General features: G+C 60.2%; 50 protein-coding genes and 5 pseudogenes (1 of these 55 only partly in view). 33 read left to right on the forward strand and 22 right to left on the reverse strand.

Annotated features, from left to right (window positions below):
* Positions 1–177 precede the first annotated feature (177 nt).
* From RGR602_RS16195 to RGR602_RS16265, 15 genes are all read left to right on the forward strand, one after another.
* On the forward strand, positions 178–984 hold the full coding sequence (locus tag RGR602_RS16195; protein ID WP_039845940.1) for a pseudouridine synthase: 807 nt from the start codon (positions 178–180) through the stop codon (positions 982–984).
* A 14-nt stretch (positions 985–998) separates the two neighbouring features.
* Complete coding sequence (locus RGR602_RS16200; protein ID WP_039846958.1) at positions 999–1,685, forward strand: phosphoribosyltransferase; 687 nt, start codon at positions 999–1,001, stop codon at positions 1,683–1,685.
* Between the two features lie 102 nt (positions 1,686–1,787).
* Positions 1,788–3,533 (forward strand): SLC13 family permease, encoded by a 1,746-nt coding sequence (locus tag RGR602_RS16205; RefSeq protein WP_039845941.1) that lies wholly within the window; start codon positions 1,788–1,790, stop codon positions 3,531–3,533.
* A 74-nt stretch (positions 3,534–3,607) separates the two neighbouring features.
* Positions 3,608–4,552 carry a phosphoribosylaminoimidazolesuccinocarboxamide synthase gene (locus RGR602_RS16210; RefSeq protein WP_039845942.1) on the forward strand — a complete coding sequence of 315 codons (945 nt, stop codon included), beginning with the start codon at positions 3,608–3,610 and terminating at the stop codon, positions 4,550–4,552.
* A gap of 109 nt (positions 4,553–4,661) precedes the next feature.
* A complete protein-coding gene (locus RGR602_RS16215; protein ID WP_039845943.1) occupies positions 4,662–5,264 on the forward strand; it encodes a TetR family transcriptional regulator in 603 nt (200 codons plus the stop codon).
* A gap of 157 nt (positions 5,265–5,421) precedes the next feature.
* Positions 5,422–6,642: an efflux RND transporter periplasmic adaptor subunit gene (locus RGR602_RS16220; RefSeq protein ID WP_039845944.1), complete on the forward strand. Its 1,221-nt coding sequence runs from the start codon at positions 5,422–5,424 to the stop codon at positions 6,640–6,642.
* 47 nt (positions 6,643–6,689) lie between these two features.
* Positions 6,690–9,794: an efflux RND transporter permease subunit gene (locus tag RGR602_RS16225; RefSeq protein WP_039845945.1), complete on the forward strand. Its 3,105-nt coding sequence runs from the start codon at positions 6,690–6,692 to the stop codon at positions 9,792–9,794.
* A 159-nt stretch (positions 9,795–9,953) separates the two neighbouring features.
* Positions 9,954–11,396, forward strand: a complete 1,443-nt coding sequence (locus RGR602_RS16230; RefSeq protein WP_039845946.1) for an efflux transporter outer membrane subunit — start codon at positions 9,954–9,956, stop codon at positions 11,394–11,396.
* Positions 11,397–11,559: 163 nt separating this feature from the next.
* Positions 11,560–12,603 (forward strand): LacI family DNA-binding transcriptional regulator, encoded by a 1,044-nt coding sequence (locus RGR602_RS16235; protein ID WP_039845947.1) that lies wholly within the window; start codon positions 11,560–11,562, stop codon positions 12,601–12,603.
* Position 12,604: 1 nt separating this feature from the next.
* Positions 12,605–13,627: an ABC transporter substrate-binding protein gene (locus RGR602_RS16240; protein ID WP_039845948.1), complete on the forward strand. Its 1,023-nt coding sequence runs from the start codon at positions 12,605–12,607 to the stop codon at positions 13,625–13,627.
* A 66-nt stretch (positions 13,628–13,693) separates the two neighbouring features.
* Positions 13,694–14,521, forward strand: a complete 828-nt coding sequence (locus tag RGR602_RS16245) for an ABC transporter permease (protein WP_039845949.1) — start codon at positions 13,694–13,696, stop codon at positions 14,519–14,521.
* On the forward strand, positions 14,518–15,297 hold the full coding sequence (locus RGR602_RS16250; protein WP_039845950.1) for an ABC transporter permease: 780 nt from the start codon (positions 14,518–14,520) through the stop codon (positions 15,295–15,297). The genes RGR602_RS16245 and RGR602_RS16250 overlap by 4 nt, the downstream gene beginning before the upstream one ends.
* On the forward strand, positions 15,290–16,312 hold the full coding sequence (locus RGR602_RS16255; protein WP_039845951.1) for an ABC transporter ATP-binding protein: 1,023 nt from the start codon (positions 15,290–15,292) through the stop codon (positions 16,310–16,312). Before RGR602_RS16250 ends, RGR602_RS16255 begins: the two co-directional genes overlap by 8 nt.
* Before the next feature lie 4 nt (positions 16,313–16,316).
* Positions 16,317–17,234 carry a nucleoside hydrolase gene (locus RGR602_RS16260; protein WP_039845952.1) on the forward strand — a complete coding sequence of 306 codons (918 nt, stop codon included), beginning with the start codon at positions 16,317–16,319 and terminating at the stop codon, positions 17,232–17,234.
* Complete coding sequence (locus RGR602_RS16265; protein WP_039845953.1) at positions 17,231–19,018, forward strand: adenine deaminase; 1,788 nt, start codon at positions 17,231–17,233, stop codon at positions 19,016–19,018. The genes RGR602_RS16260 and RGR602_RS16265 overlap by 4 nt, the downstream gene beginning before the upstream one ends.
* Before the next feature lie 151 nt (positions 19,019–19,169).
* Here the strand turns inward: RGR602_RS16265 and RGR602_RS16270 are convergent, their stop codons facing one another.
* The 6 genes from RGR602_RS16270 to RGR602_RS16295 form a co-directional block, all read right to left on the reverse strand.
* Entirely contained in the window at positions 19,170–20,345 is a 1,176-nt protein-coding gene (locus RGR602_RS16270) for a M20 aminoacylase family protein (protein WP_039845954.1), read from the reverse strand.
* Positions 20,346–20,430: 85 nt separating this feature from the next.
* Positions 20,431–21,936: a tripartite tricarboxylate transporter permease gene (locus tag RGR602_RS16275; protein WP_039845955.1), complete on the reverse strand. Its 1,506-nt coding sequence runs from the start codon at positions 21,934–21,936 to the stop codon at positions 20,431–20,433.
* Positions 21,937–21,945: 9 nt separating this feature from the next.
* On the reverse strand, positions 21,946–22,407 hold the full coding sequence (locus RGR602_RS16280) for a tripartite tricarboxylate transporter TctB family protein (RefSeq protein ID WP_022715709.1): 462 nt from the start codon (positions 22,405–22,407) through the stop codon (positions 21,946–21,948).
* A 152-nt stretch (positions 22,408–22,559) separates the two neighbouring features.
* Positions 22,560–23,543, reverse strand: a complete 984-nt coding sequence (locus RGR602_RS16285; protein ID WP_039845956.1) for a tripartite tricarboxylate transporter substrate-binding protein — start codon at positions 23,541–23,543, stop codon at positions 22,560–22,562.
* Positions 23,544–23,742: 199 nt separating this feature from the next.
* On the reverse strand, positions 23,743–25,071 hold the full coding sequence (locus RGR602_RS16290; RefSeq protein WP_039845957.1) for a sigma-54-dependent transcriptional regulator: 1,329 nt from the start codon (positions 25,069–25,071) through the stop codon (positions 23,743–23,745).
* Positions 25,068–26,861, reverse strand: coding sequence for a sensor histidine kinase (locus RGR602_RS16295; protein ID WP_039845958.1), 1,794 nt, complete (start codon positions 26,859–26,861; stop codon positions 25,068–25,070). The genes RGR602_RS16290 and RGR602_RS16295 overlap by 4 nt, the downstream gene beginning before the upstream one ends.
* Positions 26,862–27,052: 191 nt before the next feature.
* On the opposite strand from RGR602_RS16295, the gene RGR602_RS16300 reads away from it, so the two are divergent.
* Entirely contained in the window at positions 27,053–27,715 is a 663-nt protein-coding gene (locus RGR602_RS16300) for a sulfite oxidase-like oxidoreductase (protein ID WP_039845959.1), read from the forward strand.
* Here RGR602_RS16300 and RGR602_RS16305 read toward each other — a convergent pair.
* From RGR602_RS16305 to RGR602_RS16315, 3 genes are all read right to left on the reverse strand, one after another.
* Complete coding sequence (locus RGR602_RS16305) at positions 27,700–28,338, reverse strand: hypothetical protein (protein WP_039845960.1); 639 nt, start codon at positions 28,336–28,338, stop codon at positions 27,700–27,702. The genes RGR602_RS16300 and RGR602_RS16305 overlap by 16 nt on opposite strands.
* 87 nt (positions 28,339–28,425) lie before the next feature.
* Positions 28,426–29,142 carry a CbtA family protein gene (locus tag RGR602_RS16310; RefSeq protein ID WP_039845961.1) on the reverse strand — a complete coding sequence of 239 codons (717 nt, stop codon included), beginning with the start codon at positions 29,140–29,142 and terminating at the stop codon, positions 28,426–28,428.
* A gap of 13 nt (positions 29,143–29,155) precedes the next feature.
* Complete coding sequence (locus RGR602_RS16315; RefSeq protein WP_039846959.1) at positions 29,156–29,365, reverse strand: CbtB domain-containing protein; 210 nt, start codon at positions 29,363–29,365, stop codon at positions 29,156–29,158.
* Positions 29,366–29,576: 211 nt separating this feature from the next.
* Between RGR602_RS16315 and RGR602_RS16320 the strand changes: the two genes are divergently transcribed.
* Positions 29,577–30,134, forward strand: a complete 558-nt coding sequence (locus RGR602_RS16320; RefSeq protein ID WP_039845962.1) for a histidine phosphatase family protein — start codon at positions 29,577–29,579, stop codon at positions 30,132–30,134.
* 378 nt (positions 30,135–30,512) lie between these two features.
* Here RGR602_RS16320 and RGR602_RS16325 read toward each other — a convergent pair whose 3' ends face one another.
* Together RGR602_RS16325 and RGR602_RS16335 are read right to left on the reverse strand one after the other, a co-directional pair.
* Complete coding sequence (locus tag RGR602_RS16325; RefSeq protein WP_039846960.1) at positions 30,513–30,848, reverse strand: hypothetical protein; 336 nt, start codon at positions 30,846–30,848, stop codon at positions 30,513–30,515.
* 1,176 nt (positions 30,849–32,024) lie between these two features.
* On the reverse strand, positions 32,025–32,222 hold the full coding sequence (locus tag RGR602_RS16335; protein WP_039845963.1) for a hypothetical protein: 198 nt from the start codon (positions 32,220–32,222) through the stop codon (positions 32,025–32,027).
* Positions 32,223–33,237: 1,015 nt separating this feature from the next.
* Here RGR602_RS16335 and ligD point away from each other — a divergent pair.
* Both ligD and RGR602_RS16350 read left to right on the forward strand, forming a co-directional pair.
* Positions 33,238–34,281 carry a non-homologous end-joining DNA ligase gene (gene ligD, locus RGR602_RS16345; RefSeq protein ID WP_039845965.1) on the forward strand — a complete coding sequence of 348 codons (1,044 nt, stop codon included), beginning with the start codon at positions 33,238–33,240 and terminating at the stop codon, positions 34,279–34,281.
* A gap of 50 nt (positions 34,282–34,331) precedes the next feature.
* Positions 34,332–34,607 (forward strand): annotated as a pseudogene (locus RGR602_RS16350) (transposase); the annotation flags it as partial.
* Positions 34,608–34,669: 62 nt separating this feature from the next.
* Here the strand turns inward: RGR602_RS16350 and RGR602_RS16355 are convergent.
* From RGR602_RS16355 to RGR602_RS16365, 3 genes and pseudogenes are all read right to left on the reverse strand, one after another.
* Positions 34,670–34,954 (reverse strand): hypothetical protein, encoded by a 285-nt coding sequence (locus tag RGR602_RS16355; protein ID WP_039845966.1) that lies wholly within the window; start codon positions 34,952–34,954, stop codon positions 34,670–34,672.
* Between the two features lie 373 nt (positions 34,955–35,327).
* A complete protein-coding gene (locus tag RGR602_RS16360; RefSeq protein WP_039845967.1) occupies positions 35,328–35,771 on the reverse strand; it encodes a gamma-glutamylcyclotransferase family protein in 444 nt (147 codons plus the stop codon).
* A gap of 441 nt (positions 35,772–36,212) precedes the next feature.
* Positions 36,213–36,348: pseudogene (locus RGR602_RS16365) on the reverse strand (glutathione-dependent formaldehyde dehydrogenase); the annotation flags it as partial.
* A 740-nt stretch (positions 36,349–37,088) separates the two neighbouring features.
* Between RGR602_RS16365 and RGR602_RS35800 the strand changes: the two are divergent.
* The 3 genes and pseudogenes from RGR602_RS35800 to RGR602_RS16380 all read left to right on the forward strand — a co-directional run bounded on the left by RGR602_RS35800 (position 37,089) and on the right by RGR602_RS16380 (position 38,235).
* Positions 37,089–37,560 (forward strand): annotated as a pseudogene (locus tag RGR602_RS35800) (DUF4142 domain-containing protein).
* A gap of 91 nt (positions 37,561–37,651) precedes the next feature.
* The gene (locus RGR602_RS16375) at positions 37,652–37,912 is read left to right on the forward strand and encodes a hypothetical protein (RefSeq protein ID WP_039845969.1); all 261 of its coding nucleotides are present in this window, start codon (positions 37,652–37,654) and stop codon (positions 37,910–37,912) included.
* Between the two features lie 71 nt (positions 37,913–37,983).
* Positions 37,984–38,235, forward strand: coding sequence for a hypothetical protein (locus RGR602_RS16380; protein ID WP_039845970.1), 252 nt, complete (start codon positions 37,984–37,986; stop codon positions 38,233–38,235).
* A 483-nt stretch (positions 38,236–38,718) separates the two neighbouring features.
* Here RGR602_RS16380 and RGR602_RS38420 read toward each other — a convergent pair whose 3' ends face one another.
* From RGR602_RS38420 to RGR602_RS16415, 6 genes are all read right to left on the reverse strand, one after another.
* Positions 38,719–38,868 carry a hypothetical protein gene (locus tag RGR602_RS38420; RefSeq protein WP_166677532.1) on the reverse strand — a complete coding sequence of 50 codons (150 nt, stop codon included), beginning with the start codon at positions 38,866–38,868 and terminating at the stop codon, positions 38,719–38,721.
* Positions 38,869–38,889: 21 nt separating this feature from the next.
* The gene (locus RGR602_RS16390) at positions 38,890–39,189 is read right to left on the reverse strand and encodes a hypothetical protein (protein ID WP_052451604.1); all 300 of its coding nucleotides are present in this window, start codon (positions 39,187–39,189) and stop codon (positions 38,890–38,892) included.
* 652 nt (positions 39,190–39,841) lie between these two features.
* On the reverse strand, positions 39,842–40,105 hold the full coding sequence (locus RGR602_RS16395; RefSeq protein WP_133941976.1) for a hypothetical protein: 264 nt from the start codon (positions 40,103–40,105) through the stop codon (positions 39,842–39,844).
* Positions 40,106–40,801: 696 nt separating this feature from the next.
* Positions 40,802–41,356, reverse strand: coding sequence for a DUF1003 domain-containing protein (locus RGR602_RS16400; protein WP_039845972.1), 555 nt, complete (start codon positions 41,354–41,356; stop codon positions 40,802–40,804).
* 448 nt (positions 41,357–41,804) lie between these two features.
* On the reverse strand, positions 41,805–42,812 hold the full coding sequence (locus RGR602_RS16410) for a Gfo/Idh/MocA family protein (protein WP_039845973.1): 1,008 nt from the start codon (positions 42,810–42,812) through the stop codon (positions 41,805–41,807).
* The gene (locus tag RGR602_RS16415) at positions 42,812–43,798 is read right to left on the reverse strand and encodes an MDR/zinc-dependent alcohol dehydrogenase-like family protein (protein WP_039845974.1); all 987 of its coding nucleotides are present in this window, start codon (positions 43,796–43,798) and stop codon (positions 42,812–42,814) included. The genes RGR602_RS16410 and RGR602_RS16415 overlap by 1 nt, the downstream gene beginning before the upstream one ends.
* Before the next feature lie 260 nt (positions 43,799–44,058).
* On the opposite strand from RGR602_RS16415, the gene RGR602_RS16425 reads away from it, so the two are divergent.
* From RGR602_RS16425 to RGR602_RS16465, 9 genes and pseudogenes are all read left to right on the forward strand, one after another.
* The gene (locus RGR602_RS16425) at positions 44,059–45,165 is read left to right on the forward strand and encodes an NAD-dependent epimerase/dehydratase family protein (protein WP_039845976.1); all 1,107 of its coding nucleotides are present in this window, start codon (positions 44,059–44,061) and stop codon (positions 45,163–45,165) included.
* Positions 45,162–47,204 carry an NAD-dependent epimerase/dehydratase family protein gene (locus RGR602_RS16430; protein ID WP_039845977.1) on the forward strand — a complete coding sequence of 681 codons (2,043 nt, stop codon included), beginning with the start codon at positions 45,162–45,164 and terminating at the stop codon, positions 47,202–47,204. The genes RGR602_RS16425 and RGR602_RS16430 overlap by 4 nt, the downstream gene beginning before the upstream one ends.
* 23 nt (positions 47,205–47,227) lie before the next feature.
* Positions 47,228–48,307 (forward strand): glycosyltransferase, encoded by a 1,080-nt coding sequence (locus RGR602_RS16435; RefSeq protein ID WP_039845978.1) that lies wholly within the window; start codon positions 47,228–47,230, stop codon positions 48,305–48,307.
* Complete coding sequence (locus RGR602_RS16440) at positions 48,304–49,434, forward strand: CgeB family protein (protein WP_039845979.1); 1,131 nt, start codon at positions 48,304–48,306, stop codon at positions 49,432–49,434. Before RGR602_RS16435 ends, RGR602_RS16440 begins: the two co-directional genes overlap by 4 nt.
* Complete coding sequence (locus RGR602_RS16445; protein WP_039845980.1) at positions 49,431–50,519, forward strand: CgeB family protein; 1,089 nt, start codon at positions 49,431–49,433, stop codon at positions 50,517–50,519. The genes RGR602_RS16440 and RGR602_RS16445 overlap by 4 nt, the downstream gene beginning before the upstream one ends.
* Positions 50,516–51,634 (forward strand): CgeB family protein, encoded by a 1,119-nt coding sequence (locus RGR602_RS16450; RefSeq protein WP_039845981.1) that lies wholly within the window; start codon positions 50,516–50,518, stop codon positions 51,632–51,634. Before RGR602_RS16445 ends, RGR602_RS16450 begins: the two co-directional genes overlap by 4 nt.
* A 10-nt stretch (positions 51,635–51,644) precedes the next feature.
* Complete coding sequence (locus tag RGR602_RS16455; protein ID WP_039846964.1) at positions 51,645–52,700, forward strand: UDP-glucuronic acid decarboxylase family protein; 1,056 nt, start codon at positions 51,645–51,647, stop codon at positions 52,698–52,700.
* Positions 52,701–52,834: 134 nt separating this feature from the next.
* Positions 52,835–53,599: a TIGR04290 family methyltransferase gene (locus RGR602_RS16460; RefSeq protein WP_039846965.1), complete on the forward strand. Its 765-nt coding sequence runs from the start codon at positions 52,835–52,837 to the stop codon at positions 53,597–53,599.
* Between the two features lie 129 nt (positions 53,600–53,728).
* A pseudogene (locus tag RGR602_RS16465) lies at positions 53,729–54,830 on the forward strand (flavodoxin family protein).
* A 78-nt stretch (positions 54,831–54,908) separates the two neighbouring features.
* Here RGR602_RS16465 and RGR602_RS39730 read toward each other — a convergent pair.
* Positions 54,909–55,077 (reverse strand): annotated as a pseudogene (locus RGR602_RS39730) (RNA polymerase sigma factor); the annotation flags it as partial.
* 487 nt (positions 55,078–55,564) lie between these two features.
* On the opposite strand from RGR602_RS39730, the gene RGR602_RS16470 reads away from it, so the two are divergent.
* Positions 55,565–56,065, forward strand: coding sequence for a YciE/YciF ferroxidase family protein (locus RGR602_RS16470; protein WP_039845982.1), 501 nt, complete (start codon positions 55,565–55,567; stop codon positions 56,063–56,065).
* Between the two features lie 138 nt (positions 56,066–56,203).
* Positions 56,204–56,443, forward strand: coding sequence for a hypothetical protein (locus RGR602_RS16475; RefSeq protein WP_039846966.1), 240 nt, complete (start codon positions 56,204–56,206; stop codon positions 56,441–56,443).
* Positions 56,444–57,108: 665 nt separating this feature from the next.
* Here RGR602_RS16475 and RGR602_RS16485 read toward each other — a convergent pair.
* Positions 57,109–57,511 carry the final stretch of a DUF6328 family protein gene (locus tag RGR602_RS16485; protein WP_039845984.1) on the reverse strand. 521 nt of this gene lie beyond the right edge of the window, so 403 of the gene's 924 nt are visible here — the last part of the coding sequence; the start codon falls outside the window, past its right edge; it ends in the stop codon at positions 57,109–57,111.

Here is a 57,511-nt window from a genome sequence, read left to right on the forward strand (position 1 = left end):
GTCCGGCAGGTTTCAACTATATCAGTAACGGAGCCGCCGGCGCGGTCGGCCCTGTTCGGCTGCCATTCAGCGCGCTCCCCTGCCCCCATTATTCCATTGAGTTGTCGCCGCCTTTGCTGGCATCCGTCTGCCGTTCATGTAAAGAATGCGGCATTGCAACCAGGTAAGGACGGCTGAGTGGGAGAGCGGCGCCAACCGCAGAAATTGCGTGAACGCGAGAAAGCCGGCGCGGATGCCGGGGGCAAGCGGGTCACCCTGCCGCGTGCTCTTTCGAAGCTCGGCTATTGTTCCCGCACCCAGGCCGAACGCCTGATCGCCGACGGCCGTGTTGCGGTCGACGGGCGGATTATCCGGAATCTCGACGCCTGGGTCGATCTCCAATCGGCAAAGCTTGCGGTCGACGGCGCAATGATCGCCGCCGAGGCGAAAATCTACCTGATGTTGAATAAGCCGCGCGGGCTGCTGACGACCCGGCACGATCCGGAAGAGCGTCCGACGGTCTATGACTGTCTCAAGGAATTCGACATTCCGCATCTCTCACCGGTCGGCCGGCTCGACAAGGCAAGCGAGGGCCTGCTGCTGTTTACGAACGATACCGAGTTCGCGCAGACCCTGCTCGATCCGATCACCCATGTGACCAAGACCTATCATGTGCAGGTCAACCGCGTCATGGATGCGGAATCGCTGGCCGAAATGACATACGGGATCCGGCACGACGGCGAAGTGCTGGCAGCGACGGCCGCACGGCTCTTGCGAAGCGGCGACCGCAACTCCTGGATCGAGGTGGAACTCGACGAAGGCCGTAACCGGCAGATCCGCCGCATGCTCGAAGCCACCGGTGCCGAGTGCCTGCGGCTGGTGCGGGTTGCAATCGGCGGACTTAAGCTTGGAGAGCTGCCGAAAGGCTCGGTGCGCGCACTGACAGAGGCGGAGCTACGCGACCTGAAGCGGCGGACGGGCATGGAAAGGACTGGGCGGAATTGATGCAGAACGACACTATCGCGCCGCATGACTTCTGGCAGGAGCTCCATCCCCCGGGCAGCTTTCCGGCAGATGGCGATTTTACCTCGTTCTATGTCGCGGAACTGCAGGACCGCCGCCAGCTTCGTCTGCCGATCCGGGTGCTTGCCGACAGCGAACACGCGCTCGCCTCGCTGATCGTCAACCAAGCGAGCTTCGCCGTGCTCGACGCGCTCGCCGGGCAACTGGCGTCAACGATCAGGCACTTTGACATCGATATCGTCGCAGGCCTGCCGACGCTCGGCTTGACGCTTGCTGCAGCAGTCGCCCAGAAGCTCGGTCACGCGCGCTACGTGCCCTTGGGCACCTCCCGGAAATTCTGGTACCGCAACGACCTTTCCGTAGCCCTGTCGTCGATCACGACGCCGGAGCAGCAGAAGCGTCTTTATATAGACCCGCGCATGCTGCCGCTGCTTCGGGGCCGCCGTGTCGCGCTGATCGACGATGTCATTTCTAGCGGCAGTTCCATCGTCGCGGGCCTGCATTTGATGACGGCCTGCGATATCGAGCCTGTCGTCATCGCCGCGGCGATGCTGCAATCCGAACGCTGGAAGGAAAAGCTCGCCGCTGAAGGCACCCAATGGCCCGACCGCACCGTTGGCGTCTTCGCGACACCGATACTCGAAAGAACGGCGGAGGGCCGTTGGAGCGCTCCCACTGCCTGACCTCGCACAATATGAGGATTGTTCGATCTTTCCCCGCGCCCTCCCTATACAGCCCTGTCCGGATGGCTACATTCCGCTGACGGTTGAAACGCGAGCCCGCCCATGACGTTCGAGCAAGCATCCCTGCTGATCCTTCTCTCGGCAATGCTCGTTCTGTTCTCCCTGAACCGTATCCGCATCGAGGTCGTGGCAATCGGGGGCCTGCTTGCCGGGTATCTGCTCCGACTTTATCCAGCCGAACAGGTCTTTTCCGGTTTCGCGAGTCCCGTCGTCATTACCGTGGTCGAGATTCTACTGATCGTCCAGGTGCTCGCCCGGGCAAAACTGTTTGACAGCCTCGCCGCACGTTTTGCAGCCGCCGAATTGTCTGGCTTCACGGTTATCGCCAGTCTTTCGGCGGTCACCGGCCTCGTCTCGATCTTCATGAATAATATCGGCGCCTTCGCGATCATGCTGCCTGCATCGCTGCGCATCAGCAGCGTCATGAATATCCCCCGGCGCCAACTCGTCATGCCGATTTCGTTTGCGGCACTTCTCGGCGGTCTCGTCTCGCTGATTGGAACGCCGGCCAATCTGCTGGTCAGCGATGCATTGGCCAAGGCAACGGGCTCCGGCTTTCAATTTTTCGATTTCGCCTATGTCGGCCTTCCTGTCGCCATCGCCGGAATTCTGCTGATGGCCGCTCTCGTTCCGCACCTTTTTCCCGAAACGGACGACCAACCTGCCGATGCGGCGCCAGCCCGAAGGCGCATCGTGACGGAGCGGCGCATTCCTGAGGGTTCGCCGCTCGCCGGCGTACGCCTTCTCGATTGCTCCAGCCTCTTTGAAATCCAGCCGCACGCATTGATCCGCAACGGCCGGTTCCTCTTTGGCCCGCTCGATCAGTCGACGATCGAGGCAGGCGATAGCTTGCTTGCCGAAGGCGCCGATGCAGTTTTTGCCGGTCTCGCCGCCTCGGCTGCCCTCGTTCCAGAAGCTCATCCGAATGGGCTGCAGGCGGATTTTTCCCGCATCGAGGCCGTCGTCATGCCGGAGAGTACGCTGGTCGGCTCGCGAATCCGCTCGTTGGAGGTCTTTAAGAGCCGAAGCGTCAGGGTTGCCGCTCTCTCCATGCGGTCACCACGGATCGAAGGCCGCTTCGAGGACTTGCAGCTCTCGATCGGCGATATCCTTGTGCTCGAAGGCCCGCGCGAGGCGGTCGCTGAAGCGCTTGAGGAATGCGAATGCCTGCCGCTCGCCTCCCAGCCTGCAGACGAAGCGACGTCGAATGCGTGGCAGCCCCTCCTGATCTTCGCTGCTGGCGTGACGCTTTCCGCTGTCGGGCCGGTCCGCCCGGAGATCGCATTTGCGGCTGTCGTACTCGTTCTTGCGCTGATGGGCTATCTCAACATCCGCCAGGCCATGGCGGACATCAACTGGCCGATCATCATCATGCTGGCCGCGATGATCCCGATCGGCTCGGCTGTTGCCGCAACAGGCACGGCCCAGCTGGTCGCCGATTGGCTGAGCCTGCTCGTGCCGATATCCATGCCGCTTGCCGGTATCGCACTCCTGCTCTTCATCGCCATGGCGCTTACGCCATTCGTCAACAACGCAACAGTGGCAATTGTGCTCAGTCCCGTTGCGCTGGAATTTGCGGAGGCGGCACACCAAGCCCCGGCCGCCTACCTGATTGCCGTTGCCGCCGGCGCATCGCTCGATTTCCTCACGCCGTTCGGCCACCACAACAATACGCTGGCGATGAGCATCGGCAGTTACCGCGTCTCCGACTTCCTGCGCGCCGGCAGTCCGCTTTCGTTTGCTTCCTATTTTCTGACCGTTCTTCTGGTCGCCCTGATCTGGCTTTGAAAGCCATTTGCTTGACATCCCCTGCAATGGAACTAGAGCAAGGTGAAACCCCGCGACAAAGGACTATCGAGCCCGTGCGAATTCTTTCCGAAGCCCATTTCCCCGAACTGCCGAACTATTACCGCGGCAAGGTGCGCGAGAATTACGATCTTCCGGATGGCAGCCGCATCATCATCAGCACCGACCGCCTCAGCGCTTTCGACCGCATCCTGACCTGCATCCCATATAAGGGCCAGGTGCTGACGCAGACGGCGCGCTACTGGTTCGAAGCGACCAAGGATATCTGCCCGAACCACGTCATTGCGTATCCGGACCCGAATGTGGTCATCGGCAAGCGGCTCGACATTCTGCCCGTCGAGGTCGTCGTCCGCGGCTATCTGGCCGGCACCACTGGCACGTCCATCCTCACTCTTTATAAGAAGGGCGAGCGAGAAATGTACGGCATGCGCCTGCCCGACGGCATGCGCGACAACCAGCGCCTGCCCGAGCCGGTGATCACGCCGACCAGCAAGGAATTCGACGGCGGCCATGACGAGCCGCTGACGCCTGACGAGATCGTCAGCCGCGGGCTGCTGACAGCGCAACAGTGGGCAACGCTTTCGAGATACGCGCTTGCGCTTTTCGCGCGCGGCCAGGAAATGGCTGCGAAACGCGGCCTCATCCTTGTCGACACCAAATACGAATTCGGAACCGACAAGGACGGCAATATTATTCTCGCCGACGAAATCCACACGCCGGACAGCAGCCGCTACTGGCTCGCAGATAGCTATCAGCAGTCCTTCGAAGCCGGCACGCGCCCCGCAAGCTTCGACAAGGACTTCGTCCGTGCCTGGGTCGCCGAGCGTTGCGATCCCTACAAGGACGAGATCCCCGAGATCCCGGTCGAATTGGTCGAGCAGACATCGAAGGTTTATATCAGGGCCTACGAGGCGATTACGGCCCAATCTTTCGTGCCGGATGACGGCGGCGAAACCCCGGTTGCCCGTGTTCGAAGCAACCTTGCGCGCTACTTCCCTTAATAATCCGGAACGAACCGCCCGAAAGCTGCTCTCGGCTTGCGGGACTTCGCCGGAAGGCGTTAGCATGTGCAAGGAAGGGGTGCCGGCCGGAAGGCCGGCGGGGGAACGAATGGCACGAAGGCCGCGGCGCAAGGCCGAGGAAACGCGGGAAGACATTCTGTCGATGGCCGAGTTGCTGTTTCGCCAGCGCGGTTTCGTCGCTGTATCGATCGCCGACATCGCCTCCTCCCTCGGTATGTCGCCGGCCAATGTCTTCAAGCATTTTCATTCGAAAGTGGCGCTCGTCGATGCCATTGCCGAACGGCATCTCGGCAGCGCCACCGAGCGCTTTGGCTCCTTCGACCGAAACCTCCCGCCGAAGGAGCAACTGCTGCGTTTCGTGCTTCGGCTTCTCGACAGCCACCTCAACGACATTCAGGAAAATCCCTACATCTTCGAAATGGTGCTGACGACAGTCCAGGCCAAGCTCGAAGCGGGTAATCGCTACCGCGAGCGAATCGAGCAGCAACTCGAAGAAATCATTCGCGAGGGGGTTAGCGCAGATCATTATAAATGTTCCGATCCGCGCCGCGCCGCTCATACCGTTGCCGATGTTCTTGCATCGGTCTTGCACCCCGTGCTGATCGCCCGTGACGATAAGGATACACTCGTGCGCAGGGCAGAGGAGATCGTCTGTTTTGTAGATACTGCACTGCAAAATAGCGCTTGCTAAGTGACGATCATTGAATTACGTCACTTCGCAGATCTTTTCTTAAGTTCGGATCGAAGGGGTATTTGAATCCCGCTAATCACGCTCCTTATAGGGATGCAGCGCTCCTCGCCGGAGCCGGTGATCCGATCCGCAAATGCCAACCGCGAGGGAATTCAGCATGATACGGCGTGGCTTCATCATTTCTTCAGCTTTGGTGCTGGGCGGATTGCTTACTGCCTGCAGCGACAGCGGCAACAACCAGGCCGGCGGCGCAGGTGCGCCCGGAGCGGCGGCTCAGCAGGCAGCCCCGGTCGGTGTCGTGCAGCTGAAGAAGGATACGTTCCCGGTCACGACAATCCTTCCGGGCCGGGCCGAGGCCTATCAGACGGCCGATATTCGTCCGCAGGTCAGCGGCATCATCCGTGAAATCGCCTTCAGAGAAGGCAGCGAGGTGAAAAAGGGCGACCTCCTCTATCAGATCGAAGACGCGCCTTATGTTGCAACCGTCGAACAGGCCAAGGCGGCAATCGCCAAGGCCGAAGCCAGCGTGCCGAGCGCGCAGAGTAATTTCGACCGCTACCAGCGCCTGGTCGGCAGCGGCGCGACACAGATTGAATTCGAAACGGCAAAGACCACCCTTCTCCAGGCTCACGCTGAGGTCGAATCGGCCAAGGCCACCCTTGCCTCCGCGCAAATCGATCTCGACCACACGAAGATCATCGCGCCGTTCGACGGCGTCATCGACGAGACGGCCTACAATGTGGGCAACGTGGTGGCCGCCAATCAGACAACGGCGCTGACGACGATCCGCCAGCTTGACCCGATCTATGTTTCGCTGACTGAATCGAGCACCAATCTTCTCAGGCTCCGTGATGCCTTGGCATCTGGCACCGTTCGGGGTGAAGGCGCCGATGTCGCCTTCCGGCTCATCCTGGAAAACGGCAAGGAATACGCCCAGAAGGGCAAGCTGGACATGTCGAAGCAGATCGTCAGCGAGACGACGGGCACCTTCATCATCCGCGTGCTCTTCCCGAATCCGGATCTCGTCATTTTGCCAGGCATGTATGTGCGCGCGACCGTCGAACTTGGCGCCGAGGTCGGTTATGCGCTGCCGCAACTCGCCACCAGCCGCGACGCGACCGGGCGTCTGACGGCGCAGTTCATCTCCGCTGATGGCAAAGTCGAGACACGTGTCTTCGAAAACGCCTCGCCCTCCAACAATTCCTGGCTCGTGACCGACGGCGTGAAGGATGGCGATCAGCTGATCGTCAGCGGTCTGCAGTCGATCGCGCCCGGCATGCCGGTTACGCCCGTCCCCATGAAGATCAATGAAAGCGGCGTGGTCGTGGCTGCCGAGCAGGCAGCGGCCGGTGGCGCGCAGAAGCCGGCCGCGCAGTAGGACGCGCCCGCTTTTAATATTGATCCAAGCCGCACAGGAATAATTTGATGGCCAAGTTTTTCATCCGACGCCCGATTTTTGCCTGGGTCATTGCGATTTCCATCATGCTCGCAGGCCTGCTCGGCATCTTCACGCTGTCGATCTCGCAGTATCCGGACATCGCACCCACCACGGTGCGTATCAACGCCACCTATCGCGGCGCGAGCGCTGAAACCGTAGAGAAATCGGTGACGACGATCATAGAAGACGGCATGACCGGCCTTGATGACCTCACCTACATGACCTCGACCTCGTCTACCGGTTCGGCCAGCATCTCGCTGACGTTTGGAACAAGCGTCGACCCGGACATCGCCCAGGTGCAGGTCCAGAACAAGCTGCAGCTCGTTCAATCGCAGCTTCCCGATGACGTCATCGATGCCGGCATCAGCGTCACGCGATCGACTTCCAGTATCCTTTTGGTCGGCTCGCTGGTTTCGACCGACGGCAAGCGGAACTCCGTCGACCTCGGCAACATCCTGTCTAATCAGATCGAAGATCAGATCCAGCGTCTCGAAGGTGTCGGCAGCATCAATATTTTCGGTTCGGGTTACGCCATGCGCGTCTGGCTCGATCCCTTCAAGCTGCAGAAGTATCAGCTGACGCCAAGCGACGTCACCTCGGCTATCGAGGCCCAGAATACCCAGGTCTCGGTTGGCTCGCTCGGCGCACAGCCGCTCGTCGAGGGCCAGCAGCTGAACGTCACGATCACCGCGCAGAGCCAGCTGACGACGGTCGCGGACTTCGAGCGGATCATTCTGAAAGTGGAAAAGGACGGCTCGACGGTCCGCCTCAGCGACGTCTCGCGCATCGAAATCGGCCAGGAAAGCTACGGCGGCTCTTCGCGCTACAATGGCCAGCCCTCGAGCGGCTTTGCCGTCAACCTCGCGATCGGCGCCAACGCCATCGATACCGCGGAGCGCGTTCGCTCGGCGCTCGACACGATCGGACGCGGCCTGCCGGAAGGCGTGGATATCACCTATCCTTACGACACGACGCCCTTCGTCGAACTGTCGATCGAGAAGGTCGTCCATACCCTCATCGAAGCGATCGTTCTCGTCTTCGTGGTTCTTCTTGTCTTCCTGCAGAACCTGCGTGCGACGCTGATCCCGACCATCGCCGTGCCGGTGGTCCTGCTTGGAACCTTCGGCATTCTCGCGGCAACGGGATATTCGATCAACACGCTGACCATGTTCGCCATGGTTCTCGCAATCGGCCTCCTCGTCGATGACGCTATCGTCGTTGTCGAGAACGTCGAGCGCATCATGTCGGAAGAAAAGCTGTCACCGCTTGAGGCGACCGAGAAGTCGATGGGCGAAATCACCGGCGCCATCGTCGGCATCGCGCTGGTTCTGACCGCCGTCTTCATTCCGATGGCCTTTTTCGGCGGTTCGACCGGCATCATCTACCGTCAGTTCTCTATCACCATCGTTTCGGCCATGCTGCTTTCGGCCCTTGTCGCCATCGTGCTGACGCCGGCACTGTGCGCGAGCATGCTGAAACCGGTCAGCGAACACAGGAAGCACCGCGTCGGCGACTGGTTCAACCGCAACTTCACGCGCTCGACCAATGGCTACGTCCGCACCATCGGCTACCTGTTGAAGCGTCCGATCCGGGTCATGCTGGTGTTCCTGCTCGTCGGCGCCGGTTGCGCCTATCTGTTCACGCGCCTGCCGAGTTCGTTCCTGCCGCAGGAAGACCAGGGCGTTCTGCTGACGATCGTCACCACGCCGCCCGGATCGACCACGCAACAGACCCAGGCGGTCGTCGAGAAGGTCGAAAAATATTATCGCGAAAACGAGAAGGACTCCGTCGATTCGGTCTTCGGCGCCCTTGGCTTCAGCTTCAACGGCTCCGGCCAAAACAGCGCGATCGTCTTCACCAAGCTCAAGGACTTCTCGCTTCGTACCGATCCCAATCAGCACGCGCAGGCGATCGTGACGCGGGCTCTCAAGACCTTCTTCACCTTCCGCGAAGCGCAGGTCTTCGCTTTGCTGCCGCCGGCGATACAGGGTCTCGGCGTGTCCAGCGGCTTCTCGATGTACCTCGTCGATACCGGCGGACACGGCACGGCTGCGCTCGACACCGCCTCCAAGCGGCTGATCCAGATGGCCAATGCCAGCGGCAAGGTGGTCGCCCTTCGCAATAACAACAAGGAGGTCGAGCCGCAGATGCGGATCGTCATCGACCAGGAGAAGATCGGCGCCATGGGCGTTGATATCTCTGCGGTCAATGCGATGCTTTCTGTCATCTTCACAGGCCGCGACGTCAATGACTTCACGCTGAACGGCGAGATCAAGCCGGTCTACGTGCAGGGCGATGCGCCCTTCCGAATGCAGCCGACTGACCTCGACCACTGGTATGCCCGCAACTCTTCCGGCGAGATGGTTCCCTTCTCCGCCTTCACCACGACGGAATGGGTCAAGGGTGCCCCGACGCTTGCCCGCTTCAACGCGGTCAGCGCGATCCCGCTCGACGGCGCTTCGGCGCCGGGCGTCAGCTCCGGCGACGCCATGAACGAGATGGAGGCCCTGACCGCACAGCTCGGCGGCGGCTATACGGTCGCCTGGCAGGGCATTTCCTATCAGGAGCGGCTCTCGGGTTCGCAGGCACCGATGCTTTACGCAATTTCGGTGCTCGTCGTCTTCCTTTGCCTTGCAGCACTCTACGAAAGCTGGTCGATCCCGTTCTCGGTGATCATGGCGGTGCCGGTCGGCGTGCTCGGTGCGCTCATGGCTGCGACCCTCTTCGGGCAGGCGAACGACGTCTACTTCAAGGTCGGTCTTCTGACGACCATAGGTCTTGCGGCGAAGAACGCGATTCTGATCGTCGAGTTCGCCAAGGACCGGATGGAGACCGGAATGGGAGTCTTCGGGGCGACTCTGGAAGCGGCAAGGCTGCGTTTGCGCCCGATCATCATGACATCGCTTGCCTTCATTTTGGGCGTCGTGCCTCTTGCCGTCGCCACTGGCGCAGGCTCCGCAGCCCAGAACGCAATCGGCATCGGTGTCCTCGGCGGCATGCTTGCGGCGACTGCGCTCGGGATTTTCTTCGTGCCGTCCTTCTTCGTCGTCATCCGACGCGTATTCTCCCGCCGCAAGAAAATTGTGGCGTGAGTGTGATAAAAATACACTGCCAGAATGAATGACTCATTGATACATTGCCCGCGGACTGCTTCGGCATTGGTGTATCTCGTTGGGACGAAGCGCGGCCGACGGCAAAGCATGATGCTTTTGGCAAGAATTTAGACTTGGTCGAGTTACAGGAAGAAATGAATGATATCTCTTCGTATTGCTACACCGGCACTATTGCTGTTGCTGGCGGGCTGCGTGAGCGGACCGGACCACAAGCCTCCGGAGATGCCGCTGCCGGCGAAATTCGGTGAGGGCAGCACCAAGAATATCGGTGATGTTGCGACGGTGGCCTGGTGGTCGGCCTTTCGCGACAGGCAGCTCGACAGCCTGGTGGCGCGCGGTATCGATCAGAACCTCGACGTGCTGCAGGCGATGGAGCGCATTAATTCGGCGTCCTCGAATGTGACAGTTGCCGGGGCCGGCTCGCTGCCGAGCCTGGTGGTCGGCGCCTCGCACACGGTGTCGGGCCAGATGGGCTCGGAGCGCACCCGGATAGGTGCTACCAACACCACTGGCGGCGAGGCCAATGTCTCCTGGCTGCTCGATCTCTTCGGCCAGTACCGCCGCTCCAAGGAAAGCGCGCTTGCCTCGCTCGATTCGGCCTATGCCAGCGCCGACGTGGCCCGGCTTGCCTTCCTGCAGGATCTCGTCTCGACCTATATCGACGCCCGCTTCTACCAGGAGCGCATTGCGCTGTCGAAGGCCAACCTGCAATCGCGCCGGGAGACCTTCGACCTCACCAAGTTCCAGCTGGAAGCCGGTGCCGCCTCCAGGCTCGACGTCGTCCAGGCCGAGGGCCTGGTGCAGTCGACGCAGGCCGAAATCCCCGGTCTGGAAACCAACTTCCGCGTCTCGGCGCATCACATCGCCACGCTGCTCGGCCTGCCGGCCTCCTCGCTGATGGCCGAACTGCAGAAAGGGGCCGCCCAGCCGGTCTACCGTGCCGGCATCATCTCCGGTGTCCCGGCCGACCTGATCCGCAACCGTCCAGACATCCGCGTGGCCGAGCGCAATCTGGCAGCGGCGACCGCCAATATCGGCGTCGCCCAATCGCAGCTTTATCCGTCGATCGCACTGTCCGGCTCGATCTCGCCGACCTGGGTCAACCCGGCCGGTGGCAGCGGCGGCGGCCTGACCACATGGTCCTTCGGCCCGACGCTCAACCTGCCGATCTTCGACGGCGGCCGCCTGCGCGCCAATGTCGACATTGCCAAGTCGGACGCCAAGACCGCCTATCTCGCCTGGAAGGCCGCGGTGCTCAACGCCGTCGAGGAGGTGGAGAACGCGCTGTCGGCGGTGCGCCGCGACGCCCAGACGGTGGAAGCGCTGCGCGCCCAGGTCAAGACGACGCAGGAATCGCTTGAACTGTCGACGGCAAGCTACAAGGACGGCGCCTCCTCGCTGCTCGACGTGCTCGACGCCCAGCGCCAGGTGTCGCTGGCCCAGGCGAGCCTGGCAGCCGCCGTGCAGCAGATGGCCAGGGACTACGTCTCCCTCAACGTCGCCATCGGCGGCGGCTATGCCCCGGGCGGCAAGGTCAACTCTGTCTCCGCCACAGTGGCAAAAGGCCCAACAAAGAGCTGATAAAGCTATCTCTATGAATGAAAAAAGCCCCGGCAACGGGGCTTTTTTTATTGCTTCTCGAAAAATCCCGTGTGCAACACGCCCATCCCACAAAATGGATTCGACAAGCCGGTGCGCTTCGGGTACGCGTGATTAAACGATTAATCAAACGCATTATGAAATCATGGCTCAGTTGCGCCCGGTACCGAACCTCAGCAGGATTGCGACGTCGCTTGGCGTGTCGGTCGCAACGGTGTCGAACGCGCTTTCGGGCAAGGGGCGCGTCTCGGAGCAGCTCGTCGGAAAGATCAGGGAACATGCCGCGGAGCTCGGATATATTCCAAGCCAGGCGGGTCGGGCGCTTCGCACCGGCCGAAGCGGCGTGCTCGGCCTCGTTCTCCCCGACATCGCAAACCCCCTCTTTCCTAAGATTGCGCAGGCGATTGAATTCGCCGCCGCCTCTGCCGGTTACGGCGTACTGATCGCCGACTCGCGCGGCAATGTCTCGGCGCAGACCGAAGCAATCAACCGGCTGGTCGAACGCGGCGTCGACGGTATGGTGATCGTGCCCCGCCGCGCAACGCGCATATCCGCGGCAAGCTGCCCAGTTGCCGTCATCGACACGGCATCGACCCCCGGCAACACGGTTGCAGCCGATCACTGGCAGGGTGGCGAACTGATTGCCGCTCACCTCGCTGATCTCGGCCACAAGCGAATCCTCATCATCGGCAACAATCCGGAATCGAACGTGCAGAACGATCGGGCGAGCGGCATCCGTTCGGGCCTTTGTCCGGGCATGAGCGCCGAAACGCTCTGGATCGAAAAACTTGAACATCAGGCTGGCAGCGGCTGCCCGCTCGGTCTTGCAAGAAAGGTCGAGGAGGGCTTCAGCGCCTTTGCCGCCTTGTCCGACCTTCAGGCGCTGCGGGTGCTCACGGAGCTGCAGCGCGACGGCGTCGATGTGCCTGCCGAGGCCAGCGTCACCGGTTTTGACGACCTCATCTGGTCTGCGGTCGTGACGCCTGCGCTTACCACGGTGAAGATGGACATGGACGCCATTGCCGAAATCGCCGTATCGGCCTTGCTTGACAGCATAAACACAGGTCGCACCAGGGAGGGCGCACTCGTGACCGCGCAGAATGATCGCGTGCCCATGCAACTGATCATCCGCCAATCGTCCGGGCCGGCAAAGCCGGTTCAAGAAAACCTGCAGATGGAGAACTCATGACATGAAGACATCCCTCATCGCATCGGCAGCGCTGCTCGCGCTTATCCCGCTCGGCGCCGTGGCGCAGGATCGCACTCTGACTATTTCCGTCTATGCCTTTGCGCAGGACGACTTCAAGACGCTGGTCTATGATCCCTTCGAAAAGCAATGTGGCTGCAAGCTCGTCGTCGAGACGGGCAACAGCGTCGAACGCCTCGCCAAGATGGAGGCGAACAAGGCAAATCCGGTTGTCGACATGGCTGTCGTCTCGATGGCGGATGCGCTGTCGGCCTCCCGCAAGGGGCTGGTGGAAAAGATCGATCCGTCCAAGCTTACCAACTTCGGCAAGCTCTACGATCTCGCCAAGGACCCGAACGGCGACGGCATGAGCGTCGGATACACGTTCTATGCCACGTCTATCGCCTACCGCTCGGACAAGATGAAGATCGAGTCCTGGGCCGATCTCCTGAAGCCGGAGTATGTCGGCCACGTCGCCTTTCCGAACGTGACCACCAACCAGGGACCGCCGGCGCTCTACATGCTCGGCCTCGCACTCGGCAAGGATACGCCCGACCTCAAGGGACCGATCGAAGCCGTCGGCGAAAAGAAGGATGACATCGTCACCTTCTACGAGAAGTCCTCGCAGCTGATACAGCTCATGCAGCAAGAGGAAATCTGGGCCGCGCCGATCGGCCGTTTCTCCTGGGCTGGCTTCACCAAGCTCGACCTTCCGGTCACCTGGGCGACACCGAAGGAAGGCCAGACCGGCGGTATGAATGTCATGGTCGTGACCAAAGGCTCGAAGAATCAGGATCTGGCGCTGCAGTTCATGGATTTCTGGCTCTCGACCGACATCCAGACGAAACTCGCCGAAAAGCTGATCGATAGTCCCGCAAACAAGGACGTGAAGGTTTCCGAGGCCGCCGCCAACAACCTCACTTACGGCGAGGACACAGCCAAGAGCCTCAAGCTCATTCCGTCCGCAGCAGCGCTCGACAATCGCGACGCATGGCTTTCGGAATGGAACGACAAGGTCGGCCAGTAAGGCGCCCATTACCCGGTTCCGGCTTGCCGGGACCGCCCATTCCGCCGCCATACCGAAAGGCGCATCATGTTTCAGAACCGAGCGGAAGCCTTGGCGCTTGCCCTGCCCGCAGCGGTCTTTGCAGCCGTGGTTTTTCTGCTCCCCGTTGCCATCCTGCTTTCGGAAGGCTTTCGCCTGGAAGGCGCCTGGACGCTTTCCGCCTATGGCGACTTCTTCTCCGGGACGCTGAACCGCACCGTCTTCATCCGCACCTTCAAGCTTGGTCTTGAGGTGACGGCCGTTTCGGCGATCATCGGCTATGCCGCAGCTTTCGCCATCGTCAACCTGCCGCCCAAGGGCAAGGGCCGGATGATCGGCCTGGTTACCCTGCCGCTGATGATCTCGCCCGTTGCCCGTACCTATGCCTGGATCGTCATCCTCGGCCGCACCGGCATCGTCAACCAGGCGCTGACCGGCATGGGCCTCAGCGACGGACCGCTACGCCTTCTCTTTACTGAAACGGCCGTGTTCATCGGCCTGCTGCAGCTCTTCTTGCCCCTGATGATCCTTTCATTGATCAGCGCGCTCGAAAATATGCCGAAGGATGCGATCCCGGCGGCGCGCGTGCTCGGCGCCAACTGGTTCCAGGTTTTCTGGAAGGTCATCCTGCCGCTCACCCGCGAGGGCCTCGTCGTCGGCGGCACGCTCGTCTTTACCGGCTCGCTGACGGCCTATATCACGCCCGCCGTGCTTGGCGGTTCCAAGGTGCTGATGCTCGAAACGCTGCTCTACCAGCAGGTCTCCGTCGCCAACAACTTCGTTTCCGCAAGCGTCATCGCCTTCATGCTGATCGTTATGAGCTTCGCCGCGAATATTCTGCTGAAGCGCCTGGCAACTGCAAGGAACAAGCGATGACCGCCCGTCTGTTCTCACCGATCGTGCTTTTCCTCGTGCTGGCGTTCCTGATCGGGCCGTTTCTCATCATCATCGCCGCATCGCTTTCGGCCGGCGATACGCTCGCCTTTCCGCCGCAAGGCCTCTCGCTTCGCTGGGTGATCAAGGTCTTCACCATAGAGAGCTTCCGCGACAGCTTTTCGATGTCGATGTTGCTTGCAGTCTTCGGAACGCTCGCCGCCCTCGTGCTCGGCATTCCGGCCGCCTACGCTCTGTCGCGCTATCGGCTGCCCTTCGGTGAAACGGTCCGAACCGTCGTCTCGCTGCCGATCATCGTCCCGGGCATCATCGTCGGCCTCGCATTATTGCGTTACCTCGTCGTGCCCTTCGGCTTCAACATCACGCTGGCGCTCTTCTTCGCCCACACGGCGCTCGTGCTGCCCTATGCCGTGCGCGTCGTCTCCGCAAGCCTCGACAATTTGCGTTCAGACATCGAGGAAGCCGCCGTGCTGCTCGGCTCGTCGCGCCTCGGCGCCTTCTTCCGTGTCGTGATGCCGAATATCCGCGGCGGCATTCTTGCCGCCTTCATCCTCGGCTTCGTCACCAGCTTCAACCAGGTGCCGGTCTCGCTTTTTTTGTCCGGCCCTGGTGTGCGCACGCTGCCAATCGATATGCTGGGCTACATGGAAACCACTTACGACCCGTCGATCGCCGCGCTCTCCTCGCTGCTCGCCTTCCTTTCCATCGGCATCGTCTTCCTCGCCGAACGCTTCCTGGGACTGTCTCGTTATGTCTGATGTCTATCTTCAACTCGATAAGCTGACGCTGGCCTACGGCGATACGGTCGCCGTGAAGGATCTCGACCTGTCGATCGCCAAGGGCGAACTCGTCGCCTTGCTCGGCCCTTCAGGCTGCGGCAAGACGACGACGATGCGCTCCATTGCAGGTCTGCTCGCGCCCGCCTCCGGCCGCATCAATCTCGATGGCGCCGACATCACGCGGGTTTCGGCCAACAAGCGCGCCGTCGGCCTCGTCTTCCAGTCCTACGCGCTCTTCCCGCACCTGACGGTCTATGAGAACGTCGCCTTCGGCCTTCGCCTCAAGGGTATCAACGGACAGACCCTCGATAGCCGCGTCAACGCCGGCATCAAGTCAGTCGGCCTCTCCAGTTTCGCTTCACGCAAACCCGCAGAACTCTCCGGCGGCCAGCAGCAGCGAGTGGCGCTTGCCCGTTCCATGGTCATGGAGCCGAAGGTGCTCCTGCTTGACGAGCCGCTCTCCAACCTCGACGCGCGCCTGCGCCTCGAAATGCGGGCAGAACTGCAGCGCGTGCAAAAGGAAACCGGCGTTACTATGATCTTCGTCACCCACGACCAGGCGGAGGCCCTGGCCCTTGCCGACCGTATCGTGGTCATGCTGAACGGCGGCATAGAGCAGATCGGCACGCCGGAAGAAATCTACAACAAGCCGGTCTCCGCCTTCGTTGCCGATTTCGTCGGCTTCGAGAATGTCTTCAAGCTGCAGAACGGCAGGCTTGTCACGCCGAACGGCGCCATTGAACTTTCCCTTCCCGCTCCGCAGGCGGCAGGGCTGGCCTGGCGGCCGAGCTCGGTCGCGCTTGGTTCCGGTCCTTTCCAGGGCGCCGTGCGCGGCACCTCCTTTGCCGGCAACACGCGCGAATATCTGCTTGATACGCCGCTCGGGCGGGTCAAGGCCGAGGTGGATGCAAGCCTGCCGCCGCACGAAATCGGCGCGTCACTTTCCTTCGACCTACCGCTTGCGGCGGCTGCAACTCTCACGCGCTTCGGGTGACATCATGGGCGTTTGGATTGATACCGATATGGGCTTTGACGACATCGCCGCCATTTTGGTGGTTGATCAGTCCGAGCTCGAGATCGACGGCGTCTCACTCGTCTTCGGCAACACGCCGCTCACCCAGGTGCAGGCAAACGCCGCTGGTGCCATGCAAACCTTCGGCTGGGCATTCCCCATCCACACCGGCCGCGCCCAACCAGTCCTGGGCAAGTACGAGACCGCCCAGGCGATCCTCGGCGATACCGGCATCCCGACGATCGGAAGGGGCCTGCCAGCAGCGGCGCTTGCAATGAGCGACGCCTTCACTGCTCTTTGCCGCTGGCTCGAGGCTGACGGTCCGCGCCGTATCCTGGCGCTTGGCCCGCTGACGAATATCGCGGCCGTGGCGCTCGCGCGTCCGGATCTTTCCGCCCGCATCACCGAACTCACCTGGATGGGCGGCGGCGTCACTGCCGGCAATCATACGGCCTCGGCGGAATTCAACGCCTTTGCCGATCCCGAAGCGCTGGCGATCGTCATCGCCCATGGGATGCCACTGCGCATGGTCGATCTCGACCTCTGCCGCAAAGTGCTCGCCAGACCGGAAGACGCGGAACCCGTGCGCAGCGCAGGCGGCACGAGGGCCGAACTCCTGGCCGACATGTTTGCCGGTTACATCCGCATCGGCACCAGCCGCGGCCGCCCCGCCATGGCGATCTACGATCCGTGCGCCGCCGTGGCCTTCGTGGCGCCGGATGTTGTCAAGTTCCATCCCGCCCGTATCGATGTCGAACTGGGGGGCCGGTTGACCCGCGGCCGCACGGTGGTCGAGACGCGCGACACGCATGCCGCGTTTAACGCCCAGTTCGGCGCCGATATCGACGCCGAGACGGCGCGCACCATCATCCTCGCAACCCTGGTCAACGAGGCCCGCAAATGAACGCAGAACTTGGGAGGGAACCCGCAGACATCACTGATCCGTCGCTGCGCACCCGCGCCGTTGCCGCCGCAAGGGGCGCTGCTCCGTTCGACGCGCTGATCACCAGCGGCAAACTGCTCGACGTGGTCACCGGCCGCTTCCGCGATGCGGATATCGGCCTCGTCGGCCCGCTGATCGCCAGCGTGCACGCGCCGGGCACCCGCACCGACGCCAGCGAACGCATCGATGCCGGCGGCACGTTCGTCACGCCCGGCCTGATCGATACGCACATGCATATCGAAAGCTCGATGGTGACGCCTGCCGAATATACCGCGGCCGTCCTGCCGCGCGGCGTAACGACGATCCTCTGGGATCCGCACGAATTCGCCAATGTGCATGGCCTTGACGGCGTGCGCTGGGCGATCGAGGCTTCCCGCGCTCTGCCTTTGCACATGATCCTGCTGGCCCCGTCTTGCGTTCCTTCGGCACCCGGCCTGGAAATGGCAGGCGCCGACTTTGACGCTTCGGTCATTGCCGGAATGCTGCGCTTGCCGGCACTCGGCGGCGTTGCCGAAGTCATGAACATGCGCGGCGTCATCGACGGCGATCCGCGCATGAACGCCATCGTTCAAGCGGGGCTCGCCTCGGGCAAGCTCGTCTGCGGCCACGCCCGCGGGCTGGAAGGCGCCGATCTCAACGCCTTCATGGCGGCCGGCATCACCTCCGATCACGAGCTGACCTCCGGCGCCGACCTTCTCTCCAAGCTTAGCGCCGGAATGACGATTGAACTCCGCGGCTCGCATGATCACCTCCTTGAGGAATTCGTCCAGACGCTGAATGGCATCGGTCATATGCCGCCAACTGTGACGCTTTGCACAGACGACGTCTTTCCGGATGAACTCGAAAGGGATGGTGCCCTCGACGACGTCATCCGCCGTCTGGTCCGCTACGGCATGAAGCCGGAATGGGCACTCCGCGCTGCGACGTTCAACGCCGCCGAACGCCTGAAACGCAACGACCTCGGCTTGATTGCCGCCGGACGACGCGCAGATATCGTCCTCTTCGAAGACCTGCAGGACTTCAAAGCCCGCACGGTCATCACCAATGGCCGCGTGACGGCGCAGAACGGCAAGCTTATGTCGCCGGTCCATTCGCTCGACTCCGCGCCGCTTACCAATTCCGTTAAGCTTTCGCCGCTAACCGAAGACGATTTCAAAGTGCCGTCGAAGGGCAATCGCGTCCGCATCGCCACGATCGACCGGCCGCGCTTCACGCAATGGGGCAAAGCCGATGCAAAGGTTAAGGACGGTTTCGTCGTTCCACCGCCGGACTGCGCCATGATCGCCGTCGCCCATCGTCACGGCAGGGCGGATGGCCGTCCGCGCACCGGCTTCCTGAAGGGCTGGGGAAAATGGCGCGGCGCTTTCTGCACCACGGTATCCCATGACAGCCATAACCTCACCGCCTTCGGCGGCAATGCGCGCGACATGGCGCTCGCTGCGAACGCCGTCATCGCGGCAGGCGGCGGCATGGCCGTTGCCAGGGATGGTCAGATCGAAGCGATGCTGCCGCTGCCGCTTTCCGGCCTCGTCACCGAAATGTCGCTGAAGGACACCGCCTCGGCCTTCCGCAATATTCGCAAGGCAATGGAAAAGATCGTCGACTGGCAACCGCCCTACCTTGTCTTCAAGGCCTGCTTCGGCGCGACACTCGCCTGCAACACCGGCCCGCATCAGACGGACCGAGGGATTGCGGATGTGTTGACGGGAAAGGTGCTGGAAAGCCCGGTTCTGGAGATTTTGTAGCGGACGCGGGAGCTTGCCGCTCCCCATCCGACCTTCCGGTGAAGTTCTGCCGCTGACAAGAAGAGGAAGGGTTGGGGCATTGCCGCGAACCCCTTCTTTCCTCGGAAAGGAAGGGCTCCGGCAGGCAGATTAAGCAGGAGGCCGCGAGCTCTTATGCCGGGGACGCCAACGCCTGCTCCACCAGCTTCACCCAATACGCCACGCCATAGCCGATCGCCGCATCGTTGAAGTCATAGGCGGTATTATGGTGCAGGGCACCGTCGACGGCGGGGCCATTGCCGAGCCACACGTAGCAGCCCGGGGCATTCTGTGCGAAGAAGGCAAAGTCATCGCCGGCCGTCGAAGGCGGAAAACTGGTGCGCACCTTCTCCCCCAACACCGCCCGTGCAGCAACCAGGGCCTGTTGCGTCGCATCGGCATCGTTGACGACCGGCGGAATGCGCCGCTCGAATTGATAATCCACTGCAATGCCGTACATCGCCGCCGTCCCCTGCGCCAGGCGGCCGATCTCCGCTTCGAGCTGATCGCGCACGTTGGCGCAATAGGCCCGCGCCGTCCCGCCGATCTCGACCGTGTCCGGGATGACGTTGAGTGCCTTCGGGTCGCCCGCCTGCAGCGAACAGGCGCTAACGACGGCGGGCTGCAGCGGATCGACGACGCGGCCGACAATCGTCTGCAGCGAGGCAAGGAAGGTGCCTGCGGCGGTGATTGGGTCGCGCCCGAGATGCGGTTTTGCGCCATGCGTGCCCGTCCCGCGAAAGGTTATGCGCCAGCTATCGGAAGAGGCAAGCTGCGGCCCTTCGACCACTGCAATCTCGTCGACGGCAAGTCCCGGCATATTGTGCAGACCGTAGACGGCATCGCAGGGAAAGAGTTCGAAGAGCCCCTCCTCCACCATCCGCTTCGCGCCGCCTCGCCCTTCCTCCGCCGGCTGGAAGATGAAATGCACGGTGCCCGAAAAGCCCTTGACCGCCGCCAGATGACGTGCGGCGCCGAGCAGCATGGCGGTATGGCCGTCATGCCCGCAGGCATGCATCTTGCCGGCCACGGTCGATTTGTACGACCGCTCGGCAATCTCCGGCATCGCCAGCGCATCCATATCCGCGCGAAGCCCGATCACTCGCGTGCCGCTGCCGGCCTGCAGCGTGCCGACGACGCCCGTACCGCCAAGTCCGCGATGCACCTTGATGCCCGCTTCCTCGAGCAGCTCCGCCACGATGCCGCTCGTGCGCTCCTCCTCGAAGCCAAGCTCGGGATGGGCGTGCAGGTCACGGCGCAGCGATGTGAGAAAAGCCAGATCGTCCTTGATCCGCACGGGGATGTTCATGGGCCTGGATGTCCTGTCATACGAAACGGGCGCCAAAACGGCGCCCGCGTCAGGTTATCCTTTGTTCAACAAAGCGCGGCGAACTTCAACCCTCCTCGACGAAGACCTCTTCGCGCTTCTTCTTCACGCTCGGCAAGAAGACCACGATGAGGACTGCCGCGGCGATCGCAAGAAGGATCGCGCTGATCGGACGGCTGACGAAGGTCGTCGGATCGCCGCGCGAAAGGATCATCGCCCGGCGGAGGTTTTCTTCGAGCAGCGGACCCAGCACGAAACCGAGCAGCAGCGGTGCCGGCTCGCATCTGAGCTTGGCAAGCAAGTAGCCGATAAAGCCGAAGAAGGCGACGGCATAGAGATCGTAGACGTTGGAATTGACGCTGTAGACCCCGATCGAGCAGAAGGCCATGATGATCGGGAAGAGCACGTAATACGGCACGGTCAGCAGCTTCACCCAGAGCCCGATCAGCGGCAGGTTCAAGACGACGAGCATCAGATTGCCGATCCACATCGAGGCGATGATGCCCCAGAAGAGCGCCGGCTGCTCGGTCGCAACGTTCGGCCCTGGCACGATCCCCTGAATGATCATCGCGCCGATCATCAGCGCCATCACCGGATTGGCCGGAATGCCAAGGGTGAGAAGCGGAATGAACGAGGTCTGCGCACCAGCATTGTTCGCCGACTCCGGGCCTGCGACGCCGGCAACGGCACCCTGGCCGAATTCCTTCGGCTTGTTCGAGATGCGCTTTTCAACAGTGTAGGAGGCAAAGGACGCGAGGATCGCACCTCCGCCCGGCAAGATGCCGAGAGCCGAGCCGATCGCCGTGCCGCGAAGCACCGGCGCGATCATCTCCTTGAATTCTTCGCGTGACGGCAGCAGGCCGGAGACCTTTGCTATCAGCACCGTCCGGGTCTTTTCCCCTTCCAGGTTGCGCAGAATTTCGGCGATACCGAAGACCCCGACGGCAAGTGCCACGAAATTCAAGCCATCCGCATATTCGCGAATGCCGAGCGTGAAGCGCGGGGTGCCTGTATAGATATCCGTTCCGACCAGGCCAAGCAGCAGCCCGAGCACGACCATCGCCAGCGCCTTGACGACGGAACCATGGGCGAGCGCGATCGACGACACCAGGCCGACGACCATCAGCGAGAAATATTCCGCAGCACCGAAGCGCAGGGCGATGTCGGTCAGCGGCGGCGCGAAGATCGCGACGAGGAAGGTCGAGACCGTTCCAGCGAAGAAGGAACCGAGTGCGGCGATCGCAAGCGCCGCCCCTGCCCTGCCGCGCCGCGCCATTTGGTAGCCGTCGATGGCCGTCACCGCCGAAGAGGATTCGCCCGGCATGTTGATCAGGATCGCCGTCGTCGAACCGCCGTACTGCGCGCCGTAGTAGATGCCGGCGAGCATGATGAGCGACGACACCGGCTCAAGCTGGAAAGTGATCGGCAAAAGCATGGCGATTGTCGCCGTGGCGCCAATGCCGGGCAGCACGCCGATCAGCGTACCGAGCAGAACGCCGATCAAACAGAAGAAAAGGTTGGCAGGCGTTGCTGCCGTCGCGAAACCGAGTGCCAGATTGCTGAAAAGTTCCATCGCGGCCTCCTAGAACCGGACCCAGGGGCCAAAACGCTCGAACGGCAATCCGAGACCGTAGCTGAACACGCCAACGGAAAAGGCCGTCAGCAGAACCGAGAGCAAAATCGCATGGAGCACCGTCATCCGATGCGAGGCGAAGCATGCAATGAAAGCGGTCAGGAAGATCGAAGGCACAAATCCCAGCCCCCGAACCGTCAGCCCGAAAAAGATCGGCGCAGGCAGGATGAACAGCATGCCACGCCAGGCAAGCGGCCCCATCGGCTCGCCCTGCACGCGGATCGCTTGGACAAAGACGACCGCGCCGAGAATGATCAGCACCGCTGAAAGAAGCAGCGGGAAGTAGCCCGGCCCCATGCGAAGCGTGGTCCCCAGGTCGAGACTGTAGGATTGGATGGCGAAAAATGCGCCGGTCGCGACAAGCAGCGCCCCGCAGATCACATTGGTGGTATCGAAACTAACCGATTTCATGGTGTCTCCGTGGGTTGGAGATGGTTCCCTCAGCGCAAGTGGTTTTTTCCTCATCCGGCTGCCGCCACCTTCTCCCCACCGGGGAGATGATGCCAGAATTCCCTCCCCCCAGTGGGGAGAGGGTTAGGGTGAGGGGCCAAAGGCACTACACCTCAATCCGCATATTCGCCGGCAGCGTCGATCACCGGCTTCCAGCGGGCGATTTCGCTTTCAAGCTTCGCCTTCAGCGCAGCAGGCGTAGCGTCGGCCTCCGGCGATGGCGCGGTGCCCAGTTCTGCAAAGCGAGCCGCAACGTTCTGGTCCTTCAGCGCAACTTGCAGCGACTTCGACAGGCGCTCGTTGACCTCTGCCGGAGTGCCCTTCGGCGTGTAGATCCCGTGCCAGATGCCGACTTCAAAACCGGGCAGACCGGCTTCGACCGCCGTCGGGACATCCTTCATGACGTCGAGGCGCTTCGGAGAGGTCACGGCGTAAGCCTTGATCGTGCCGCCCTTGATCTGCTTCGTCGTGTTGGTCGTCTGGTCGCACATGACGTCGACCTGGCCGCCGAGAAGATCGGTCATCGCCGGGCCGGTGCCCTTGTAGGGCACGGTCGTCAACGGCGTCTGGATAGCGCTCATGAACATCATGCCGCAAAGATGCGAGGCTGCGCCGATGCCGGCGTTCGCGACCGTCACGCTGTCCTTGTTGGCCTTCACATATTCAATAAGGCTTTTGAGGTCGGCCGGTTCGAAATCCTTGCGGGCAACGATCGTCATCGGGACTTCGGTGACAAGACCGACATATTCGAAGGCGCCGAGCGTGTCATAGGCGAGTTTGCGGTAAAGCGTGGCGCTGGTGGCCATGCCGATGTGGTGCAGCAAGATGGTGTAGCCATCCGGGCTGGCTGAAGCCACCCGTCCCGCACCGAGCGTGCCGCCCGCACCGCCGACATTTTCGACGACGATTTGCTGGCCGAGGTCCTTCGACATGGATTCGGCAACGAGGCGGGCAACCGTATCGGTCGGGCCGCCGGCCGAGAAAGGAACGACCATTGTGATGGTGCGCTCTGGATAGGTCTGCGCGGATGCGCCGTTTGCGAGAAGCGAAACGGCAACTGCCGCCGTCATGCCAAGCATGGCCTTCAGGATTTTCATCTTTTTCCTCCCTGATGAAAACAAAATACCACCGACGCTTCCCACGCGCCAATGGAGATAGGGCCATTAGCACGCTCCGAACCGGCTACGGCAATCAGCCCCGCTCCGCCGTTTGCCCAAATTCCGCATGGGTGCAGCGCAGCATGGGTCGATTCGGACACAAACGGGTTTAGCGATGTGTGGAAATCCACCCATCGCTCTACTCGGAAACGAGCAGTTTCTTGTCGAGGCCGTATTTCTGCATCTTTTCGTACAACGTCTTGCGGGAAATCTGCAGCGACTCGTAGACCGGTTTGAGGCTGCCGCCATGTGCAACAAGGGCGCTCGCGATCACGCTGCGCTCGAACTCGGCAACCCGATCGGCAAGGCCGCTCACCTCTCCCAGGTGCCGCTCGCCGTCGAGGCCGAGCACGAAGCGGTCCGCTGCATTGCGCAATTCGCGCACGTTGCCGGGCCAATCCCGCTGGGCGATGTCGGAAATCACCTCGGGTGGCACTGCCATCTCGTCGCGGCCGTAGCGTGCCGCTGCCTCGCGGACGAGCTGGAGGAACAGCAGCGGGACATCCGGCCGCCGCTGCGCCAACGCCGGTACGTGCAGTGTTACGACATTTAGCCTGTAGAGGAGATCGGCGCGGAAACGTCCCGCAGCGACTTCGGCTTCGAGATCGACCTTGCTGGTCGCAATAAAGCGCACGTCGAGCGGCACGACCTCGTTCGAGCCGAGGCGGGAAATGACCCGCTCCTGCAGCACTCGAAGAAACTTTGCCTGGAGGTCAAACGGCATCGATCCGATTTCATCGAGCAGGATCGTGCCGCCGCGCCCGTGCTCGAACTTGCCGTAACGCGGCCGCACCGCACCGGGAAAAGCGCCTGCCTCATGGCCGAAGAGTTCGCTCTCGATGAGGTTCGCAGGCAGCGCCGCGCAGTTGATCGCGATGAACGGCCGGCTCGCACGGGCACTGATGTCATGCAGCGCCCGGGCAACGACCTCCTTGCCTGCGCCGGTCTCGCCAACGATCAGCGTGTCTGCGTCGCTCGCCCCGATTGCCCGGATGCGGTAGCGTAATTCCACCATCACCTGCGTGCGGCCCGGCAAACGCGCCTCGATATCGTCGCGCTTTCCGGCGACGGCCTTGAGCAGCCGGTTTTCCAGCACGAGGCTACGGCGTTCCATGGCTCGCCTTATCACTCCGGCGAGCATTTGCGGCGTGAACGGCTTTTCGATGAAATCATAGGCGCCTTCGCGCATTGCCTTCACTGCCAGTTGCACGTCGCCATGGCCCGTAACGAGGATGACAGGCACTTCCGCATCGATCTCGCGGATCTTCTGCATCAAAGTCATGCCGTCGGTGCCCGGCATTCGGATATCGCTGACGACGACCCCGGCGAAGCTATAGCCGATCAGCTCCAGCACATGGTCGGCATGGGAAAACGTTTCGACGTTGAAACCCGAAAGCTCCAGCGCCTGCGCCGTCGACCGGCGCAGCTCTTCCTCATCGTCAACCAGCAGGATCTTCTGTTCGCTCACTCGGCCGCCTCCGGCATCATGCCCGCCGCCGATTGCAGATCGATGCGGAACACGGCGCCTCCCTCCGGATGATTGGAGGCCGCCAGGCTGCCGCCGAAATCCTTGATGATGTTGTAGGAGATCGAAAGCCCGAGCCCCAGTCCCTTGCCGACGCCCTTGGTCGTGAAAAAGGGATCGAAGATGCGCTCGGCAATCGCCGCCGGTACGCCGGGTCCATGATCACGGACCGTCAGCACCACCTTGCCCTTTTCTTCGAGGGCCGTCACCTCAATCCGCCGGTCCTCGATCCCTTCGACCGCATCGGCGGCGTTCGAAATCACGTTGACCAGCACCTGCTGCAAGCGAACGGAACCGGCGCGGACGACGGGTGGGCGGATGCCAAGATCGACCCGCAGGTCGGCATCCGCCGCCTTCAGCCGCCAGGCGATGATCTCCAGCGTATCGCGGATCGCCTCGTCGAGCGGCACCGGGCCGAGCTTCTCGTTCGGCTTGCGCGCGAAGTTGCGCAGATGCTTGCTGATGGATGCCATGCGGTCGATAAGCCCGCCGATGCGCTGGATATTGTCCTGCGCTTCTGCAGTCCGCCCGCGGTCCAGGAGCACGGCCGCGCTGTCGGTATAGGTCTTTGCGGCGGCAAGCGGCTGGTTGAACTCGTGGGACAGTGCCGCCGACATCTGGCCGAGGCCGGCAAGCTTGCCTGCCTGTATGAGATCGGCCTGCGTCTGGCGAAGCTGTTGTTCGGTCAGCCGCCGCTCGGCGATCTCCTCTTCTATGCGGCTGTTGACGCGGGCAAGGTCGGCCGTGCGCTCCTCGACGCGCCGCTCCAGTTCGTTGCGCGCTTCGGCCTGCAGATGCATGCGCTCGTTGAGCCGCATCCGCCGCTGCCGGAGAATCGCGATCGCCAGCCCGGCGATGCAGAGAATGAGGAAGACGGCGCCAAGCGCGGTGCGCGCCTGCGTGCGAATGGAACCGGTGTCCATCAGCACGTTCACGGTCCAATCCTCGGCCAGCATATAGTGCGAGAGCACCAGATATTCCTTTTGAACACCTTCTTCGACAAGCGACATCAACTCATGCTCGTCGAAATGGCTGCGCGTGATCGGCAGCGCGGTCAGCCTCGCATTCGCGTAGCGGCGGGACGCCCCGGTACGCGCGATGCGGTCTGCGGTCAGGGGCAAAATGCCGTTATAGAGCCAATCCGGCTTGCCCGACATGAATATGATGCCCTCGGGATCCGATACGAAGATGCGGTATTCCCCGCCGCTCCACGATGCCTCGATCATGTCGATATCGACCTTGAAGACGATGACGCCGCGGATTTCCTCGCCTGCATAGATCGGCGAGGCAAAATAATATCCGCGTTTCAGCGAGGTGGTTCCTAGCGCGTAGAACCGGGACTGGCGCCCGGCAACGGCATCCTGGAAATAGGGGCGATAACTGAAATTCTCGCCGACGAAGCTGCCCGGAAGGTCGAAATTGCTTGCCGCAATCGTCTCGCCATCCGGCTTGATCACATAGATATCGGAGGATTTTAGAAGTCCGTTGATTTCCTTGAGATAGAGATTCGCCGCATCGCGCAGCGCCTGGTCCTGCGGGCGGCTGACCAGTTCCTTGATGTTGTCGTGATCGGCAATCAGCGCCGGAAGCGCCTCATAGCGGCTCAGGTGGCCACTGAGTGCGGAAACCGCGAGCCGCAGCGCAGTCCCCGCCTGCGATGACGCCTCGCCCATATAGGCGCGTGTTGCCACCGCCCCGCCATAATAGAAGAACGCGAAGACGACGAACGGCACCGAAAACAGTGCGGCTATCAGCCTGTATCTGGACGACAGGTCCGCCTCCTCCCCTTCCTGCCTCCTCTCTTGGGAGGCATACCCGACGCTCCAAGTCTAATGACCGGATAACGGATTTCCAAGAGGCGCCTTGCCTTGACTCACCCTGGGTCCGGATGTCCAATTGCGCCAACGCGATGAGGACACCCCGCATGAGCGACGAGCACCCCCCCGCCGACAGCAAACTCACCACTTCGAAGCGCCGCTGGGCCGCCGAAGGCAAGTTCCTGACAGGTCGCATCAGCCGTCCGCAAACCGAGCGCCTGCCCCCCGGCCAGCATCTCGTCAAGAACTGGCCCGTCCTCGATCTCGGCCAGCAGCCGGTCATCTCGCTGGACACATGGCGTCTGGAAGTGCGTGGGCTCGTCGAGACACCGCTGGACCTCACCTGGACGGCCTTTCAGGCGCAGGAGCAGCGCACCAAGGTCAGCGACATTCACTGCGTCACCACGTGGTCGCGCTATGACAACAAATGGAAAGGCGTTTCGACACGCGATCTTCTCGATCTCGTAATGCCGAAGCCGGAAGCCAATTACGTCATGCTGACGAGCTATGACGGCTATACGACCAACCTGCCGCTTTCCGATTTCGCGGCCGAGGATGCGATTCTCGCGACATCATGGGAAGGCCTGCCGCTGACGCGCGATCACGGCGGCCCCATGCGCTTGGTCGTGCCGCATCTCTACTTCTGGAAAAGCGCCAAGTGGCTTCGCCGCATCGACCTCATCCCGGCCGACGAGGCCGGCTTCTGGGAAAAGAACGGCTACCACATGTACGGCGACCCATGGCGCGAGCAGCGTTATACGGACGACTGACCGCGAAGCAGGCGCTTGGCCGCTAAGTACACGCCGAAGAGAATGCTCACAAGCGCCGATAGCGACGCCATGCTTGCCGCGTGCATTGGAATTTCGCTCCAGCGCGGGCGCACGATATCCGCCGTGTTGAACGCCTCGCCGCTGTAGCGGCAGGTGATCAGCGAAAGCCCGCGCCGCACCATCTCGGCATCGGCATCCGCAATGATCGCCGATGCGGCCTCCGCTTCCTGCGGCATGGCGCGCATGGCGATCAGCACGGCCTTGGCGGCCGCCAGATAAGCATGGGCGCATTCGTTGAACGGGCTCCGCTCATCGGTGACGCTGCCGGGCATCCGCCCCCAGAAGCAGTAGGAATACTGGATCTGCGCGTAGTTCAGCACGCGCCTGAACGGCTCGTTCGTATCGGTCGCCTGCGAGGCGAGATCGATGATCCGGTTCCGATAGCCGGCGATGACCGCCATCTCGCCATGCGAAATTTCGGGGATGGGGATGCCGGCATGGCTGCCAGCGGAACTGCTGCTGTGCGCTGAGGCGTTTCCGGCGGCGGAAAAAAGAAGTGCTGCCAGACCAAGTGTCGCCAGCCCTGGCTTTGCGCAATTTCGATAATGAGATCGCTGCAACATTTCCAGGCTTTCCCTCATCCCTGTGACACACGGGAATGAGGAGTTCTCTTTTGACGAGCCACGACGAGGCAATGCACCAGGCCCGGATTACCGGAATGCCGGACGCAGCCGCTTTTCCGCCAGCGCTCCGAAGACAATCCCAAGCGCCGCCCACAAAATGAAATGCATGCCGAGCGAGGCCGTGCGAAAACGCCAGAGCACCATGGCGGAATAATTTTCCGGCACCTCGTTGATTGGCGGCAGCAGGTACTGAACCAGGCCCACGAAGACGAGATAGGCGGCACCCGCGAAAATCGCCGCATTCCAAATGCCGAAGCGCGCAGAGAGATTGCGCGCCAGCGCCACTGCGGCAATCAGCGAGGCGACGGAAACGACGATCATGAGGAAGAACACCTCGGTGCGCACGCCAATCGTATCGGGATTGCCGACCGCAGGCGGGTTGGCAGGGTACTTGATCGCCGGAACGAGAACGATCGCAACAAAGGCGGCGAGCGCGATCACTGCGGCCGTGCCGCGAGCGCCGAGCCGGCTGAAACGCCCATGAACGAAGGCGAAGGCAAGAGCAAAGAGGCCGCCAACCGCAATCGCATAGGTCATGACGCCGGTGAAGAGGCCGAGGCCGGCCTGTGTGGCGCGACTGACGAGTTCCGGTTCAGCGGTTTCGCCTGCGGCCTGGGCAGCGGCTTGTTCGAAGGCAATCGCCTGATCGACCAGCGGCTCACCGAATGTATAGGCAAAGGCAAACACCAGGATGCCAGCAATTCCCCCCGCGAGCATGCCCCGGAGCAAAAGATTTCCAACCATGTCTGTCGTCCCTTTAGTGGCAGGGAAAGCCGAGAAGGTGGCGGCCGTCATGCACGAATTCGTGGACGTAGCCGCCGGAAAACAGCGCCATGGCACCCTCTTCCGTGCCGACGAAATAGATGGCGATGATCATCAGCAAGCCCCCGAAGATCGCCCAGGGCAGGATTTCTCCTACCGGGATCGGCGCAGGTGCTGCGATGGGCTGAAGAGCGGTGTCAGACATGTTTTCCTCCTGGAAGACGCGTTCAGTCGAAAGAGCGTTGTACGGTAGGGTCTGACTTCCAGCCTGCTTTCGCATCCTGGTCACAGTGGCGCGACCGCGCCGGATTTTCACCGGCTTCCAAACCCGCAACATGATCGTTATATCTGCGCGCGGAGAACTGTCAACGAGACTTGATCTCGCTCCCCATCGCAATTCCGGAGATTGAAGGAACGTGCATACCCGGCTCACCTGGATCTGCCACGGCCCGACAAGCGCTGGTCGCAACGGTCGCTTTCCACTCGATGAACCGCTTGAAGAAAGCGCCGTCGCTGAGACGCGGGCAATTGCCGGCCGGCTGCAGCGCGCCGATCGCGTCCTGACCAGTCCGGCGCTGCGCGCGCGCCAGACTGCAGAAGCGCTCTCGCTCGGCTCTCTTCCCGATCCGCTGCTTGCCGATTGCGATTACGGCAGGTGGGGTGGGGTGGCGATCGCCGATCTGCAAATGCAGGAGCCTGAAAATCTGCTCGCCTGGATGAGCGATCCGGAATCTGCCCCGCATGGCGGCGAAAATATCAGGCAGCTTGCAGGGCGGGCAGCCCAATCGATGGAAACGCAATCGATACTCGGCGGCCACGTCATCGCCGTCAGTCACGCCGCGCTCATCCGCGCTGCGATCCTGAACGTGCTTCAGGCGCCGCTTTCCTCGTTCTGGCTCGCGGATATCGAACCGTTATCCATCCTCCGCATGACCCATAACGGCCGCCGCTGGGCGCTTCGCTTCGGCGACTGAAGCCGCTATGTCGCTAATTTTTCAACGAATAAATTAGATCAGCCTTAGGCAAGCAAGTTGCGTCATAGCTATTGAACCCGGTTTACCGGGCGCTAAGTCCTTGCCGCGAGGAGACCGGCCATGACCTATGATTGGAGTGGGGAGCGTACACGGCGTGTGCGTCTGTTGCGGATCGCGACCGCCGTTATTCTCGTCGCCCTGGTTGTCAGCATTCCGTTGCTGATGACATAGGCGAAAAAGGCGAGCAGCCGTCAAACTGCTCGCCTTTCTTTAGCTCTGTCGGACGGAACGCACACAGCACTCTGCGATCAAGCGATGATCGCCGGGATTCTGGACTGTCGGGACATTCCCTTTTGTGCTTGCCCTTAGTGCTTGCCCTTAGTGCTTGATGGTCGTCCCGGTCACCGACACTGGATCGCTGGCCGGAAACGTATCCTCGAGCCCCTCGTCAAGCTGCTCCTCCAGGGTCAATCGATCATGGGAGGCTCGCGCGCTCAGCCTGACGCTCATCGTTTCACCCTCCGGGGCCGTGGAAGATGCGATCTGGCCCATCAGCTCCTTTGCCTTTTCTATGGCATTTTGCCGATTGAGCGAGCGTTCAGCGTCGTTCTTCAACTGCACGGAAACGACCTCGCCGCCGTCGCCGACGAATTCGACCGTAAAGCCGGCCTTCCCGCCGCCAATGGGGGTAACCTGTGTTCCAACGACCTGCATTGGGGATTTCCTCTCTTTGAACGCCAAAAGGAAAACGAAGATACCGCCGGCTTGGTTCCAAGCATTGAGGATCAGCGTGGCTACAGATTGGAGTGCCCGACCTGAGCGATAGGTGAAGTTTTGTACCGGACACATTGGTAACACTTTTCGCTTTCCCCGGACGCGTTGTGTCGCATTCGCATGCCTCTTGGACGGCGAAGGGATGAGCTCGATATCTGTCGCGGTCAGTTCCAGGTCACTCTTGACCGCATAGTCGCTCATTTGCCCATACCTTGATCGGTATTCTGGCAGCCGCCGGGCGCAAAAGCGTTTGTTCCGATCCTTGACGCCGTGAAGTTTCGATGGCGAAAGGGACTGGAAGAATTATTTCTCGGCGCCATTTACTGAATTCTAATAAAGGCAATGGAGTTTAGGAGCATGGCTCGGTGAGGTCCCACGTTTTATCAGCCCGAGAGGCGTCGAAATCGAAGGCAACGGCGATATCGACACGCTGAGAAAGCCGAAGACCTCGCCGGTCATGCTCCTAAGCAGCAAGTGGCCAGTGGCTCTATGACTTCCCTGGGGTAGTACGAGTTATGTTGCTGCGCGTCCTGTCACGCGATGCGTGTGATGACGCACTGGGAAAAGAAGCCCCGCAAGGGGACGGGGCTCAAGATTTGATGAGCAGCGCCCTAGAGCGGGCGACGTCGGAAAGTACGCTTCATAGCTCGCATCTTCAAGATGCAGAACTAAGGCTCAAAGCTGCGTCCATGGCCAAGTCTCCTCGTTCAAAGCCTCTCCTTTCCACCGAAGGGCCCCTCCGGCGGCGTGCATCGGCGGCAAACGATCGCCCGCGCCGTGCTGGTTAAGATGATTGCGGCCGTGCGGCATGTCGTCTACGCCGAGCCTTCGTGGCCATGGACGACGTGTTTTTCAGGCGAACCGGGGGCCGCGTGGCGAGGTGATCGCAACGGCGAGGTGGTAAACCTCTCTTCCGGATTTTTTGCAGCGGCACTACCCGCAGCTCATGGCCACCCTGGAATTCCAGATCACAAGCCGGCGCGGAATTCGAAACACCTCAAAAGCTGCGATTCGGCCACTCTGGCAGACTTCGATCGCGCGGAACGCTTCATCTATCTGCAGTAAACCCGTCTTCGGTGGAAGGTCGCGGGGCTGTGGCCATAGTGGCGCGACGGGCTAGTCTTCTGACCTTCCGAAGTGCCCGCCATAGGCTTCATCGTAACGGTGGAGCGCATTCAGATAACCTGAAAGCGCTTCGGCCATAGGACGCGACAAGCCGGTCTGGAGATGGCTCTTCCAGGTGGCTGTCTCATCGGTGTCACTGTCGACAACACGGTATTTGGCGTTGCCCTCTGCCTCAATCCGATACTTCATGACCTAGTCACCCAGCAGATTTTGATGATGAACTGGACATCGCCAGAACGGTTTCAACCGCCCTGGTCTAACAGTTCGAGCGGCGAAGCAGATTAATTAGTCCGGCCTACCTGGTTCCGAATATCATGTCTCGAAAGGAGAGCGAGCCACACGCTTATGAGCACGCACTGCTTCTGCCAGCACAATGACAGGCGATCAAAAGAGAGCAAACTAGCTAAAACGGCTTAGGCCCCTCGTGCCTTCGGCGGAGGCGCCGGGTTCTCCGGAAGCCGAACGGCTCGCCCTCAGGGCGTCGATAATCGCCGTAGCGGTCGATTCATCAAGACGTCTTAGCGGCAGAGTTTCAGCAATGACAGCGACCCTGTGCGTCTGCGTATCGACAATCGACCACCTGCCATCCGCGTCGCGTCTGGCACAATACTGCGGGCGTATGAGCATATTCACGTCGGCCTCTGCCTCTCGGTCATGCTCACGACTAGCTCTTGCAAACTATCTTCGATTGTGACGCCGTGCTGATAGAAATAAATGATCTGGCTTGCGAGTTCGACGCGGTCATAATCGCTCGTTATGTGTCCGGTTGCGCAGATATCATCGAAGACTCTCCTGCAGATCTCAATATCTTCGGTAGCGAAATAGCCTCTGCTCATGCTCGGTTCCCTAAACTCCTAAGAATTCCCAGAGAAAAGCCCGACGGAAGAGGGCGGCCTTCACGAGAACACATCGTGGCAAGGGCTCGTCTAAGAGAGGGCAAAGCGAGCCCAAGCCACTGGCTCAGTACTTAAGGGATCATCCCCACAGCACTGCAGGTCACGCAGCTTCAGCGACTGGTGGGAAGATGAAACGCGTGATCGCAATAAACCGGCAGGGGAAGGAAAAGTTCCCAAGTGACCTTGCCTCTAAGTGAGGGTCGGGCGACCGCATGTCTCCCGGCCATTTGTATTTCGGCTAATATTCTTACGTCGTCATTACCGCGAATTTCATTTTCTTTTTAAGCATTCCCTGATGTAATCATCAGATGGCCAAGTCTCCAGCCTCAAAGCCGCTGCTCGCATCCGATAAGCCGGTTCGATCCCGGCCTCGCAAGCCACGCGATCCAGCGCAGCCGAACCTTCCCTTCGATCCTATGCCGGACCGCATCGAGCCGTGCCTGGCGCTTCTTAAGCCGAAGCCGCCGAGGGGCGAACAGTGGGTTTACGAAATCAAATGGGACGGGTATCGCCTGGCAGTGCATATCGAACCTCAGCGCGTGCGCATCATCACGCGCGGCGGCCATGACTGGACGCATCGTTTCCCCGCCATCGAGCGGGCCGCCAGGCAGCTCGGCGTGGCGACGGCGATCCTCGATGGCGAGGCAATCGTGGTGGATGAGCGTGGCCGGTCCGATTTCGGGCTGCTGCAGCAATCGCTCGGCGGCCGGGGCGGCAAGCGGACTTCCGGCGAAGCGCTCTTCGTGGCGTTCGATCTGCTCTATTTCGACGGGCATGATCTGCGGCAACTGGAGCTATCTTCGCGACGCCATCTGCTCGAAGGGCTAATCATCGATCGGGCGGGCGTCATTCGGCTGTCGGAGGAGTTCGAGGCGGACGGCGACAGGCTGCTGGAGCTTGCCTGCGAGCATGGGCTCGAAGGCATCATCGCGAAGGATCGCCGTAGCGAGTACCGCTCCGGCCGTCTCGGCGACTGGGTAAAAATCAAGTGCCTGGAGAGCGACAGCTTCGTGATCGTTGGCTATGAGCTTTCCACCGTCGCGCGGGCCGGCATTGGCTCGTTGCTGCTGGCAGCGCGCAAGGGTAACGGCCTGGTGTACGTCGGCAATGTCGGGACCGGCTTCAACGAACGTGCGGCGCAGGAGCTGCGCGAAAAGCTCGATCGGCTGAAGGTCACGAAACCGGCGGTCACATATGACGGAAGGCGCAAGGGGCTGGTCTGGGTGCGGCCGACGCTGATTGCCGAGATCGAGTATCGCGCGTGGACGCACGATGGGAAGCTGAGGCATGCCTCCTACAAAGGTCTGCGGGATGAAGAGGACGACGCTGTGATTTATGTGCTGGGCAAGTAGCGTTCGTCGACTCGCCTTTGAAGGCTCTTCGAGCATAAGACGATGAAGGCATCCCAGTTTTCAAACGCCAGGGTGATGAAGGCATGTCGGTTGCCGAGATCTGCCGAAAAGCGGGGATCAGCCAGGCGACCTATTTTAACTGGAAGAAATATGCCGACATGCTGCCACCGGAGATGAAGAAGCTGAAGCAGCTCGAGGACGAGATTGAAAAAATCGTCGCGGATCTGACGCTGGATCGGGAGATGTTTCAGGACGTCATCCGGCGAAAAGCTCTAAAGCCTGCGCGCAAGCGAGAGGTGGTAAAGCGCATGTGCCGCTATTGGGCCGCTTAGCCTGGTGACGAGATCCTGCGCGCGGGTGGCAGAGCCAGAACGGGCGAGGATCTTGTTCACGACGACAAGCCATTTAAACGAAGGCACGCCTCGTAGTGCTCTTCTACCTTCTGCGTTGCCCTGCCGGCCGTCTCGCTCCAACCCCAGCGTGGCCTGACGATCATCTTGATGCGCGGATCATAACCGCCGGCCCAACACCATCGGCCAGTCATCATTCCCACGCACTCGTAGAAAATTCGTCCAAACTGGATGTTGCCGTCCCAACCGCTGTAGTCTTGATCGTGTTCCGCCGGCCAAGTCATCCGCCATCGATACTTCGGCTGGTATTCAAGCTCTGTCATGGCATTTCCTGATGCACAAAGGCGAGTGGTGAGGCACGTCGACATCGAAATTGTTCACCGCACACCTTCCGCACTGTCTTAGTCTTAACACCGTTCAGGTGAACGTTGTTCCGGACACAGCCGGCGCAAGCGAAGAAGGCGTGTCTTATGGATTGGGCAATCTTGCAAAGCATACGCCAGATTCGTGATGAGCCGCTTTGTGCATTCATTTGATCACCCGAGGATCGAGGCAGAACCGCGGGTCTCCAACAATGTCTTCGGCGTCGACGGGCTATCTCCGAAACGCTCGACTGTCATGCCGCCGTCACAGGTCGAATCCGACTCGATCGCGGAGCCCTCAGCCTGCGTTAGGCATGCCAACCCTCGCCGGTGCTCAATGAGATTTTGTGCCGGGACGCAGGCGTTCGTCTCTCCGATCGAACGGAATAAACCGCCTGTCTTCGTAGACTCGCAGATAGTCTGAGTGAATGGGATCTGCCAACTTCCGCGATTTCATGTAGGCCAGTGCTGAACATATTGGCCCGCCGGCGACTGGTTCCACGTCTATCACCACTCGCAGGTTCCCCGGTATGCCGATCGATTCCAGCCGATCCAACCTTGCTATCGTATCCTCGCCACACTCATAGTGTTCACCGACGACGTGATGGCCAATGCCTGGTTCGTTGAACATCATCGGCGCGAACCAAGGACCGGCAATGAGCATCGGATAACATTGTCGAGTCCTGGAAATCCCGAGAAACTTTGCACCGGAAAGTCCCTGCTCATGGAGAGGGAAACCTTTCTTAAGGGTTCCAAAAACGAACACATCCTGTGTCATCCGGATCAGCTCTGATGCGGTTTCGGCTTATTCGATCGCAAGTTTGGTGCGATCCTGATTGCAGCATTTCGGTCCTGCCGAGACAACGGCGGCACTCAGTCGCGTTTCATTGCGGGAGGCGCCGTCGCGAGGCTCTTTGCCGCGTCTGTTTCGGGCAATCCCTCTACCCTTTCATTGTCCGGTTGGTCCTGGCGCGTCGGTGGCGATCTTTCTGGGCGACTGCGGGCTGGGGTTTTACCGCGTTTGCCGGCAGTCGCACCGGGCGGGTCTTCACCTACCGGCCGGATTGGCTCGAGCTCCATCTCTGGTGGATGCACCTTATTGCGGTCTTCGATGGGGTCGTTGGATTCCTTTTGCATGATCGGGGCCTTTCTTCAATGCTAACAATCCTCACAGGACGACCATGACCCGCCTTTAGCCGTGCCGATCCTGCGCTTCAGTCAGAGAATCGCCGTAGAGGCCGACGATCGAAAACGTGCCGAAGTTGCCGCAGCACTCAATTGCCGGACGAAGGACATGCGCGCGATCGGTCCCCAGGACTTTGTGTGACGTTGACGCGGTCAAGCCGTGAGTCCCAGCCTTGCCATGCAGCAAGGTAAAGGCTTTCATGTTTTCGCCTGCCTTTCGATCTCGAGCGCGAAACCGATGCCCCGTCTTGCAGCTTTTTGAATTGGCACGTGCCGTGCAAGAAGACCGACTTCGTCGTCCCTTTGTCTTGAAATTCAAGACCGCCAAACCACGATCGGCGGGAGTTGTTCCATTAGAAAACGAGACGGATTTACTTGGCAGGAAAAGTCCGCCTTAGGCTTGTTCAGCCGCCGAATCGACAATGGGGCATGAAATGGCTTTTGGTCTTGATCCTTAATGTGGCAACGCCCCGGCACCTCAGCTGCTGATGTCGGATTGGAATTTCGACCCCTACCTGCTGGTTTCGATAGGCATTGCGGCTCGTTGACCTGGCTGCCGGCGCGTCGGGCGGCGGCTGCCGCGATCGCTCTTTCCACTTGTCGCCTTCGTTTCCCCTTTCCATGGCTAAGTTCAACATTGCTCTCGGCAAGGGCAATTCATCATATCGTACTGATCTCGCTCGTTGCGCCGCTTGCGGGGCGCTTTATCTTTAGCCGGGCGATGCTCCTGGATCGAGTGCCGACGATATTCATATTCGTCTTTCACACGACAATGCTTTGGCTATGGCATTTGCCCTTGCCCTATGCCTGGGCGCTCTCGGGAAGCACTCCTTACTGGATCATGGAAACACCGCGGCGGCGTGGCTTTAGAAGGAGATGCTCTACGGCCGACAGGCGGTGCACTTGTTGTCTGCGCCGCAACGCTTCTGCAGATGACAGCCGCTTGGCGCGTTCCTCTGCGTCTCGTCCTCTGTTCAATCCGCACTACCTGACCTCGCTGACCTATAGTCTGTCACCCCTTGAAGATCAGCAACTCGCAGGCGACGATGCCCGGACCAAGGCCCTTGTTCAGCAGATGGTGCCGGACCATCAGAAAACGAGCAGCGAGCTCAAGGCGCTGATTTCCGGCGGAAGGGTACAGGCGCAGCTGCCAGGCGCCGTGACCAGCGCCCAGCGGGGGATATGCTCGACAAGTTGAAGGGCCCTCAAGGCGATGATTTCATCAAGCAATATCATTCCGATCAGGAATCCGCGCACGAGGACGCGATCGACCTCTTCAAACGCTTTCGCGAAGGCGGCGACAATGCGGAGCTGAAAGCTTGGGCAGCAAGCACGAGGCTGCGCTCGAACATCATCTGCAGATGGCGCTCAAGTTGCGATGAAGCATTTGCATGATTTGCAGAAAGCGGAAATGCTCCCGGAACCTTCTTCTTTCATCAAGGTTAGGCGGCCGGACATTGGGAGCCTATGCGGATGAATTATCTCTGGCTGTTTGCAGTGGCAGGAGGAGCAGCACTTCTAGGCATTGCTCTTGCTTTCGGAATGATAACGCAGGACGGACGACGGTCTGTCTTCGCCATAGCGGGCGCTTTCATCGTTGCTATCGGCGCGCTGGGATTGGGCGTCTATATCGCCAAGGCGCCGACGGCGCCGGTTCTCGCCTCTGACAGAGAGCAGACGCAGCAAAGGCTTCCGGCTGCTGCAACGACGGAGAAGGATTTGCCGGGAAAGTGACACGCCAAACAATCGCCGATCAGCAAGCGTTCTGGCTAAGGCCATAAGCGCTCATCGGCAGGAGGTGCATCATGACGAATTTTGCGGCTGTCTCGGAGCGTGAGTTCGCCTTGGCTCTCGAGGCTATGACGGACGACGAGCTTTTCGAACTGATGGCTGAGCTGGAGAAGCAGAGTGAAGCATTAAACCGAACCTCGGCGACCGATGAGGTCTTCGCGAAAATCGCCCTCACGGAGAGCGCGATCGAAAGGCGGTTTCCCGGCCAGATGTTGTTGCCATACAAGGAATGGAAGAACAGGCCCGACCATTTGACGCTGCAATAGCGCCGATATCTTATAAAGAGATCTGAGAACTACTGGACCGCAGCCAATGAGCGATGGCCGGGGTCGTGAACGGCACGATAAAGAGTGCGGCTCCCTTCGCGTCACAAACGTGGATTTTGCCCGCTGAAGTATCTTTCCCCGAAAGCACGGCTTGGCCCATCAGCGCTCATGCGTCGCGTATCGCCTCGCGTCCTCGAGCGTCGCCAGCTCGGTGCTTCGAAGCCGGCGATCGTCCCTGCAGCGGAAACAATGTTGAAGTAAATCTCGGCATCGGCCCCCCCGATGGTTGTGGAATCCATGCCAATTGCGGATTAGCTCCTCAAAAAATGTCGCCGGGCACCTCGGGTCGAACTGGAGCATCAATGGGGAATCCTACCGTTTACCGGCGTTGAGATCAGCCAACATTTTGCGAGGCTGGAGGGGTTCTCCGATGATCTTCTCCAATCAATCGTCGTCGGCTTTGGCGATCGACATGATCGAGGCTCAGATCGCCTGGAGCAGATGGTTGAGCGCCGGATACTGATCGACGGCGCTGCTTTCAGCTTCCTTGTCGCAGATCGCCTGAAGTTCACCAACGATTTGCCGCACCACAATCTGCCGATCGACGAGAGCAGTCGCATCGGCGGTAATCATTGATATAGCCGAGTCTGTCCATCACAGCATATTGGTTTCGCTGATTTCGAAAGTCGAAGGCGAGTGCCCGGATCCCGGCGCTTTCGCCGGGATAGATAAGTTCATGAAATCCATATGCATGTACCGCATCAAGCCGCTAAGTTTACGCTGATCTCGAATGCCGCACTCAAACCAAGAGACAAGTTCCCTGGCGACATACTGCGCCGCCGGACTGGCAATCCCGTATGATTTTTCCGCGCACCATTCCTGTAAAACAGCCTGCAACATGGCGACGTCAGCAGACCGCAATGCCGGCTTGGTAATTCCTGAATGCTGCGTCATCGTATTCCTCCCAGTATAAGGCGATCCTAAAATACCGATTCTCGAATTCAACCGCTCGTGCGGAACCGTACGAATTTGGCACCGCGATCGTAGCCGCATTATTCGGATCTGATGCACGATTAGGTCCGTGCGCTTGGGAGAGTTACGCTGACACTGATTGTGGCTGCATAATCCAAAGCCTTTGTACCAGGAAAGGCGCTCCGCTCGATTCTCAGTCTGCTCATTTGAAAGCGCTCGGTTCAGCTGACCTCAGTTATTTGCAGGCCATTTTAGATGCCATCTGCTGTGTGAGACGGGCAAGCCTCGAGCGCCTAAGACGCAAGCGAAACTGCTGTCGGTGGGGGCTTGGCTATGACGCAGGAGCGCTAGCTTTAATCGCGGACCATTTGCCTATTCTGATTGGAAAAGACGTTCAACGCGCGAGATGGCTGCCGATCAGCCGTCGATATTCCTGCTCCGCCGCCCCGTGCCGTCGATAAGACCTGATCTACCAATCGCCGACGACGTCGGCAACACGATCTGGCGCGTCACCGCCGCGCCTTAGGTCGACATCGTTTCCGAATTAAACGCTCGCCTCTGCACCCAGTTTCGACGATTCTCCGCAAGCGCAGAGATGACAGCCCGACCATTGACAGTCGACGACACCATCCAGTCATTTACGGCTGACGAATTTGTTGAACCGGCTTGTCCCGCTGTCCTCGGTGCTGTCCTGATAAAGGAAGGCGAGCTCGTTTTCATCGAAGATAGCGAAGAATTCATCCCACGAGATCTTTTCCAGGTTCTCTTCCGGCTCCCCGAAGTCTATCCGCAATATGCCACCTTGCTTGGCGCCCTTGACGCGGGAGGGGTATCCCTTGCGCGCTTCCACCCACTTGCGAATTGCTGAATGATCGGTTGTCGTGTTTGCGGTCGTCATAGAAACCTCCATTCGATTTCCGCCCACGCTCTCTCTTGGGGCGCGAGCGTCGAACAGATCACGCGAGGGAAAGTTCCGGCCGATAGTGCGCTTGGCCAATAATTCGGGGCAACGCCGGCGACACCGCCGGTATCTAAGCTCGGCAAACCGAACATGAAGCGTTACACGCGATTTTTTGGGGGACCAAATCCGTGCGTAGGGATTCAAAGATTTCCGCCGGTGCAACCGCCGGCCGAGAAATAAGCCGGCCGGTTGACAGTTGCTATCGCCCAGCGCTCCCGAGGCAAAACAATGGCAGGTGATTCACTAAAGCCCAAAGAGAACTGTCTGCTGGCTGTGCTGCCGGATGATGAGTATGACGCTGTCGTATCGCAAGTCTCCTTTATACGCGAAGCTCTCTCAACGGTTCGACGAAGCCTCGAAATGCGCAAAAGGTTATGCTTTTTTACGAACGAAAGTTCAGGCCCGGTAAGACCAACCGCTTTGCGCACCGCCATCGCGCTGTTTCAACCACCGCAATGGCAAAGGAGGCCGGAACATCATAACAATGTTCCGGCCTCGCGATGTAGTGCTGCGGTCAAACTGCGGAAAGGACTGGTTGTTTCCGCGATCGCAGCGATGCGGGTCGCAGCCTGGTGGAATTCTTTCGGGACGCGCAATGGTGAAGCAGGCGACACGGCAACCGCGATCGCGGCTTCACGCCGGCGGGGCTTTGGTCCCCCGACGCCGCATTTTCTCTTCAATTTCGTCCAGCACCGCTTCCGGCGTTACTTGCTCTTTCAGTTCCTCGAGTCCCTCTCTGGTCTCGATTTCGACGTCGAGCTTCTCTGCGATGGCTGCGACCAGGGTGAGCAACTCCGTCGTCTCATGCTCCGCCAGAAGACAAATCTGTAAATTGAGATCGGCGCGCTTGTCGTCGGCTTCCGCCATACGGTTTTGGCTGATCAGCACGAACGTTGAGATGAAAATCGCTTCGACGGATGCCGCCATCGCCAGAATGACCAACGACGGGTCGAAAGCTAGCACGGGCGGAAGCGGGCCGACATTGACGATGATCCAAAGTGCAAATATCAGCAGGTGCAGGTAAACGAACATCATGGATCCCGCGAAACGGGTAATGGCATCGGCCACCCGGTCCTGCCGGGTCGATTGGCGCGCCTCCTGCTCCCGACGCTTCAGCAGAGCCTCGATGTTGCGGTCGAGACGTTTCGATATCGTGCGTTCTTGCTGCTCGGAATTGGACGCTGACATTGAATGCTTCCATGTTGCGGAAATCCAAACCTGCGCGAAGGCGGAGAGTTCCGCGTTTTACCATCGCCGCTCAGCGAACGCACGGTTCCCGATTGGTTAGCTCCTGCTTCCCGTCATTTTCTGCTCTGAGACGATCGGATGAGCTCGATGGCTCGCTTGCCTATGCCGGGAATAGCAAGAAGTTCGTCGTCGGTCATGGAAGACAATTTACTGACCCGCTTGATGCCGCTGGAAAGAAGCGCCTTGACGACCCAAACAGGGATTTTGCTGCGGGCGAGCATATCGCTCGAGGCTGCCCGCGGCTTCGACGCTGTCCGTGCTGGTCGAGAGGCCATTTTGATCCCGCAGATGATTTGCGATCGACAAAACCGGCAAGTGGCTCGGACGGTTCCAGCTGTTAACCGGTGCCTGCAAACAATTTTATCCGGCCGGACCCGACGCCGCTGCTTTATGCGTGCCGATAGATGTCGTCGATAATTTTGGCGACCTCGACAAGCCGTTCGCAGGAGGGATCGTAAGCCTGACCAGTCGCGAGCCGGGCCGCCCAGTCCGCCGCCCCCCGGCCGCCCCAATCGTCGGAAGGCAGAACGAGGCCTTCAGTGGCTGTGCCGCGGAAGCGATGGGCGGTAAAGTCATAGAATGACCCGCCGACATTCTTGAAAGATGCACCCCCGGTTGTTCCGAAGAAATCGGCCCCGATAACCGCATCGCACCCAGCCTGCAGCCGCCAGGAGCAGGCGAGGCGGATGACCGCATCCTTTGCCAACGTCAAAGTGGCGACGGCGAAGTCTTCGACATCCTCCGCCTTGTTGATCGACACGCCACCTTTCATCAGCGTACTCCTGGTCTCGGTCACCTCAGGAAAGTCAAGGCACCAAAGCGCCATGTCGATGAGGTGGACACCGAGGTCGATCACGCATCCTCCACCCGACAGTGACTTGTCGTAAAACCAGGATTTGTCCGGGCCGTAGGCATTGTGAAAGACCAGATCGGCGGCGAAGACGGTGCCAAGCTCGCCATTTCTGATCAGATCGCGGATGCGCTGCATGCCTTGCGTGTAACGATAGGACAGATCGACGCCCAACAGCCTGTCGGCTGATCTGGCGGCGGCCACGACCGCTGCCGCCTCCGCCGCGGATCGGCCGAGCGGCTTTTGGCAGAACACTGCAGCACCGGCCTGCAGCGCCCCGACCGACTGCTCAGCGTGCAAAGCGCTCGGAGTGGCAATGACGATGCCGTCGAGGCCGAGCGACAAAAGCGCATCGAGATCGGCGACGACTTCGGCATCCGGCGCAAGGCGCAGGGCTTCTTTTATCATTTCCTCAGAGGGATCGGCGATGGCAACGGCTATGGCCATTTGCGAGCGAAGGATCGCTTCCATTCGGTTCCTGCCGATCCAGCCGACACCCAGAAAGCCAAGTCTGACGGGCTTGACCCGCGTCTCGAGCGGGCGCATCAGCAAGTCACCATTGCCTTGAGGAAACCCTCGGGCCTGTCTCGGGTTGCGTCGAGCGCTTCACCCAAGCCTTCGAGCGGATAGACATGCGTATAAAGCGGTGACGGATTGAGTCTGCCGGAAACAACCGCTTCGATCGCCTCGCGCATGCCACTAATATAAATCCTGGGATCGCGTTCGTGAGCATTGATAATGTCGAGGCCACGCCAATTCCAGAGCTGCATATTGACCTGTCTCGGCCCGTCCTGATGGTATCCAGCCACCACCAACCGGCCGCGCTCCGCGGTCAGTTCACCGGCCAGGTCGAGCGGCCACTGCTTGCCGACCGCCTCAATGACGCAGTGGCAGAAAGCACCGTCGGTTAGTCGTTTCACGGCATCGATGATCCGCCAGTGATCATCCATCGGCAAGGTCTCGGCGGCGCCTACGCGCTTGGCAATTTCGAGCGAGAACGGGCGGCGCGAGATTGCGATGACGCGCGCGCCTGCGCCGCTGGCAAGCTGTGTCAGCAAGGCGCCGAGAAATCCGATCCCGATGATCGCAACCGTCTGGCCGGGCTCGACCCCGCTGCGCCGGAATATGTTCATCGCGCAGCCAAGCGGCTCGCCTAGGAAGGGTTGACCGTCGAGCGCCGGCGGCAACGCCACGACCATGTCTGCATCTGCGATGTCGTGGGTAGAGTAGGCGTGATATGAGAGCGCAGCGACACGGTCTCCCAAATTAAGGGCCGACACCCCATCCCCGAGCGCATCGATTCTGCCCCAACCCTCGTGACCGAGGCCGCCCGGCTCCGTCGGAAAGGCCATCCATTCCGGTCCGGCCCAGGGCGCAAGATTGGAGGCGCACACGCCCGATCCTTCGAGCCTGATCCTAACCTGGCCCGCTCCTGGGTATGGAAGAGGCCTTTCTACGACTGACATTTGTCCGGGGCCGGTGATGATCGCCGCCCGGATCGTTCCCTCGGTCGTTCTTGGCAACATGTTCATGAACTGCTCCTTCGTTTTGGGACAGCCGGCCTGCTTGACGGCAGACGTCGTTGCTGCCGCATGTGTTTCCGCTCCGACGATCCGACCTCTCACGACGTGGCCCTCCTCAGTCTTCGCTAACGGATTGGCCGCCGAACCAAGGACGCCGCCAGATGTTCCGGATGAAGTCAAAGAACATGTCAAAGATGATGTCATTGAAGGAACAATCTTCGCCGACCTCGGTTCGGCAGGTCACCTTCAACTCGAGCGGACGGAATGAGATGGCGACGATCCTTGTAACTGGTGGCTGCGGCTTCATCGGAAGACATGTTGTCGAAGAACTTCTCGAAAGCGGCTATGAGGTGCGAGTCCTCGATGCGTTGCTTGATCAGGTTCACGGCGGTGCTGAAACGTTGCTGCCCGAGACTGCCGAAATCATGCGCGGCGACGTCAGGGACAAGACTGCGGTCGAACGGGCTTTATCAGGCGCCGCGGGCGTCATCCATCTTGCCGCAGAGGTCGGCGTCGGACAGTCGATGTACGAGATCGCCCGATATGTCGGAGGCAATGATCTCGGCACGGCTGTCCTTCTGGAGGCGATGATCGGTCGCCCGCCCAAACGCATTGTCGTCGCCTCGTCCATGAGTGTCTATGGCGAGGGTCGATATGAAACCTCCGACGGTGCGCAGCTCGAGCTGGTCAGGCGACGCAGCGACCAGATCAAGATCGGCCAATGGAATCCGCGCGGTGCTGACGGCGAAGTGCTAAGGCCGGTGGCGACGGATGAGGAAAAGCCCGTTGATCTCGCCTCGATCTATGCGCTGACCAAATATGCGCAGGAAAAACAGGTTCTGATTTTTGGCGAAGCCTATGGCGTCGAAGCGGTAGCGCTACGCCTTTTCAACGTGTTCGGCGCCGGCCAGGCTTTGTCCAATCCCTATACCGGCGTATTGGCAAACTTCGCCTCGAGGCTCGCCAATGGCCAGCCCCCGATGATCTTCGAGGACGGCGAGCAGCGGCGAGATTTTATCCATGTGCGCGACGTGGCGCACGCCTTCCGCCTCGCACTCGAAAAACCCAATGTTGCAGGGCATGTCATTAATATCGGCAGCGGCCATGCCTATACGATCGCTGAGGTCGCAACGCTTCTCGCCGATGCGATGGGCGTGCCGGAGATACGGCCTGAGATCATGAACAAAGCGCGGTCCGGCGATATCCGCAACTGCTTTGCGGACATCGCAAAAGCGCGCGAACTCCTCGGCTTCGAGCCGCGCTTCAAGCTGGAAAACACGCTCGGACCGTTCGCCGAGTGGGTGAGACATACCGGAGCGATCGACCGCGGCGCGGAGATGAAACGGCATTTGGAAGAAAGAGGATTGGTGTCATGACCGTATCCGGATTGTCCGCCGGGACCGGCACAGCCTTGAGATCTTATGGCTTCGTCGACTGGTTCCGTCCGGGAGAATACGAACGGACGTCGCAGACGATTTCGGAGGTCGGATTAAGCGGCGCGAGTTATTTGCGCACGCATCTGTCATGGGCCGAATATCTCGCTCCTGGTGGCGAAGCGTGGTTTGATTGGCTGATCCCGAAGCTTGGGCGCGAGATCGATCTTCTGCCCTGCATTCACTACACGCCGCCGTCCTTGTCACGGACAGGACGGTCCTCCGGCGCACCGGCCGATCTCAAATCATATGCCGACTTCGTCGACCACGTGTTGACCCGATACGGACGGTATTTCAGCCACATCGAATTGTGGAACGAACCAAACAACCTGCTCGACTGGGACTGGCGCGAGGACAAGGACTTCCTGCTCTTTTGCGAGATGGTCGGCGGCGCCGCCTTTTGGGCCAAACATCGAGGCTGGCAGCCGGTACTCGGGGGCCCATGCCCCTTCGACCCCTACTGGCTCAACCTGATGGGAGAGCGGGGCGTACTTGGCGTCGTCGATGCCGTCGGCTTTCACGGTTTCCCCGGCACATGGGACAGCGAGGAAGGCACCTGGGGCGGCTGGGATATGCATCTTGGCGAGATGCGAAGAATTATCGACCGGTTCAATGACAACGCTGAGATCTGGATCACCGAAACCGGCTATTCGACCTGGCGCAACGACGATGTGGAGCAGGCCCGGCGTTTTGTAAAGGCTCTGAGTGTGCCAGCCGACCGGATGTATTGGTATTCCTGGCGGGATGTGCCGCCGGATGTGCCGGTGCAGGAAGGCCTTTGGTTCGACCCTCGGCACTACCATCTCGGTGCCGTCACCCACGACAACCAGCCGAAGCTGCTCGCTCGCCTGCTGATGGAAGGCGGGGTCGACCGGCTCGAACAGGTCGCACGGCTCGCCACCCCCAACGTCGCCAGAGGAGCCGCGCCGATCGTCATCACCGGAGGCTGCGGCTTCATCGGCTCCAACCTCGCCGACAGCTACCTCCAGGACGGCGAAGACGTCGTCGTTCTCGATAATCTGGGGCGGCCAGGCGTCGACCAAAACCTCGGGTGGCTGACTGACAGGCATGGCTCAAGTGTACATCCTGTGCTTGCCGACGTGCGCGACGCCAGAAGTATTGAAGCAGCCTTTGCCGACGCCAAGTCAGTATTTCATTTCGCCGCCCAGACCGCGGTCACCACTAGTCTCATCCATCCGATCGACGACTTCGAGGCCAATGCTCGCGGCACGATCAATGTGCTGGAATCGGTGCGCAAGGCGGGCCGCCATGCTCCGGTGGTCTTTGCCAGCACCAACAAAGTCTATGGCGGACTCGACAACCTTGCTATGCGTGAGTTCGAGGACCGCTACATTCCGGTCGATGAGATCATCCGGTCATACGGTATCGGCGAAGACAGGCCGCTCGATTTCTGCACCCCCTATGGCTGCTCGAAAGGCGTGGCCGACCAGTATGTGCTGGACTATGCGAAGTCCTTCGGCATCCCGACGGCCGTGCTGCGCATGAGCTGCATCTACGGTCCTCGCCAGTTCGGCACCGAGGATCAGGGCTGGGTAGCGCATTTCCTGATACGGGCGCTCGCTGGAGAGCCCGTCTCGATCTACGGCGACGGCAAACAGGTCCGAGATATTCTTCACGTTGCGGACGCGATTGCCGCCTATCGCAGCGTTCTCAACGGCATTGACGGGATCAAGGGCCACGTCTTCAACCTGGGGGGCGGCCCGGTGAATGCCGTCAGCGTCCTGGCGGTCCTGCGCGAGATCGGCAGGCTCATTGGGCGTCCGGTCGAGACTTTCTTCGACGACTGGAGGGCGGGCGATCAGTATTTCTTCGTCGCAGACACCCGCAAGCTGGAGCACACGCTCGGCTGGAGCGCGCGTGTCGGCTGGGAAAGCGGACTGCAGCACCTGGCGGAGTGGCTTATTGAAAACCGTTTCGGCGGCAGACCGATCTTGGGCCACGATCGAAAGGTGTCCGCATGATCCGTCGACGAGCCCGGATATTGATGACCCTCGATGCAGTTGGCGGCGTCTGGCGCTATGCGATGGATCTGGCCGCCGGGCTTCGGGGCCGAGGGGTGGAAATCGTCTTCACAGGCCTCGGTCCCGCACCGTCGGCAACACAGACCGGAGAGGCGAAAGCGCTGGGACAGCTGGTGTGGCTCGATGCCCCTCTCGACTGGATGGCGACGAACAGGGCTGAGATATCCGTAGCTCCCGCCGAAATTTCTCAGATTGCCAGAGACTACGGGGTCGATCTGCTGCATCTCAACCTGCCCTCCCAGGCTGCTGGAATCGATACGCCGTTGCCGGTTGTCGTGGTTTCCCATTCCTGTGTCGTCACGTGGTTTGCTGCAGTGCGCGGGACGCCGGTGCCGCCGGAGTGGTCATGGCAGCGCGATGCAAACTGTGAAGGCTTTGATCGCGCCGATGCCGTGCTTTCGCCTAGCAGGAGCCATGCGGATGCACTACGAGCCGCCTATGGTCTGATCCCCCGGCTCAGGGTGATCCACAACGCCAGCCGCGTCGGTTCCGACCAGCGTCCAAAGAATATTTTCGTCTTCGCAGCCGGGCGCTGGTGGGATGAGGGAAAAAACGGCGCGGTGCTCGACAGGGCGGCGGCAGCAATGCCTCTGCCCGTCATCATGGCAGGTTCTTGCTTAGGTCCCAACGGCCAGCGCCTGAAACTCAACGACGCCCACGAGCGCGGGCCGCTGCCATATCCGAAGACCATTGCTATGATGCAGCGCGCAAAAATCCTCGTATCGCCATCAGTCTACGAACCTTTCGGCCTGACCGCCCTTGAGGCAGCGCGATGCGGCGCGGCTCTGGTGCTGTCTGATATCCCCACCCATCGCGAGCTATGGGACGGATGCGCGCTGTTCTTCGATCCACATGATCCCCAGTCCTTGGCAGCCACGTGCATGCGCCTCGGCGAAGACGAGCAACTGCGCAACGAGCTCGTGGTGAGATCACTGGAGCGCTCGCGAGCCTTCCGTTTGGAACGGCAGGCGGCATCGGTGCTCGAAACATATACGCAACTGATGAATGACACTTTCACCCTGGCAGCGGCGGAGGGATCATGAAATTCCTGTTTTACACCCATTCGCTAATTTCGGACTGGAATCATGGCAACGCCCATTTCCTGCGCGGCATTATGCGGGAGCTGACCAGCCGACGTCACGAGACACTGGCGCTGGAACCCGAGGAGTCCTGGAGCCGGTGTAATCTCGTCAGCGATCAGGGACCGAGGGCGGTCGAGAAATTTCACGACACGTTCCCGCAGCTCCGGTCCCAAATTTACGGACCGCATTTCGATCACGAGGCGGCGATCGCCGAGGCCGACGTCGTGGTGGTCCACGAATGGACGGAACCGGCGCTGGTGGAGCGAATCGGCCGAGCCAGGCGTAGCAGTGCCAATTTCACCCTGTTGTTCCACGACACACATCACCGGGCCGTGTCGGCAAAGAGTGATATCGCCGGACTGACGCTTCAAGATTATGACGGTGTGCTCGCCTTCGGCGAAACGCTGCGGCAGCGCTATCTGCAGGCTGGTTGGGGGAGATCCGTCTTTACCTGGCACGAGGCGGCTGACGACGCGCTGTTTTACCCGCGGCCGGAGATCGCCAAGATCGGAGATCTCATCTGGATCGGCAATTGGGGCGACAACGAGCGGTCCGCCGAGCTGATGGAATTCCTCATTCGCCCAGCTCGTGAGCTCGGGCTGAAAACGACCGTTCGTGGTGTGCGCTACCCCAAACAGGCGCTCGAGGCTCTTGGCGAGGCAGGCATCGCCTATGGCGGCTGGATTGCCAATGCAGAGGCGCCGCTCGCTTTCGCCAATCATAAAGTAACGATCCATGTACCTCGGCGCCCCTATGTCGAAAATCTCCCTGGCATTCCGACGATCCGCGTGTTCGAAGCGCTTGCCTGCGGCATTCCGCTGATCTGCGCACCCTGGCACGATGCCGAGGCGCTTTTCAGGCCGGGCAGCGATTATCTCGTCGCTCAGAATGGCCGAGAGATGACGCGCCTGCTGCGCGAGGTACTGACGGACGATGCTCTCGCGGCTGCGCTTATCGCATCCGGTCTCGAGACGATCCGGGCGCGTCACACCTGCCGGCATCGCGTCGATGAGCTTTTTGCCATCCTGGAGCAATGCGGCACGGCTGGCGTCACCCGGCAGCTATCAACCGAGGAGGCGGCCGAATGAAAATCGCGTTTTACGGATCAAGCCTGCTTTCCGCTTACTGGAACGGTGCTGCCACTTATTATCGTGGCCTGCTGCGCGCTCTGGCGCAGAAAGGCTATGACATCACCTTCTACGAACCCGACGTGTACGACCGGCAGAAAAACCGCGATATCGATCCACCGGAATGGTGCAAGGTCGTCGTCTACCAAGGTACTATCGAGTCGCTGAAGGGGGTGGCGGCGGCTGCGACCGAAGCCGATATCGTCGTCAAAGCCAGCGGCGTCGGTTTCGAGGATGATCTCCTGCTCCAGGAAGTCCTTCGCCACGCCAGGCGGGGCGCTCTGAAAATCTTTTGGGACGTTGATGCGCCGGCAACGCTTTCGGAGCTGCGGCAGAGCCCCGAGCACCCGCTGCGCAAATCCTTGAGCCGGATCGACCTCGTCCTGACCTATGGCGGCGGTGACCCCGTAGTCGACGCCTATCGCGGCCTCGGGGCGGCGGACTGCGTACCGATCTATAACGCGCTCGATTCTCAAACCCATCATCCGGTGCGGGAAGAGGCGCGTTTCACCGCAGAGCTTGCCTTTCTCGGCAACCGTCTCTCCGATCGCGAAGCGCGGGTCGAACAATTCTTCCTCGAACCGGCGACCCGCTTGCCCCAGCAAAGGTTCCTGCTCGGCGGGTCCGGCTGGAGCGACAAGCCGTTGTCTTCGAACATTGTTCACATCGGTCACGTCCCGACCCGCGACCACAACGCTTTCAACGCGACGCCAAAAGCGGTCCTCAATATTTCCCGTGCCAGCATGGCCGAAAACGGCTTTTCGCCTGCAACCCGTGTTTTCGAAGCGGCAGGCGCCGGCGCCTGCCTGATCACCGACTATTGGCATGGCATCGCCCTGTTTCTCAAGCCTGGTGAAGAAATACTGGTGGCGCGCGACGGCCAAGATGTCGCCGATCTTTTGGGCGGTCTGACACGGCAGCAGGCCAAGGCGATCGGACAGCGGGCGCTCAAACGCGTGCTCAATGAACACACCTATGCCAATCGCGCCGAGACGGCCGACGCCATCTTCCGCGTTCGCGCCGCGCAAGCGGAGGCTGCCGAATGACCAGTTCGCTTGATATCATCATCCTCGGCCTCTCCCTGTCGTCGTCCTGGGGCAACGGCCACGCAACGACGTACCGCGCCCTCATCGGTGGCTTGCACGCACAGGGGCACCGGGTGTTGTTCCTGGAGCGGGACGTACCTTGGTATGCAGCCCACCGCGATCTCCCGGATCCCGACTTCTGTGAACTCGTCTACTATCGCGATATCGACGAGATGATTGAAAACCATGCCGGTCGGATCAAGGCGGCGGACGCGGTGATCATCGGATCATACGTCCCATCCGGTGTGACTGTCATCGACGGGATCGTCGCCCTTAAGCCGCGACGGTTATGCCTTTATGACATCGATACTCCGGTCACGCTGGCAAAGCTTGATCGCGGCGATGAGGAATATCTGGCTCGCCGACAGCTTCCGACCTTCGACGCCTACTTCTCGTTTTCGGGCGGAGACATTTTGACCAGGCTCGAACGCAGCTACGGCGCGCGCAAGGCGATCGCTCTTTACTGCTCCGTCGATGCGAGCCGATATCAGGCAACGGGCGAAGCCTTCTGCTGGGATTTCGGCTATCTCGGCACCTATAGCCCCGACCGGCAGCCATCGCTGGAGCGGCTCCTGATCGAGCCCGCCCGTCAGTTGCCGCATCTTCGCTTCGCAGTTGCCGGTCCGCAATATCCTGAAGATATCGACTGGCCGGCAAACGTCGAGCGGATCGAGCACCTGCCTCCAGCCGATCATCCGAGTTTCTATAGCCGCCAACGCTTTACGCTGAACGTCACGCGAAGCGACATGATTGCAGCAGGCTGGTCGCCTAGCGTGCGGCTGTTCGAGGCCGCTGCCTGCGGCACGCCAATCATCAGCGACGACTGGCGCGGCCTCCACGAGCTTTTCGTCAACGATCGGGCAATCGTCATCGCCCGACGATCGAAGGATGTGGTCGACGCCCTGACGACGATCAACGCAGCAGGGCGCCTTGCACTGGCATCGGCCGCCAGGGCGACGGTGGTCCAGCGCCATACCGGCGATGTGCGGGCTCGTGAACTCGCCGCCGCGTTGCGAGAACTGCCAGAAGAACGGGTGAACGACAGCCGCCCTCACCGTCAATCCATTTCAGTTTAGGAGACGCATGATGCTGCAAAGGACGAGAAACCGAAGAGTAAAGACCGTGCTTGTTGCAGGAGGAGCCGGTTTCGTCGGCTCGCATTTATGCGACGCGATGCTGGCGCGCGGCGACCGGGTGATTTGCGTCGACAGCTATGTCACCGGATCGGAAGACAATGTCCGGCCGCTGATCAACCATCCCAAGTTCCGTTTGATCGAGAAGGACATCTGCCACCTGGATAGCCTCGACGAGCCTTTGGACGAGATCTACAATCTCGCCTGCGCGGCCTCGCCCCCTCAGTACCAGGCAGACCCGGTGCATACGATGATGACCTGTGTAGCCGGCACAGGCAATTTGCTTTCGCTGGCCGAACAGCATCGTGCCTCGCTGCTCCAGGCGTCGACGAGCGAGGTCTATGGTGATCCCGTAGAGCATCCGCAGACGGAAGACTACCGCGGCAATGTCAGCTGCATAGGCCCACGCGCCTGTTACGACGAAGGCAAACGCGCGGCGGAAGCGCTTTGTTTCGATATGCTGCGGGCTGGAAAGGTGGATGCGCGCGTTGCCCGTATCTTCAACACCTACGGGCCACGCATGCAGCCGAGCGATGGGAGGATCATTTCCAACCTTCTGGTGCAAGCCATTTCCGGCGCACCGCTGACGATTTATGGAAGCGGTGATCAGACGCGCTCCTTCTGCTTTGTCAGTGATCTCGTTGCAGGGTTGATGGCACTGATGGACGTCGACCCCAATCCTGGCGCTCCGGTCAACCTCGGCAATCCCGGCGAGTTCACGATTAACCAGCTTGTCGACATGGTGATGGCCATGGTGCCGTCGACATCCATCGTCGTCCACAAGCCGCTGCCGGAAGACGATCCTCAGCGCAGACGGCCTGACATTTCACGGGCAAAAGAACTGCTGCGCTGGGAGCCGACCATCCCGCTTGCCGAAGGCCTTCGTCTGACCGCCGATTGGTTCATTGCCGCGGCCCGTCCTGATGGAGGCTTCGACAACGCACAGGTTACCCGGCGCTCGAACTGGCGGCGGCGTGCAAAAGCTGGACGTACCGCGATCGGCGTCTGACATGCGAGGGATAGACCACTGCATAATTCCTTATATCGGAATTTGGGAAACTTATGCAGAAATTCAAAGCGTTACCGCGTCCTTTGCGTCTGAAAAGACGCGGCGCTGTAATCGACGACGAAGGAGAGCCCGACATGGATGCAGCACACCCGACTGGACATCAGGACCTGCAAAAACGGATTCGAGAACTTGGGCCGTGGTTTCAGAATTTAAACATCGGGGGTCACATGACCGCGGCCGATCATTTCCTCGGCGATTATCCGACCTTCAAGTGGAAGGGATTCCAGCATGTGCTCCCGGCCGATCTCAGTGGTCTCAGCGTGCTCGATGTCGGCTGCAATGCGGGTTTCTATGCCCTCGAGATGAAACGGCGCAACGCTGCCCGTGTCGTTGGTATTGATTCCGATCCACGCTATCTGGCACAGGCCCGCTTCGCCGCGGAGCAATTGGCAGCGGAAATCGAATTCAGACAGATGTCAGTCTATGATGTCGCCAGACTGAGTGAAAAATTCGACCTGGTGATCTTTATGGGCGTGTTCTATCACCTGCGTCACCCCCTGCTGGCATTGGATCTTCTTTATGAACATGTTGTCGGCGATACGATGCTGTTTCAGTGCCTCCAGCGCGGCGATGAGCGTGTTCCCGATCTCAGGGAGGATTACGATTTTTCCGAGTGGAGCATTTTCGACCAGCCCGAATATCCGAAGCTTTTCTTTGTCGAGGAACGCTATGCATCCGATCCCACAAACTGGTTCATTCCCAACCAGGCGGCAGTCGAGGCAATGTTGCGCAGCGCCGGATTTCGAATCGACGACCATCCCGAACGCGAGGTCTATCTGTGCCGACGTGGCCAACGCCACTATGCGGTTGAACCGCCGCCGGTGGCCGCGTCTTGTTAGGCGAGCACTGACATTGACGAAGAAAGGCCGCACCAACTCTGATCCTTGATTGGTGCATGCAACGTCGATGCAGCGGAACAGAAGCCTGCTGGCAACGTTGTGTCGAACGCAGATATGCGTGGAGGCCCTATGCCTGACGAACCAGCCGCAACCGCACCTGACCTCGAACCGCGAAAAGGCAGTCCAAGCCCTCGACTGGACGAAAGCGAATTCAAAAAGCGTTTCCTGAGCCAGTTCAAGGATCGGGCGTATGCAACCCTGGAAGAGGAGCTCGGCAAAGTCGCCGCGGCTGCCTGGGATGCTTACGCCAATTCACGAAAGAGCCCGATAACTAAAAAGGCGGGACCCGGCTTTGCCGATCCCGACTATGATATTGCCCTCGATTGGCTTTCGGCGAGAGACGAAATCCGCGCTGCCCAAGCGCGGTTCGAGGACAAGACCGCGCCATTGCGTGTTCTTCTCATCAACGGCTCGTCACGAAGCGAACATACCTGTCCGGGCGAGCTTTCGAAAAGTTTTCGAATGGTCGATATCGCCAAAGACGTGTTTGCCGCTGCCGGCGTCGTCGTCAACGTCCTCGATCTCAGTCGCATCGCTTCCGAATACGGCAGGCAGATTCATCCGTGCAAGGCGTGCTTCTCGACATCGGCCGCGCTCTGTCATTGGCCGTGCTCCTGCTACCCGAACTATTCCCTCGGACAGATCCACGATTGGATGAACGACATCTATCCGATGTGGGTCGAGGCACATGGCATCATGATCGTGAGCCCGGTCAACTGGTACCAGACGCCATCGCCGATGAAACTGATGATCGACCGGCTTGTCTGCGCCGATGGCGGCAACCCAGATCCAACAAGCACGCATGGCAAACATGCCAAAGAGGCCAAGGAGCTTGAGATGCAGGGGTGGGACTATCCCCGCCATCTTTCAGGCCGCCTGTTTTCGGTCGTCGTCCACGGCGACACGGAAGGGGTAGAGAGTGTCCGTCGCAGCGTCTCGAACTGGCTGACGTCGATGGACCTCATCCCGGCAGGACCGTTAGCCGAAGTCGAACGTTACATAGGTTATTGGGAGCCCTACGCCACCAGCCACGATGCCTTTGAAAGAGACAGAGCCTTTCAGGAGGAGGTGCGCAATGCCGCCCGAACCCTTTTGGAAGGCATTGTGTCACGACGGCAACGGCAAGATGGTAGCGGCAGGAAGGCGGTTGAAGCCACCACGTGAGAAGTGAGCGACCGGATTGGCGGACTGGCTTTGGCGAGATTTATATTCTTGATGGAGACCAAGTCGGACGGATCTCGAGTTTAGAAATTTCCAATGTCCAGGATTTGAGAGAGCTGCCGGGATGATAAAGCTGGATCGAATTCAACGCCTACAGCAGTTCCCAGCACGAGATCATCGATATTGTCCTCACTGCGCAGGTGTCGCCGGGCAAAGGCGCGTAACGCCGGGATCAGTTCGACAATCTCCAACTCGATCGAGAGATTTTTTCAACTGGACGCGGGACGTAGTGAAGATAAGGACGTCATTCTTTCTCTCGGAAGGAAAGGAAAGTCCCGCACTTCCTAATCTTGCCGTGCGGTATCGGACAAACGTGTCGTTTTCGCTTATCGGCCTTTCCCACAACGACAGCACGCTCAAAGACCAAGGGCTTTGCAGGAAGCGGACACGATCCGAATTCCAATCGGCAATCGGGCCAAAAATCGTTTCTGCGCGATGCCGCACCGTATTGAGAACGTTCACATTATTCGGCGATCCGCAAAACAACCTGCCAAAGCTGGTGAAAAATAATGAAGTTAGGAACAACAAGTGTCGGCAATTGTTTGGACTGTCGCCGACTGAAGCCTTTAAGTCGGTCTCGTCTGGCCGGATTGAGATGATGCCTCCAACACCGGCGGGTCATCTCCGCGCTTTAATGTTCGACCCTGCGAGAGCATATTTCCCAACATGCCATAGGAGGACTAAATGGCAACCGAGAAAACGCTGAACGATCTGTTCCTCGAGACGCTCAAGGACATTTACTATGCCGAAAAACAGATCTTAAAGGCGCTGCCGAAGATGGCCCGCGCCGCCCAGTCGGAGGAGGGCAAAGCCGGTTTTCTGCAGCATCGTGACGAGACCCAAGCCCAGATCGAACGTCTGGAACAGGTTTTTGAAATCATCGGCAAGCCGGCGCGCGGAAAGACCTGCGAAGCCATTCAGGGCATCATTGCCGAAGCTGATGAGATCATGGACGAGTTCAAGGGAACGGTTGCCCTGGATGCCGGTCTGATCTCTTCAGCGCAGGCCGTCGAGCACTACGAGATCGCCCGCTATGGCACATTGATCGCATGGGCCAAACAACTCGGTCTTAAGGACGCAATCCCGCTGCTGCAGGCAACGCTTGCGGAAGAAGAAGCGACCGATAAGAAACTGACGCAGCTTGCCGAGTCCTCTGCAAACGCCAAGGGAAAGCGGGCAGCTTGAAATCTTGACATATTAAACGGCCGCCGCAGGGCGGCCGTGCTGACGTTCCGCAGCCCGACGGCGGACGCAGAACGAAGCGGCCCAGATGATCAGCATGGACGACCGACTATCATGGGATAATGCCGGATGAGTTCCGATATGAGCGTAATCAATTTTGACAGAATCCGCGACACGCAGGAACGGCCCGACGCTCAGTTCGTCCGCAAGGATGAGCACGGAAAAGCAATGTATCTGTTCGCACTGGAATACAAGATCGGCACATCGATGTGGTCTGCCCAGATATGGGCCTATTCATTTGAAGATGCCGAAATGCGCGTGAAGGCGATGCGTGAGAGCCTCACGGTCTGCGGCCAGCTTCATGCGTCGATACGAGCTTAGCCGACTGAGACGCGATCGATCACGGTGGACACCTGCCCCCTGGATCGTTAAGCCGAGAGCGGTTGCCGGCTGGTCGGCGATGAGACAGCTTGCTTGCAAGCCAGCCCCATGCGATGATGACATGACACACTAGTGCATCCCATGGAAAACTGGTGCGGGTGATCGTTGTAAGGGTTTTTGGAGTTGTGAAGACACACCCTCTCCAGCAGCCGAATGACCTCGGCCGCGATGGATTATCAGCGCCTCGCGGATCTGCCTACCTAGCTGGAAAACCGGATTAAGGCTGGTCAGCGGGCTCCTGAAAGATCAGGCCAACTTTACTGCCTCGAATGAGCCGCATCTGCTCTTCATGAAGCGCCAGCGAATCCTTGCCGCAAAGCAGCACTTGCCCTCGACTCTGCTCGCATATCGCGGCAAAAGCTGAATGGCGGCCAGCAAAGTCACGCCCTTTCCGGAGCCGGAATCGCCCACGACGGCAAGAGTTTCACCGGCGGCAATATCGAGGTCGATCCCCTTGACGAAGCGTCGCCAGTCTGTTGTTCGAGAGGGTGCTTCCGATTGACAGAGCAGTCGTCGGCCCAAGCACATCTACGATCTTCGTTGAACGATCCAATCCGACTGATTGAAGCGCCAACGCCTATGTAAGATTCAAGATAAATGCGACCTTAGAGTACGTGATCTCGGTTGCCAGGACCATGGGCTCGAACACGCGTCCACCACGGCCAGAGATGCCACAGTCCAATCAGGACAAGAGCGGTGCTTGCTGCAGTAATATGGGCGAGAATTTGACTTTCGGAGATTTTGCCAATCACAACATGTACATCCGCAGCCAGGCCAAGCGCCAGAAACACAGTGGCCGCGAGTAACAAACGACTCGCTACATCATAAACTTCTGGGACATCGGCGCCGTTGTGGACGATGCGATGGTATGCTGCAGGTGCCATCAAGAGTATCGTTGTAAGCGCGACCGAACCAAGCGCCACACAATGAGGCGCTTTTGCAGAACCAGCGAGGTCATTAAACCCGCTCGTCAGCGCGATTGCGAGCTGGAAACCCAGCAGCGCTTGC

Source organism: Rhizobium gallicum bv. gallicum R602sp, from assembly GCF_000816845.1.
Classification (GTDB): domain Bacteria; phylum Pseudomonadota; class Alphaproteobacteria; order Rhizobiales; family Rhizobiaceae; genus Rhizobium; species Rhizobium gallicum.

What these genes read in the sequence shown, in the direction of transcription:
- RGR602_RS16470 (WP_039845982.1), top strand. Translation starts at nt 55,565, where the DNA reads ATGGCAACCGAGAAAACGCTGAACGATCTGTTCCTCGAGACGCTCAAG.
- RGR602_RS16225 (WP_039845945.1), top strand. Translation starts at nt 6,690, where the DNA reads ATGGCCAAGTTTTTCATCCGACGCCCGATTTTTGCCTGGGTCATTGCG.
- RGR602_RS16415 (WP_039845974.1), bottom strand. Translation starts at nt 43,798, where the DNA reads ATGAACATGTTGCCAAGAACGACCGAGGGAACGATCCGGGCGGCGATC.
- RGR602_RS16380 (WP_039845970.1), top strand. Translation starts at nt 37,984, where the DNA reads ATGACGAATTTTGCGGCTGTCTCGGAGCGTGAGTTCGCCTTGGCTCTC.
- RGR602_RS16335 (WP_039845963.1), bottom strand. Translation starts at nt 32,222, where the DNA reads ATGAAGTATCGGATTGAGGCAGAGGGCAACGCCAAATACCGTGTTGTC.
- RGR602_RS16445 (WP_039845980.1), top strand. Translation starts at nt 49,431, where the DNA reads ATGAAAATCGCGTTTTACGGATCAAGCCTGCTTTCCGCTTACTGGAAC.
- RGR602_RS16275 (WP_039845955.1), bottom strand. Translation starts at nt 21,936, where the DNA reads ATGGAACTTTTCAGCAATCTGGCACTCGGTTTCGCGACGGCAGCAACG.
- RGR602_RS16460 (WP_039846965.1), top strand. Translation starts at nt 52,835, where the DNA reads ATGGATGCAGCACACCCGACTGGACATCAGGACCTGCAAAAACGGATT.
- RGR602_RS16360 (WP_039845967.1), bottom strand. Translation starts at nt 35,771, where the DNA reads ATGACACAGGATGTGTTCGTTTTTGGAACCCTTAAGAAAGGTTTCCCT.
- RGR602_RS16240 (WP_039845948.1), top strand. Translation starts at nt 12,605, where the DNA reads ATGAAGACATCCCTCATCGCATCGGCAGCGCTGCTCGCGCTTATCCCG.
- RGR602_RS16430 (WP_039845977.1), top strand. Translation starts at nt 45,162, where the DNA reads ATGACCGTATCCGGATTGTCCGCCGGGACCGGCACAGCCTTGAGATCT.
- RGR602_RS16390 (WP_052451604.1), bottom strand. Translation starts at nt 39,189, where the DNA reads ATGACGCAGCATTCAGGAATTACCAAGCCGGCATTGCGGTCTGCTGAC.
- RGR602_RS16230 (WP_039845946.1), top strand. Translation starts at nt 9,954, where the DNA reads ATGATATCTCTTCGTATTGCTACACCGGCACTATTGCTGTTGCTGGCG.
- RGR602_RS16280 (WP_022715709.1), bottom strand. Translation starts at nt 22,407, where the DNA reads ATGAAATCGGTTAGTTTCGATACCACCAATGTGATCTGCGGGGCGCTG.
- RGR602_RS16245 (WP_039845949.1), top strand. Translation starts at nt 13,694, where the DNA reads ATGTTTCAGAACCGAGCGGAAGCCTTGGCGCTTGCCCTGCCCGCAGCG.
- RGR602_RS16255 (WP_039845951.1), top strand. Translation starts at nt 15,290, where the DNA reads ATGTCTGATGTCTATCTTCAACTCGATAAGCTGACGCTGGCCTACGGC.
- RGR602_RS16305 (WP_039845960.1), bottom strand. Translation starts at nt 28,338, where the DNA reads ATGTTGCAGCGATCTCATTATCGAAATTGCGCAAAGCCAGGGCTGGCG.
- RGR602_RS16250 (WP_039845950.1), top strand. Translation starts at nt 14,518, where the DNA reads ATGACCGCCCGTCTGTTCTCACCGATCGTGCTTTTCCTCGTGCTGGCG.
- RGR602_RS16265 (WP_039845953.1), top strand. Translation starts at nt 17,231, where the DNA reads ATGAACGCAGAACTTGGGAGGGAACCCGCAGACATCACTGATCCGTCG.
- RGR602_RS16315 (WP_039846959.1), bottom strand. Translation starts at nt 29,365, where the DNA reads ATGTCTGACACCGCTCTTCAGCCCATCGCAGCACCTGCGCCGATCCCG.
- RGR602_RS16260 (WP_039845952.1), top strand. Translation starts at nt 16,317, where the DNA reads ATGGGCGTTTGGATTGATACCGATATGGGCTTTGACGACATCGCCGCC.
- RGR602_RS16450 (WP_039845981.1), top strand. Translation starts at nt 50,516, where the DNA reads ATGACCAGTTCGCTTGATATCATCATCCTCGGCCTCTCCCTGTCGTCG.
- RGR602_RS16475 (WP_039846966.1), top strand. Translation starts at nt 56,204, where the DNA reads ATGAGCGTAATCAATTTTGACAGAATCCGCGACACGCAGGAACGGCCC.
- RGR602_RS38420 (WP_166677532.1), bottom strand. Translation starts at nt 38,868, where the DNA reads ATGATTACCGCCGATGCGACTGCTCTCGTCGATCGGCAGATTGTGGTG.
- RGR602_RS16300 (WP_039845959.1), top strand. Translation starts at nt 27,053, where the DNA reads ATGAGCGACGAGCACCCCCCCGCCGACAGCAAACTCACCACTTCGAAG.
- RGR602_RS16285 (WP_039845956.1), bottom strand. Translation starts at nt 23,543, where the DNA reads ATGAAAATCCTGAAGGCCATGCTTGGCATGACGGCGGCAGTTGCCGTT.
- RGR602_RS16395 (WP_133941976.1), bottom strand. Translation starts at nt 40,105, where the DNA reads ATGACGACCGCAAACACGACAACCGATCATTCAGCAATTCGCAAGTGG.
- RGR602_RS16310 (WP_039845961.1), bottom strand. Translation starts at nt 29,142, where the DNA reads ATGGTTGGAAATCTTTTGCTCCGGGGCATGCTCGCGGGGGGAATTGCT.
- RGR602_RS16375 (WP_039845969.1), top strand. Translation starts at nt 37,652, where the DNA reads ATGAATTATCTCTGGCTGTTTGCAGTGGCAGGAGGAGCAGCACTTCTA.
- RGR602_RS16410 (WP_039845973.1), bottom strand. Translation starts at nt 42,812, where the DNA reads ATGCGCCCGCTCGAGACGCGGGTCAAGCCCGTCAGACTTGGCTTTCTG.
- RGR602_RS16455 (WP_039846964.1), top strand. Translation starts at nt 51,645, where the DNA reads ATGCTGCAAAGGACGAGAAACCGAAGAGTAAAGACCGTGCTTGTTGCA.
- RGR602_RS16400 (WP_039845972.1), bottom strand. Translation starts at nt 41,356, where the DNA reads ATGTCAGCGTCCAATTCCGAGCAGCAAGAACGCACGATATCGAAACGT.
- RGR602_RS16355 (WP_039845966.1), bottom strand. Translation starts at nt 34,954, where the DNA reads ATGACAGAGCTTGAATACCAGCCGAAGTATCGATGGCGGATGACTTGG.
- ligD (WP_039845965.1), top strand. Translation starts at nt 33,238, where the DNA reads ATGGCCAAGTCTCCAGCCTCAAAGCCGCTGCTCGCATCCGATAAGCCG.
- RGR602_RS16325 (WP_039846960.1), bottom strand. Translation starts at nt 30,848, where the DNA reads ATGCAGGTCGTTGGAACACAGGTTACCCCCATTGGCGGCGGGAAGGCC.
- RGR602_RS16220 (WP_039845944.1), top strand. Translation starts at nt 5,422, where the DNA reads ATGATACGGCGTGGCTTCATCATTTCTTCAGCTTTGGTGCTGGGCGGA.
- RGR602_RS16235 (WP_039845947.1), top strand. Translation starts at nt 11,560, where the DNA reads ATGGCTCAGTTGCGCCCGGTACCGAACCTCAGCAGGATTGCGACGTCG.
- RGR602_RS16270 (WP_039845954.1), bottom strand. Translation starts at nt 20,345, where the DNA reads ATGAACATCCCCGTGCGGATCAAGGACGATCTGGCTTTTCTCACATCG.
- RGR602_RS16205 (WP_039845941.1), top strand. Translation starts at nt 1,788, where the DNA reads ATGACGTTCGAGCAAGCATCCCTGCTGATCCTTCTCTCGGCAATGCTC.
- RGR602_RS16435 (WP_039845978.1), top strand. Translation starts at nt 47,228, where the DNA reads ATGACCCTCGATGCAGTTGGCGGCGTCTGGCGCTATGCGATGGATCTG.
- RGR602_RS16425 (WP_039845976.1), top strand. Translation starts at nt 44,059, where the DNA reads ATGGCGACGATCCTTGTAACTGGTGGCTGCGGCTTCATCGGAAGACAT.
- RGR602_RS16440 (WP_039845979.1), top strand. Translation starts at nt 48,304, where the DNA reads ATGAAATTCCTGTTTTACACCCATTCGCTAATTTCGGACTGGAATCAT.
- RGR602_RS16215 (WP_039845943.1), top strand. Translation starts at nt 4,662, where the DNA reads ATGGCACGAAGGCCGCGGCGCAAGGCCGAGGAAACGCGGGAAGACATT.